This is a genomic window from Streptomyces ossamyceticus, assembly GCF_001418475.1.
GTDB lineage: Bacteria > Actinomycetota > Actinomycetes > Streptomycetales > Streptomycetaceae > Streptomyces > Streptomyces ossamyceticus.
Window position 1 is genome coordinate 1 of sequence record NZ_LIQX01000194.1, and the last position, 54,113, is coordinate 54,113.

General features: G+C 70.8%; 48 protein-coding genes and 1 pseudogene. 37 read left to right on the plus strand and 12 right to left on the minus strand.

Annotation, left to right across the window (positions count from 1 at the left end; genetic code table 11):
- Nucleotides 1-52: 52 nt before the first annotated feature.
- On the minus strand, nt 53-703 hold the full coding sequence (locus tag AOK15_RS15635; protein ID WP_055517121.1) for a bifunctional DNA primase/polymerase: 651 nt from the start codon (nt 701-703) through the stop codon (nt 53-55).
- Nucleotides 704-1,129: 426 nt separating this feature from the next.
- Here AOK15_RS15635 and nsdA point away from each other — a divergent pair, with 426 nt between their 5' ends.
- The 5 genes from nsdA to ffh all read left to right on the plus strand — a co-directional run bounded on the left by nsdA (nt 1,130) and on the right by ffh (nt 8,883).
- Nucleotides 1,130-2,605: a transcriptional repressor NsdA gene (gene nsdA / locus AOK15_RS15640; protein ID WP_055517124.1), complete on the plus strand. Its 1,476-nt coding sequence runs from the start codon at nt 1,130-1,132 to the stop codon at nt 2,603-2,605.
- A 450-nt stretch (nt 2,606-3,055) separates the two neighbouring features.
- Nucleotides 3,056-4,348 carry an ammonium transporter gene (locus tag AOK15_RS15645; protein ID WP_055517126.1) on the plus strand — a complete coding sequence of 431 codons (1,293 nt, stop codon included), beginning with the start codon at nt 3,056-3,058 and terminating at the stop codon, nt 4,346-4,348.
- Nucleotides 4,345-4,683, plus strand: coding sequence for a P-II family nitrogen regulator (locus tag AOK15_RS15650; RefSeq protein WP_003997576.1), 339 nt, complete (start codon nt 4,345-4,347; stop codon nt 4,681-4,683). The genes AOK15_RS15645 and AOK15_RS15650 overlap by 4 nt, the downstream gene beginning before the upstream one ends.
- 26 nt (nt 4,684-4,709) lie before the next feature.
- Nucleotides 4,710-7,178, plus strand: a complete 2,469-nt coding sequence (locus AOK15_RS15655) for a [protein-PII] uridylyltransferase (protein ID WP_055517128.1) — start codon at nt 4,710-4,712, stop codon at nt 7,176-7,178.
- A gap of 142 nt (nt 7,179-7,320) precedes the next feature.
- Nucleotides 7,321-8,883, plus strand: a complete 1,563-nt coding sequence (ffh, locus tag AOK15_RS15660) for a signal recognition particle protein (protein WP_055517131.1) — start codon at nt 7,321-7,323, stop codon at nt 8,881-8,883.
- Nucleotides 8,884-9,258: 375 nt separating this feature from the next.
- Here ffh and AOK15_RS15665 read toward each other — a convergent pair whose 3' ends face one another.
- Nucleotides 9,259-10,119, minus strand: coding sequence for a class I SAM-dependent methyltransferase (locus tag AOK15_RS15665; RefSeq protein ID WP_205632141.1), 861 nt, complete (start codon nt 10,117-10,119; stop codon nt 9,259-9,261).
- A 202-nt stretch (nt 10,120-10,321) separates the two neighbouring features.
- Between AOK15_RS15665 and proS the strand changes: the two genes are divergently transcribed.
- The 18 genes from proS (at nt 10,322) to AOK15_RS15755 (ending at nt 25,427) form a co-directional block, all read left to right on the plus strand.
- On the plus strand, nt 10,322-11,737 hold the full coding sequence (gene proS / locus AOK15_RS15670; protein ID WP_055517133.1) for a proline--tRNA ligase: 1,416 nt from the start codon (nt 10,322-10,324) through the stop codon (nt 11,735-11,737).
- A 259-nt stretch (nt 11,738-11,996) separates the two neighbouring features.
- Nucleotides 11,997-12,593 carry a hypothetical protein gene (locus AOK15_RS15675; protein ID WP_055517136.1) on the plus strand — a complete coding sequence of 199 codons (597 nt, stop codon included), beginning with the start codon at nt 11,997-11,999 and terminating at the stop codon, nt 12,591-12,593.
- Nucleotides 12,594-12,949: 356 nt separating this feature from the next.
- Nucleotides 12,950-13,378, plus strand: a complete 429-nt coding sequence (gene rpsP / locus AOK15_RS15680; RefSeq protein WP_055517138.1) for a 30S ribosomal protein S16 — start codon at nt 12,950-12,952, stop codon at nt 13,376-13,378.
- Between the two features lie 2 nt (nt 13,379-13,380).
- Nucleotides 13,381-13,620, plus strand: a complete 240-nt coding sequence (locus AOK15_RS15685) for an RNA-binding protein (protein WP_033526925.1) — start codon at nt 13,381-13,383, stop codon at nt 13,618-13,620.
- Between the two features lie 103 nt (nt 13,621-13,723).
- Nucleotides 13,724-14,266, plus strand: a complete 543-nt coding sequence (rimM, locus tag AOK15_RS15690) for a ribosome maturation factor RimM (protein ID WP_055517141.1) — start codon at nt 13,724-13,726, stop codon at nt 14,264-14,266.
- Nucleotides 14,266-15,099, plus strand: a complete 834-nt coding sequence (gene trmD, locus AOK15_RS15695) for a tRNA (guanosine(37)-N1)-methyltransferase TrmD (protein WP_055517143.1) — start codon at nt 14,266-14,268, stop codon at nt 15,097-15,099. The genes rimM and trmD overlap by 1 nt, the downstream gene beginning before the upstream one ends.
- Before the next feature lie 134 nt (nt 15,100-15,233).
- Nucleotides 15,234-15,584, plus strand: a complete 351-nt coding sequence (gene rplS, locus AOK15_RS15700; protein ID WP_013000407.1) for a 50S ribosomal protein L19 — start codon at nt 15,234-15,236, stop codon at nt 15,582-15,584.
- A 46-nt stretch (nt 15,585-15,630) separates the two neighbouring features.
- The gene (gene lepB, locus AOK15_RS15705) at nt 15,631-16,377 is read left to right on the plus strand and encodes a signal peptidase I (protein WP_055517146.1); all 747 of its coding nucleotides are present in this window, start codon (nt 15,631-15,633) and stop codon (nt 16,375-16,377) included.
- Nucleotides 16,370-17,479, plus strand: a complete 1,110-nt coding sequence (gene lepB / locus AOK15_RS15710; RefSeq protein WP_055517148.1) for a signal peptidase I — start codon at nt 16,370-16,372, stop codon at nt 17,477-17,479. Before lepB (AOK15_RS15705) ends, lepB (AOK15_RS15710) begins: the two co-directional genes overlap by 8 nt.
- Entirely contained in the window at nt 17,364-18,335 is a 972-nt protein-coding gene (gene lepB / locus AOK15_RS15715) for a signal peptidase I (protein WP_157870260.1), read from the plus strand. The genes lepB (AOK15_RS15710) and lepB (AOK15_RS15715) overlap by 116 nt, the downstream gene beginning before the upstream one ends.
- An 81-nt stretch (nt 18,336-18,416) precedes the next feature.
- Entirely contained in the window at nt 18,417-19,160 is a 744-nt protein-coding gene (lepB, locus tag AOK15_RS15720) for a signal peptidase I (RefSeq protein WP_055517151.1), read from the plus strand.
- Between the two features lie 145 nt (nt 19,161-19,305).
- Nucleotides 19,306-19,791 carry an NUDIX hydrolase gene (locus AOK15_RS15725; RefSeq protein ID WP_055517207.1) on the plus strand — a complete coding sequence of 162 codons (486 nt, stop codon included), beginning with the start codon at nt 19,306-19,308 and terminating at the stop codon, nt 19,789-19,791.
- Nucleotides 19,792-19,847: 56 nt separating this feature from the next.
- The gene (locus AOK15_RS15730; protein ID WP_005311352.1) at nt 19,848-20,156 is read left to right on the plus strand and encodes a DUF2469 domain-containing protein; all 309 of its coding nucleotides are present in this window, start codon (nt 19,848-19,850) and stop codon (nt 20,154-20,156) included.
- Nucleotides 20,157-20,356: 200 nt separating this feature from the next.
- Complete coding sequence (locus AOK15_RS15735) at nt 20,357-20,722, plus strand: YraN family protein (protein ID WP_055517153.1); 366 nt, start codon at nt 20,357-20,359, stop codon at nt 20,720-20,722.
- Entirely contained in the window at nt 20,722-22,344 is a 1,623-nt protein-coding gene (locus AOK15_RS15740) for a YifB family Mg chelatase-like AAA ATPase (protein WP_055517155.1), read from the plus strand. The genes AOK15_RS15735 and AOK15_RS15740 overlap by 1 nt, the downstream gene beginning before the upstream one ends.
- Nucleotides 22,345-22,378: 34 nt before the next feature.
- Nucleotides 22,379-23,539 carry a DNA-processing protein DprA gene (gene dprA, locus AOK15_RS15745; protein ID WP_055517158.1) on the plus strand — a complete coding sequence of 387 codons (1,161 nt, stop codon included), beginning with the start codon at nt 22,379-22,381 and terminating at the stop codon, nt 23,537-23,539.
- Between the two features lie 272 nt (nt 23,540-23,811).
- Complete coding sequence (gene whiG / locus AOK15_RS15750) at nt 23,812-24,648, plus strand: RNA polymerase sigma factor WhiG (RefSeq protein WP_055517160.1); 837 nt, start codon at nt 23,812-23,814, stop codon at nt 24,646-24,648.
- Nucleotides 24,649-24,869: 221 nt separating this feature from the next.
- The gene (locus AOK15_RS15755; RefSeq protein ID WP_055517162.1) at nt 24,870-25,427 is read left to right on the plus strand and encodes a TetR/AcrR family transcriptional regulator; all 558 of its coding nucleotides are present in this window, start codon (nt 24,870-24,872) and stop codon (nt 25,425-25,427) included.
- 466 nt (nt 25,428-25,893) lie between these two features.
- On the opposite strand, the gene AOK15_RS15760 is transcribed toward AOK15_RS15755, so the two are convergent.
- On the minus strand, nt 25,894-26,433 hold the full coding sequence (locus AOK15_RS15760; protein ID WP_079058515.1) for a M23 family metallopeptidase: 540 nt from the start codon (nt 26,431-26,433) through the stop codon (nt 25,894-25,896).
- An 855-nt stretch (nt 26,434-27,288) separates the two neighbouring features.
- On the opposite strand from AOK15_RS15760, the gene rpsB reads away from it, so the two are divergent.
- The 6 genes from rpsB to AOK15_RS15790 all read left to right on the plus strand — a co-directional run bounded on the left by rpsB (nt 27,289) and on the right by AOK15_RS15790 (nt 32,625).
- Nucleotides 27,289-28,200 (plus strand): 30S ribosomal protein S2, encoded by a 912-nt coding sequence (rpsB, locus tag AOK15_RS15765; RefSeq protein WP_055517166.1) that lies wholly within the window; start codon nt 27,289-27,291, stop codon nt 28,198-28,200.
- A 180-nt stretch (nt 28,201-28,380) separates the two neighbouring features.
- Nucleotides 28,381-29,217, plus strand: a complete 837-nt coding sequence (gene tsf / locus AOK15_RS15770) for a translation elongation factor Ts (protein WP_055517169.1) — start codon at nt 28,381-28,383, stop codon at nt 29,215-29,217.
- 190 nt (nt 29,218-29,407) lie between these two features.
- Nucleotides 29,408-30,166 (plus strand): UMP kinase, encoded by a 759-nt coding sequence (pyrH, locus tag AOK15_RS15775; RefSeq protein WP_055517171.1) that lies wholly within the window; start codon nt 29,408-29,410, stop codon nt 30,164-30,166.
- A 155-nt stretch (nt 30,167-30,321) separates the two neighbouring features.
- A complete protein-coding gene (gene frr, locus AOK15_RS15780; protein ID WP_055517210.1) occupies nt 30,322-30,879 on the plus strand; it encodes a ribosome recycling factor in 558 nt (185 codons plus the stop codon).
- On the plus strand, nt 30,879-32,006 hold the full coding sequence (locus AOK15_RS15785; protein ID WP_107099420.1) for a phosphatidate cytidylyltransferase: 1,128 nt from the start codon (nt 30,879-30,881) through the stop codon (nt 32,004-32,006). Before frr ends, AOK15_RS15785 begins: the two co-directional genes overlap by 1 nt.
- Before the next feature lie 169 nt (nt 32,007-32,175).
- Nucleotides 32,176-32,625 (plus strand): SRPBCC family protein, encoded by a 450-nt coding sequence (locus tag AOK15_RS15790; protein ID WP_055517176.1) that lies wholly within the window; start codon nt 32,176-32,178, stop codon nt 32,623-32,625.
- A 139-nt stretch (nt 32,626-32,764) separates the two neighbouring features.
- Here the strand turns inward: AOK15_RS15790 and AOK15_RS15795 are convergent, their stop codons facing one another.
- Nucleotides 32,765-35,959, minus strand: coding sequence for a S8 family serine peptidase (locus AOK15_RS15795; protein ID WP_157870258.1), 3,195 nt, complete (start codon nt 35,957-35,959; stop codon nt 32,765-32,767).
- Nucleotides 35,960-36,406: 447 nt separating this feature from the next.
- Complete coding sequence (locus AOK15_RS15800; protein WP_157870259.1) at nt 36,407-36,853, minus strand: hypothetical protein; 447 nt, start codon at nt 36,851-36,853, stop codon at nt 36,407-36,409.
- 138 nt (nt 36,854-36,991) lie between these two features.
- Between AOK15_RS15800 and rlmN the strand changes: the two genes are divergently transcribed.
- From rlmN to AOK15_RS15825, 5 genes are all read left to right on the plus strand, one after another.
- Nucleotides 36,992-38,098 (plus strand): dual-specificity RNA methyltransferase RlmN, encoded by a 1,107-nt coding sequence (gene rlmN, locus AOK15_RS15805; protein ID WP_055517183.1) that lies wholly within the window; start codon nt 36,992-36,994, stop codon nt 38,096-38,098.
- 278 nt (nt 38,099-38,376) lie between these two features.
- A complete protein-coding gene (locus AOK15_RS15810; protein WP_055517185.1) occupies nt 38,377-39,456 on the plus strand; it encodes a thiamine ABC transporter substrate-binding protein in 1,080 nt (359 codons plus the stop codon).
- Nucleotides 39,432-41,174 (plus strand): ABC transporter permease, encoded by a 1,743-nt coding sequence (locus AOK15_RS15815; protein ID WP_079058511.1) that lies wholly within the window; start codon nt 39,432-39,434, stop codon nt 41,172-41,174. The genes AOK15_RS15810 and AOK15_RS15815 overlap by 25 nt, the downstream gene beginning before the upstream one ends.
- Nucleotides 41,174-42,208 (plus strand): ABC transporter ATP-binding protein, encoded by a 1,035-nt coding sequence (locus AOK15_RS15820; RefSeq protein ID WP_055517189.1) that lies wholly within the window; start codon nt 41,174-41,176, stop codon nt 42,206-42,208. Before AOK15_RS15815 ends, AOK15_RS15820 begins: the two co-directional genes overlap by 1 nt.
- 11 nt (nt 42,209-42,219) lie before the next feature.
- Complete coding sequence (locus AOK15_RS15825; RefSeq protein ID WP_055517191.1) at nt 42,220-43,035, plus strand: maleylpyruvate isomerase family mycothiol-dependent enzyme; 816 nt, start codon at nt 42,220-42,222, stop codon at nt 43,033-43,035.
- Nucleotides 43,036-43,129: 94 nt separating this feature from the next.
- Here AOK15_RS15825 and AOK15_RS15830 read toward each other — a convergent pair whose 3' ends face one another.
- From AOK15_RS15830 to AOK15_RS15860, 7 genes and pseudogenes are all read right to left on the minus strand, one after another.
- Entirely contained in the window at nt 43,130-43,876 is a 747-nt protein-coding gene (locus tag AOK15_RS15830) for an LAETG motif-containing sortase-dependent surface protein (RefSeq protein WP_079058512.1), read from the minus strand.
- Between the two features lie 193 nt (nt 43,877-44,069).
- The gene (locus AOK15_RS15835; protein ID WP_055517193.1) at nt 44,070-45,194 is read right to left on the minus strand and encodes an LOG family protein; all 1,125 of its coding nucleotides are present in this window, start codon (nt 45,192-45,194) and stop codon (nt 44,070-44,072) included.
- Between the two features lie 34 nt (nt 45,195-45,228).
- On the minus strand, nt 45,229-45,636 hold the full coding sequence (locus tag AOK15_RS15840; protein ID WP_055517195.1) for a VOC family protein: 408 nt from the start codon (nt 45,634-45,636) through the stop codon (nt 45,229-45,231).
- A 148-nt stretch (nt 45,637-45,784) separates the two neighbouring features.
- Nucleotides 45,785-47,068, minus strand: coding sequence for a hypothetical protein (locus AOK15_RS15845; protein ID WP_055517197.1), 1,284 nt, complete (start codon nt 47,066-47,068; stop codon nt 45,785-45,787).
- Between the two features lie 392 nt (nt 47,069-47,460).
- Nucleotides 47,461-48,180, minus strand: a pseudogene (locus AOK15_RS15850) (ABC transporter ATP-binding protein); the annotation flags it as partial.
- A gap of 192 nt (nt 48,181-48,372) precedes the next feature.
- Entirely contained in the window at nt 48,373-49,737 is a 1,365-nt protein-coding gene (locus tag AOK15_RS15855) for an aspartate aminotransferase family protein (RefSeq protein ID WP_055517199.1), read from the minus strand.
- A 19-nt stretch (nt 49,738-49,756) separates the two neighbouring features.
- Nucleotides 49,757-50,293: an Lrp/AsnC family transcriptional regulator gene (locus AOK15_RS15860; protein WP_079058513.1), complete on the minus strand. Its 537-nt coding sequence runs from the start codon at nt 50,291-50,293 to the stop codon at nt 49,757-49,759.
- A gap of 178 nt (nt 50,294-50,471) precedes the next feature.
- On the opposite strand from AOK15_RS15860, the gene AOK15_RS15865 reads away from it, so the two are divergent.
- The 3 genes from AOK15_RS15865 to AOK15_RS15875 form a co-directional block, all read left to right on the plus strand.
- Nucleotides 50,472-51,908 (plus strand): gamma-aminobutyraldehyde dehydrogenase, encoded by a 1,437-nt coding sequence (locus AOK15_RS15865; protein ID WP_055517216.1) that lies wholly within the window; start codon nt 50,472-50,474, stop codon nt 51,906-51,908.
- 104 nt (nt 51,909-52,012) lie between these two features.
- Complete coding sequence (locus AOK15_RS15870; RefSeq protein ID WP_055517202.1) at nt 52,013-53,206, plus strand: ABC transporter substrate-binding protein; 1,194 nt, start codon at nt 52,013-52,015, stop codon at nt 53,204-53,206.
- Nucleotides 53,207-53,347: 141 nt separating this feature from the next.
- On the plus strand, nt 53,348-54,113 hold a 766-nt coding region (locus tag AOK15_RS15875), incomplete at its 3' end, for an SGNH/GDSL hydrolase family protein (protein WP_055517204.1).

A 54,113-nucleotide genomic window follows, 5' to 3' on the forward strand; every position in this document is an offset into this window, starting at 1 on the left:
CGATTCGCGTGCGCGGGGCCCGCCGCCGGGCGGCGGGCCGGTGCCGAAGGGGCTACGCCCGGGACCGGTGTGCCACGTACGCCAGGGTGCCCAGCAGCAGCCGCGCGGTCGGCGGCCTCGTCGCCGAGTCGAGGGCGGGGGAGCGGAGCCAGCGGACCGGACCGAGGCCACCGCGGTCGGACGGCGGGGCGGTGATGTGGGCGCCGGGGCCGAGGCCGCGCAGGTCGAGGGCGGACGGGTCGTCCCAGCCCATGCGGTAGAGCAGCTCCGGCAACTCGGCGGCGGCCCCGGGCGCGACGAGGAAGTGGGCGCGGCCCTCGGGGGTGGCGATCACCGGGCCGAGCGGCAGGCCCATGCGTTCGAGCCGGACCAGCGCGTGCCGCCCGGCGGACTCGGCGACCTCGATCACGTCGAACGAGCGGCCGACCGGCAGCATGATCGAGGCGCCGGGGTGCTCGGCCCAGGCTTCGCTCACCTCGTCGAGGGTGGCGCCGGCGGGCACCGGGGGAGCGAAGTCGAGAGGGTGCGCGCCGGGCGCGTCACAGGTCGTCCTGCCGCAGGAACAGGCGCCCGAGACCGCCCGTGCGCCGGGGGCGACGTCCCACCCCCAGAGGCCGGTGAACTCGGCCACCGCCGTGCAGTCCGAGGAACGGCCGCGCCGCCCTGATCGCAACTCGCGAATGCCGCCGATCGTGAAGCCCATGCCCCCTCCAACGGGTCCAGCGCGCCGGTGGTTACGTAACGGAGGCGGATCGTGACGCTCCGTCTCCGCCGGGGCGGCGCACCGCGGCACCCCCGGGTGGTGCGATCGGAGCGCGCGCCCTTGAATGCATCGCTCCGCCGACCCCCGGCCGTCATGTGTCAAGTGAATCGCGTACGGGGGACCGTTAGTTCATTCGAAGGGGTGGCGAATGGTGGCGTTTCTGGAATCGCCGTGGCCGGACGCGTGATCGTGGGATTACTTTGAGTGCACAGATCCTGGGGATGCACGCGCTCGTGGGTATGCCGGAGGCAAGTCGTCTTTCCGTTCGACGGGTGACAACGGACGGACGTACGGCGCGGTAACCGGCATTCTGGTAGGGCTTGGCGCACACAGCGCACAAGTGGTTTCAGGGATGGGGGCGTTCCAGTGGGCGGCAACGGCGGAAGCGGCACGAACGCTGAGAAGCGCCCGAACGAACTGCTGGGCTCGTGGTTCGTCCGCAGCGGCTGGTCCAAGGGTGAACTCGCCCGTCAGGTGAACCGCCGCGCCCGCCAGCTCGGGGCCAACCACATCTCCACCGACACCTCGCGCGTACGGCGCTGGCTCGACGGGGAGAACCCGCGCGAGCCGATCCCAAGGATCCTGTCCGAGCTGTTCTCCGAACGGTTCGGCTGCGTCGTCGCCGTCGAGGACCTGGGGCTGCGCGCCGCGCACCAGGCGCCGTCCGTGTCCGGTGTCGATCTGCCCTGGACGGGCCCGCAGACCGTGGCGCTGATCAGTGAGTTCTCGCGCAGCGACCTGATGCTGGCGCGGCGCGGCTTCCTCGGGAACTCACTGGCCCTGTCCGCGGGCCCGGCCCTCATCGAGCCGATGCAGCGCTGGCTCGTCCCCACGCTGCCCGCTCCCCGCCCGGAGCCCGAACCCTCCGCCGCCGCGCGCCGCGGCGGCCGCCTGTCCAAACCCGAGCTGGACCTCCTGGAGTCCACCACGGTGATGTTCCGGGGGTGGGACGCCCAGTGCGGGGGCGGCCTGCGCCGCAAGGCGGTCGTCGGCCAGCTGCACGAGGTGACCGACCTCCTCCAGGAGCCCCAGCCCGAGGCCACCAGCCGGCGTCTGTTCAAGGTCGCCGCCGAGCTGGCGGAGCTGGCCGGCTGGATGAGCTACGACATCGGCCTCCAGCCCACCGCCCAGAAGTACTTCGTCCTCGCCCTGCACGCGGCGAAGGAAGCGGGCGACAAGCCCCTCGGCTCGTACGTCCTCTCCAGCATGAGCCGCCAGATGATCCACCTCGGCCGGCCCGACGACGCGCTCGAACTGATCCACCTCGCCCAGTACGGCAGCCGCGACTGCGCGAGCCCACGCACCCAGGCGATGCTGTATGCGATGGAGGCCCGCGCCTACGCCAACATGGGGCAGCCCGGCAAGTGCAAGAGGGCCGTCCGGATGGCCGAGGACACCTTCGCCGACGCCGAGGAATGGGACGACCCGGACCCCGACTGGATCCGCTTCTTCAGCGAGGCCGAACTGCACGGCGAGAACTCCCACTCCTACCGCGACCTCGCCTATGTGGCCGGCCGCAGCCCCACGTACGCCTCGCTGGCCGAGCCCGTGATGCGCCGCGCGGTCGAACTCTTCGCGACGGACACCGACCACCAGCGGTCGTACGCGCTGAACCTGATCGGCATGGCCACGGTCCATCTGCTGCAGCGTGAGCCCGAACGGGGCGCCGACCTGGCGCAGCAGGCCATGACGGTCGCCCGGAAGGTCCGCTCGGAGCGCCTCAACACCCGTATCCGCAAGACCGTCGACACGGCCGTACGCGATTTCGGCGATCTCGCCGAGGTCGTCGAGCTCACCGACCAGCTCGCCGTGCACCTCCCGGAGACCGCCGAAGCGGTCTGACCCGGCCCGGCCCGCCGACCCCGAGGGCCCCCGACTCCGGCCGCGGCCGGTCATCCCTACTGCCCGACTCGGCTCCCCCATGCCAGGTCATCGGATGGCCGCCGTGGCCGGTCCCGTACACGACACACCCGAAGCCGACGCACCGTCGCGCCCCTGCCGCGGCGGGTGTGTCGTCCCCCGCGCGGCCCACGGCCGGAGTTCCATCGGATACGAAGCCGGTGCCCGCGGAGCCGCCCGCAGGGGCCGGGCCCCGCAGGGTCCCAATCCGCCGTGACCCACGTTTCACCCGCCCGTAACGCGACATGCGGGTTCGTCACGTGCGGGAAACAATTCCAATCTCCCCGTGAAACGGTGCTGCGCCAGTCTCCTCAGCACAGTCGGCCCTCCCCGAGAGCTCCCCCAGGCTTCAGCATCCGCACGGGCCGTTCCGACCACGAGGAGATACCGGCATTGAACGGCACAGATACCGGATTCGTATTGATCAGCGCGGCGCTCGTCATGGTGATGACGCCGGGCCTCGCGCTCTTCTACGGCGGCATGGTCAGGGCCAAGAGCGTGCTGAACATGCTGATGATGTCCTTCATCTCGCTGGGCATCGTCAGCATCCTGTGGGTGTTGTTCGGCTACTCGCTCGCCTTCAGCGGTGACGTCGGCCACTTCATCGGCAACTTCGACGCCATCGGCCTCAAGGGCATCGACTTCACGAGCACGGTCGACAGCTTCGTCACCAACGCCAAGGGCGAACCGCACAAGATCGCCGCGTTCTCGTTCATCCTCTTCCAGATGCTGTTCGCGGTGATCACCCCGGCCCTGATGAGCGGCGCCCTCGCCGACCGCGTCAAGTTCAGCGCCTGGATGGTCTTCGTCGCGCTCTGGGTCACCCTGGCGTACTTCCCGGTCGCGCACTGGGTCTGGGCGCCCGGCGGCTGGCTCTTCGACATGGGTGTCATCGACTTCGCCGGTGGTACCGCGGTCCACATCAACGCCGGTATCGGCGCGCTCGCCGCGGTCCTCGTCGTGGGCAAGCGGATCGGCTTCAAGAAGGACCCGATGCGGCCGCACAGCCTGCCGCTGGTCCTGATCGGCACCGCCCTGCTGTGGTTCGGCTGGTTCGGCTTCAACGCCGGTTCGTGGCTCGGTGTCGACGGCACCACTGCCCGCATGGCGCTCAACACGCAGATCGCGACCGCCGCGGCCATCATCGGCTGGCTGATCTACGAGCGCATCCGCCACGGCGCGTTCACCACGCTCGGTGCCTGCTCCGGCGCCGTCGCCGGCCTCGTCGCGATCACCCCGTCCGGCGGTCACGTCAACGCCTTCGGCGCCATCCTCATCGGTGTCGTCGCCGGTGTCGTCTGCTCCTGGGCCGTCAGCCTCAAGTACAAGCTCGGCTACGACGACTCCCTCGACGTTGTCGGTGTCCACCTGGTCGGCGGTGTCATCGGCACCCTGATGGTCGGCTTCCTCGCCACCGAGGCGGGCGGCTGGGACCAGTTCGGCAAGCAGGCCACGGGCGCCTTCTCCGTGATGGGCTACACCTTCGTGGTGACCTGGATCATCGCCTTCGCCATCCAGAAGACGATCGGCTTCCGCGCCTCCGAGGAGGACGAGGTCACCGGCGTCGACCAGACCCAGCACGCCGAGACCGCGTACGACTTCAGCTCGGCCGCCGGTTCGCACATCTCCTCCGGCGTCACGAGCCCCGTCGCCGCCGCCACCCAGAGCAAGAAGGTCGAGGCATGAAGCTGATCACCGCCGTCGTCAAGCCCCACCGGCTCGACGAGATCAAGGAAGCGCTGCAGGCCTTCGGGGTGCACGGACTTACGGTCACCGAGGCCAGTGGGTACGGTCGGCAGCGGGGACACACCGAGGTGTACCGCGGCGCCGAGTACACGGTGGACCTGGTTCCCAAGATCCGGATCGAGGTACTGGCCGAGGACGACGACGCCGAGCAGCTGATCGACGTCATCGTCAAGGCCGCCCGCACCGGCAAGATCGGTGACGGCAAGGTCTGGTCCCTCCCGGTCGAGACGGCCGTACGGGTCCGGACGGGCGAGCGCGGCCCGGACGCGCTCTGACCGCACAGAAGAACAGGAGTCACTGGGTGACGAGTACGGACGTACGTACGGATGCAGAGGACTCGGGACCCAGCGGCTACGCGGCGGCCCGGCTGCGCCTCCTCCAGGAGGAGGCGCGGTCCGGGCCGCCGCGCCGTGCCGCCCTCGCCGAGCTGACCGACGACTGGCTCGCCGGACTCTTCGGCGCGGGCGCCGGCGAGCTGCGCGGCGCCTCCCTCGTCGCCGTCGGCGGATACGGGCGCGGCGAGCTGTCCCCCCGCAGCGACCTTGATCTGCTGCTCCTGCACGACGGCTCCGACGACAAGGCCGTGGCCGCCCTCGCCGACCGCATCTGGTACCCGGTCTGGGACCTGGGGCTCGCCCTCGACCACTCGGTCCGCACCCCCGCCGAGGCCCGCAAGACCGCCGCCGAGGACCTCAAGGTGCAGCTGGGGCTGCTGGACGCCCGGCACCTCGCCGGTGACCTCGGGCTCACCGCCGGACTGCGCACCGCCGTCCTCGCCGACTGGCGCAACCAGGCGCCCAAACGCCTCCCCGAGCTCCAGGAACTGTGCGCCGAGCGCGCCGAGCGGCAGGGGGAGCTTCAGTACCTCCTCGAACCCGACCTCAAGGAGGCGCGCGGCGGGCTGCGTGACGCCACCGCCCTCCGCGCGGTCGCCGCCTCGTGGCTCGCCGACGCCCCGCGCGAAGGGCTCGCCGACGCCCGGCGCCGCCTCCTCGACGTACGGGACGCGCTGCACCTCACCACCGGGCGCGCCACCGACCGGCTCGCGCTCCAGGAGCAGGACCAGGTCGCGGCCGACCTCGGGCTGCTGGACGCCGACACCCTGCTGCGCCAGGTGTACGAGGCGGCGCGGGTCATCTCGTACGCCAGCGATGTCACCTGGCGTGAAGTGGGGCGCGTCCTGCGCTCGCGCGCCGTGCGGCCCCGGCTGCGCGCCATGCTGGGCGGCGGCAAGCCGGTCGCCGAGCGGTCACCGCTGGCCGAGGGCGTGGTCGAACAGGACGGCGAGGTCGTGCTCGCGCGCGCCGCCCGGCCCGAACGCGACCCGGTGCTGCCGCTGCGCGCCGCCGCCGCGGCGGCCCAGGCCGGACTGCCGCTGTCCCTGCACGCAGTACGGCGGCTCGCGGCCACCGCCCGCCCGCTGCCCACGCCCTGGCCCGCCGAGGCGAGGGAGCAGCTCGTCACCCTGCTGGGGTCCGGACGGCCGACCGTCGACGTCTGGGAGGCCCTGGAGGCCGAGGGGCTCATCACCCGCCTGCTGCCCGACTGGGAGCGGGTCCGCTGCCGCCCGCAGCGCAACGCCGTCCACATCTGGACCGTCGACCGGCACCTCATCGAGACCGCCGTCCGCGCCTCCGCGCTGACCCGCCGGGTCCACCGGCCCGACCTCCTCCTCGTCGCGGCGCTGCTGCACGACATCGGCAAGGGCTGGCCCGGCGACCACTCCGTGGCCGGGGAGATCATCGCCAAGGACGTGGCGGCCAGGATCGGCTTCGACCGCGAGGACGTGGCCGTGCTCGCCACCCTCGTCCGCCACCACCTGCTGCTCGTCGACACCGCCACCCGGCGTGACCTGGAGGACCCGGCCACCGTGCGGTCCGTGGCCGAGGCCGTCGGGTCGCCGGGCACCCTCGAACTGCTGCACGCCCTCACCGAGTCCGACGCCCTGGCGACCGGACCGGCCGCCTGGTCGTCGTGGCGGGCCTCGCTCGTGTCCGACCTGGTCCAGCGGGTCGCCGCACTGTTCGCCGGGGACGTCCCGGAGGAGCCGGAGCCCGCCGCGCCCACCGCGGAGCAGGAGCGGCTCGCCGTCGAGGCGTTCCGCACCGGCGGGCCCGTGCTGTCGCTGCGCGCGCAGACGGAGGCGCCGGCGGACGACAGCGACGACAGGGGCGAGAAGGACGAGAAGGCCGACCCGGAGCCGCTCGGCGTGGAGCTCCTCATCGCCGTGCCCGATCAGCCGGGCGTCCTGCCCGCCGTCGCCGGTGTCCTCGCCATGCACCGGCTCACGGTGCGCACGGCGGAGCTCCGGGCGCTCGACCTGCCGGACGGCGTCGAGGGCTCCGTCCTGCTGCTGGACTGGCGGGTCGCCGCCGAATACGGCTCGCTGCCCCAGGCGGCCCGGCTCCGCGCCGACCTCGTCCGGGCCCTGGAAGGCTCGCTGGACATCGCGGGACGGCTCGCCGAGCGCGACGCCGCCTACCCCCGGCGCCGGGGTGTGGTCGCGCCCCCGCCGCGCGTCACGGTGGCCGCGGCCGCCTCCCGGCACGCCACGGTGATCGAGGTCCGCGCCCAGGACGCCCCGGGTCTGCTGCACCGCATCGGGCGGGCGCTGGAGGACGCGCGCGTGCGGGTGCGCAGCGCCCACGTCAGCACGCTCGGCGCGAACGCGGTGGACGCCTTCTACGTCACCGCCAGCGACGGCGCCCCCCTGCCGGGCGACGACGCGGCCTCCGTGGCGCGGAAACTGGAGGAGACGCTGCGCGGCTGAACCACGGGGTCACGGGGCCGCGACCTGCTCCGTGACCCCGGGCGTGGCACCGTTGTCCACAGGGGTGGAGACCCGACCACACCCAGACAGATACCCTGGAGGGCACGTCAGACTGCCCCCGACTCCGAGGACCGACACCGCCGTGTTCGATACGCTCTCCGATCGCCTCTCAGCGACTTTCAAGAACCTGCGCGGCAAGGGGCGCCTCTCCGAGGCGGACATCGACGCCACGGCACGCGAGATCCGCATCGCGCTCCTCGAGGCGGACGTGGCGCTGCCGGTCGTCCGGGGCTTCATCAAGAACGTCAAGGAGCGGGCGCTCGGCGCCGAGGTCTCCAAGGCGCTCAACCCCGCCCAGCAGGTCCTCAAGATCGTCAACGAGGAGCTGGTCGGGATCCTCGGTGGCGAGACCCGCCGCCTCCGCTTCGCCAAGAACCCGCCGACCGTGATCATGCTCGCGGGTCTCCAGGGTGCCGGTAAGACGACCCTCGCGGGCAAGCTCGGCAGGTGGCTGAAGGAGCAGGGCCACTCCCCGCTGCTGGTCGCCTGTGACCTCCAGCGGCCGAACGCGGTGAACCAGCTGAGCGTCGTCGCCGAGCGCGCGGGTGTCGCGGTCTACGCCCCCGAGCCGGGCAACGGCGTGGGCGACCCGGTCAAGGTCGCCAAGGACTCCATCGAGTTCGCGAAGTCGAAGGTCCACGACATCGTGGTCGTCGACACCGCCGGTCGCCTGGGCATCGACCAGGAGATGATGCAGCAGGCGGCGGACATCAGGGACGCCGTCTCCCCGGACGAGATCCTCTTCGTCGTCGACGCGATGATCGGTCAGGACGCGGTCAACACCGCCGAGGCCTTCCGCGACGGCGTCGGCTTCGACGGCGTGGTGCTCTCCAAGCTCGACGGTGACGCTCGCGGTGGTGCCGCCCTGTCGATCCGCCAGGTCACCGGCAAGCCGATCATGTTCGCGTCGAACGGCGAGAAGCTCGACGAGTTCGACCAGTTCCACCCGGACCGGATGGCCTCCCGCATCCTCGACATGGGTGACCTGCTCACCCTGATCGAGCAGGCGGAGAAGACCTTCAGTCAGGAAGAGGCCGCCAAGATGGCCTCCAAGCTGGCGTCCAAGAAGGGTCAGGACTTCACCCTCGACGACTTCCTGGCCCAGATGGAGCAGGTCAGGAAGATGGGCAGCATCAGCAAGCTGCTCGGCATGCTGCCCGGCATGGGTCAGATCAAGGACCAGATCAACAGCATCGACGAGCGCGACGTCGACCGCACCGCCGCGATCATCAAGTCGATGACCCCGGGCGAGCGCCAGGACCCGACGATCATCAACGGCTCCCGCCGGGCCCGCATCGCCAAGGGTTCCGGTGTCGAGGTCAGCGCGGTGAAGAACCTGGTCGAGCGGTTCTTCGAGGCCCGCAAGATGATGTCCCGGATGGCCCAGGGCGGCGGCATGCCCGGGATGCCGGGTATCCCCGGCATGGGCGGTGGCCCCGGCCGGTCCAAGAAGCAGCCCAAGAGGGCCAAGGGCAAGCAGCGCTCCGGCAACCCGATGAAGCGCAAGCAGCAGGAGCAGGAGGAGGCCGCCCGCCGCGCGGCCGCGGCCCAGGGCGGCGCTCCGGGCAGTGCCCTCGGCCTGCCGGGCCAGCAGGCCGGACAGGACTTCGAACTGCCGGACGAGTTCAAGAAGTTCATGGGCTGACGGTCGCCCGCGTCCGACCGTTCCGCCCGCGTTCGCGGCCGTGTACGGTCCCGGGCGCGCATACGCCACTGGGGGCGCCCTCCGAGCGGAGGGCGCCCCCAGTAGGCGTGTCAGGAGTGGCGGCGGGCGCCGCGCGGTCGGCCGGGGGGTGTGGCCGGGCGTGCGGCGCCCGTGCCGTGCGTGGACGGCACATTCGTGGTTGTCGGCATCCGAGTGCGTGTTTCGGCCGGACGGTGCGTCAGGCTATGAGGATGGTGCGTCACTTCGCGAAGTGAGAGGCACCCCGTCCCGCTTTCTCCACACCATTCACACGTGCATCGGCCGAAAGTGTCGAAGTCCTCCTCAGCGCACCCATGTCGGGGCCGTCCGCGCCTCTCAGGGCGTCCGCGCGATCAGATACCGGAACACGTTCGGCATCCACACCGTGCCGTCCTGGCGGCGGTACGGGTGCAGGGCCTCGGTCAGTTCCTTGTTCACCTGGACCGGGTCCGTGGCCGCGATCGCCGCGTCGAACAGCCCCGTCGACAGCAGCCCCCGCACCGCGTTGTCCACGTTCGCGTACCCGAAGGGGCAGGCCACGCGCCCGGAGCCGTCCGGCCTCAGGCCGGCCAGCTGGGCGACCTCCTCCAGGTCGTCCCGCAGCGCCAGGCGACAGCCACCGGTGCCGCGCAGCGGATCGGCGAGCTTGGTGGCGACACGGAGCACCGTGGATGTCGCGCAGCGCTCGGGGGGACCCCATCCCGCGAGCACCACGGGGGTGCCCCGCCCGGCGAGCGGGGTCACGCGGGCGAGCAGCTCGCCCAGGCCCTCGGAGTCCCCGGCCAGACAGCCGATCGGCTCGAAGGCGGTCACCACGTCGTACGGGGGAGCGCCCAAGGCCCCGGCCGCGTCCTCGGGAGCGCCCTCCACGACGCGGGCGTCGGCACGCGCGTGTGCGCCCCATCCCTCCGGCAGCAGCCGCTCCCGCGCGAGAGCGGTTCTCTCGGGCGACGACCCGTCGACACCGGTGACCGCGGCGCCCCGCGACGCCGCCATCAGCAGTGCGAGCCCCGACCCGCAGCCGAGGCCCAACAGCCGGGTGCCGCTGCCCACGTCGAGCCGGCGGTAGACCGCCTCGTAGAGCGGGACCAGCATCCGTTCCTGGATCTCGGCCCAGTCACGCGCGCGTGCACACCGGTCCACACGGGGTGCGGTCCCCGGGCGAGGCAGTTGCTGCCGCACGAGCGTAGGTGTCATATCGAAAGCGCCCCAATCCGCCGAGAGTCGTCTCTGTGCCCGTTTTCAGGGCCCCCGTGACAGTGCGCTCGCACTCCCCCCGTATGCCAGATAACTCCGCACCTGCCGCGCCGTCCAGGGGTAGCGGACACCGGTTTGCGGACTGTCTACGGGTGGATAAAAGAATTCACATCCCCGCAACGGGGGCCCGTACGATCGCGACATGGCTAAAGCACCCGTTCTCACCCCCCGGGCGGACGACTTCCCGCGCTGGTACCAGGACCTGATCGCCAAGGCGGAACTGGCCGACAACGGACCGGTGCGCGGCACCATGGTCATCCGACCGTACGGGTACGGGATCTGGGAGCGGATGCAGCAGGAGATGGACGCCCGGATCAAGGAGACGGGCACGCAGAACGCGTACTTCCCCCTGTTGATCCCGCAGTCTTACCTGACCAGGGAGGCCGAGCACGTCGAGGGCTTCGCGCCCGAACTGGCGGTGGTGACGCACGGCGGCGGCAAGGAGCTCGAGGAGCCCGCGGTGGTCCGCCCCACCTCCGAGATGATCATCAACGACTACTTCTCGAAGTGGATCCAGAGCTACCGCGACCTGCCCCTGCTGATCAACCAGTGGGCCAACGTGGTCCGTTGGGAACTGCGGCCCCGACTGTTCCTGCGCACCAGCGAATTCCTCTGGCAGGAGGGCCACACGGCGCACGCGACATACGAGGAGGCGCGCGACTTCGCCGCGCACATCCATCGGGAGGTCTACGAGGACTTCATGCTGAACGTCCTCGCGATGGACGTCGTCCCCGGTCGCAAGACCGTCAAGGAGCGTTTCGCGGGCGCCGTCAACACCCTCACCCTCGAAGGCATGATGGGTGACGGCAAGGCCCTCCAGATGGCCACCAGTCATGAGTTGGGCCAGAACTTCGCCAAGGCCTTCACCACCCAGTACCTGTCGAAGGAGGGCAGGCAGGAGCTCGTCTGGCAGACCTCCTGGGGCTCCACCACCCGCATGATCGGCGCCCTGGTGATGATGCACGGCGACGACAACGGTCTGCGGGTCCCGCCGCGGCTCGCCCACATCCAGGCCGTCGTCCTCGCGATCAAGGGCGACGACGCGGTTCTGGCCAAGGTCCGCGAGATCGGCGACCGGCTGAAGGCCGCGGGCGTACGCGTCCACGTGGACGACCGCACGGACGTCCCGTTCGGCCGCCGCGCCGTCGACTGGGAGCTGAAGGGCGTCCCCGTCCGCATCGAGGTCGGCCCCCGCGACCTGGAGAACGGCACCGCGATGCTCGCCCGCCGCATCCCCGGCGGCAAGGAAGCGGTCGCCCTCGAGTCCCTCGTGGGGCTGCTGCCCACGATCCTCGAGGAGGACCAGGCGCTGCTCCTGAGGCAGTCGCGCGAGCGCCGGGAGTCCCGGACGACGGAGGTGTCGACGATCGGCGAGGCGATCGAGGCCGCCGGCGCGGGCGGCTGGGCACGCATCCCCTGGGCCGTACTCGGCGAGAGGGGCGAGGCCGAGCTGGCGGAGCACGCCGCGAGCGTACGGTGTCTGGTCGCCGAGGACGGGTCGGTGCCCGACGCCTACGACGCACCCGGTAACGTCGCGGTCGTGGCGCGCGCTTACTAGAGCGATCCGTTCCGTCGCGAGAGCGACCGAAACGCCCCTTGCGCATCTGACGACCACAGGTGCCCCGGCGCGCGGACCTTGTCTACGCGCCGGGGCTACGTGTTACTACGTACCGCCTTGCGTGGAGCTGCGAGGCTTCTCCGCAGATCAGCGCACCCGCCCTCGTCGGGACGCACTAGCGGCAACTGACGGGTACGTGCAAATTATTTGGGATGCCCCGGAATCGGAACACACGGGCACTCAGGCTCGTTGTCATTACGTGAGCACGACACAGACACCACCCGTTCTCGCCGCAGAACTGGCGCAGGCGTGGGCCGACATTCAGCGGTACCACCCCGAGCTGCCGGATCTTGCCGCTCCCGAGTCCCTGATCGGAGAGTCGTCGTCCGCATGCGGGCACGAGCTCTCCTTCGAGCGACTGCTCCATGAGGCAGTCCACGGCATCGCCGCCGCCCGAGGGGTCCGCGACACCTCCCGCGCCGGCCGCTACCACAACCGGAGATTCCTCGCGATCGCCGAGGAGCTGGGTCTCGACCACCCCGAGGAACCGCATCCCAGCAGCGGCTTCTCGCTGGTCACCCTCAACCCCGAGGCGAAGCGTCGCTACCGCCCGACCATCGAGAGACTGCAACGCGCCCTGAAGGCCCACACGGCGGCCACCTCCGCCGACACGGCCCGCAGCTTCCGGGGCCCGGCCGCCCGGCACGGCTCCTCCGGCGGAGGCGTCCGGGTCAAGGCGGTCTGCGACTGCGGACGCAACGTCCGGGTCGTCCCCTCCGTACTCGCCCAGGCCCCCATCGTCTGCGGCGGCTGCGGAAAGCCCTTCCGGATCCCGGAGGTCGTGGGCGCGGCGTGACGCGACGACGAACTGAACAGACGGCTGCTCGTGGCGGCCGTACCAGTGAGTCGTACGTCGAGTCGTACACCGAGCCTCACGTCGAGTCGGGAGTGGAGGGTGCCGTCCCGGCGGCATCCTCCACGCGCCGGTGAGCGCGACGCACCCCTGGCGCGGGGTGCCGATCCGGCATGGCCGCACGCCCCCTCGCGGCAAGCGCGACCCGCGGGGTGTGGCACAATGGCTAGCTGTACTCGACAGTCGCATAGGACCCCTCTCTCCTCCGGCTGACGCGTCCATCGGGCACTCGGGTACCGCAACCCCACGCGGCTCTCTCGCCGTGCCCAACCACGTCAAAACCAGGAGAACCCACTCCCGTGGCAGTCAAGATCAAGCTGAAGCGTCTGGGCAAGATCCGTTCGCCTCACTACCGCATCGTCGTCGCTGACTCCCGTACCCGTCGTGACGGTCGTGCGATCGAGGAGATCGGCAAGTACCACCCGACGTACAACCCCTCGGTCATCGAGGTCGACGCGGACCGCGTCGCCTACTGGCTGGGTGTCGGCGCGCAGCCGACCGAGCCCGTGCTCGCCATCCTGAAGAAGACCGGCGACTGGCAGAAGTTCAAGGGCGAGCCCGCCCCGGCGCCGCTCCTCGTCGCCGAGCCGAAGTCCACGCGCCCGTCGTTCGAGGCGCTCGGCGGCGACGACGAGGGCAAGGGTGAGGCGATCACCCAGAAGAAGAAGGCTGAGAAGAAGGACGAGGCCGCGGCCGAGTCCTCTTCGTCTGAGTCGACCGAGGCCTGAGCATGCTCGAGGAGGCTCTCGAGCACCTCGTCAAGGGCATCGTCGACTACCCCGACGACGTACAGGTCGCCTCGCGCAACCTGCGTCGCGGGCGCGTCCTCGAGGTCCGGGTCCACCCCGATGACCTCGGCAAGGTGATCGGCCGCAACGGCCGTACCGCCCGCGCCCTGCGCACCGTCGTGGGTGCCATCGGCGGCCGCGGAGTCCGTGTCGACCTCGTCGACGTGGATCACGTCCGCTGACGCAATTCGCAGCACCGGCTCGGGCCGGGGAAGGCCATCGAGCCGTCCCCGGCCCGACGTCGTACGGTCGTCCGGACCGTCCGATGACAGGAGATCAAGCACAGTGCAGCTGGTAGTCGCACGGATCGGCCGCGCCCACGGCATCAAGGGCGAGGTCACCGTCGAGGTACGAACCGACGAGCCGGAGCTGAGGCTCGCGCCCGGCGCCGTACTGGCCACCGACCCCGCCTCGACGGGGCCCCTCACCATCGAGACCGGCCGGGTGCACAGCGGCCGCCTCCTGCTGCGCTTCGAGGGTGTGAAGGACCGCACCGCCGCGGAGGCGCTGCGCAACACCCTGTTGATCGCCGAGGTGGACCCGGAGGAACTCCCCGACGAAGAGGACGAGTACTACGACCACCAGCTGATCGACCTCGACGTGGTCACGAAGGACGGGGTGGAGGTCGGCCGGATCACCGAGATCTCGCACCTGCCGTCCCAGGACCTCTTCATCGTCGAGCGGCCCGACGGCAGCGAGGTGATGATCCCCTTCGTCGAGGAGATCGTCACCGAGATCGACCTCGAGGAGCAGCGCGCGGTCATCGACCCGCCGGCCGGACTGATCGACGACCGCGCGGAGATCGCGTCGTCGCGGGACGAGGCCTGATGCGGCTCGACGTCGTCACGATCTTCCCCGAGTACCTCGACCCCCTGAACGTCTCCCTCGTCGGGAAGGCACGCGCGCGTGGACAGCTGAATGTGCATGTGCATGATCTGCGTTCCTGGACGTACGACCGGCACAACACCGTCGACGACACGCCGTACGGCGGCGGCCCCGGCATGGTCATGAAGACCGAACCCTGGGGTGACGCGCTGGACTCCGTCCTGGCCGACGGCTACGAGACCGGCGCCCGTCGGCCCGCCCTCATCGTCCCCACCCCGAGCGGCCGCCCCTTCACCCAGACCCTCGCCGTCGAACTCTCCGAGCGGCCCTGGCTGGTCTTCACCCCGGCCCGGTACGAGGGCATCGACCGCCGCGTCATCGACGAGTACGCCACCCGGATGCCCGTGTACGAGGTGTCCATCGGCGACTACGTGCTCGCCGGAGGTGAGGCGGCCGTCCTCGTCGTCACGGAGGCCGTGGCTCGTCTGCTGCCCGGGGTCCTCGGCAACGCCGAGTCCCACCAGGACGACTCCTTCGCGCCCGGCGCCATGGCCAACCTCCTGGAGGGGCCGGTCTACACGAAGCCGCCCGAGTGGCGCGGCCGGGACATCCCCGACGTGCTGCTCAGCGGCCACCACGGCAAGATCGCGCGCTGGCGCCGGGACGCGGCACTGAGACGCACGACGGCCAACCGGCCCGACCTCATCGAGCGTTGCGACCCCAAGGCCTTCGACAAGAAGGACCGGGAGATGCTCTCCATCCTGGGCTGGGCCCCCGACCCCGAGGGCGAGCCCCACGGCCGATTTTGGCGTCGGCTGGAGGGCGTGGAAGAATAGGCCGCTGTTGTGCGTCGTCCGGCGCGCGCCCCTGCCGCAGGGGGACACGACGCCCGCCCCGACACGGACAGCATCCTCTTGGAAAACCTAGCTCCCGCCTATGACCTGTGGCATGGGCGAAGAAAGCAGACGCAATGTCTCACCTGCTCGACTCCGTCGACTCCGCGTCGCTGCGCAGCGACATCCCGGCCTTCCGCCCGGGTGACACCGTCAACGTCCACGTCCGCGTCATCGAGGGCAACCGCTCCCGTGTGCAGCAGTTCAAGGGCGTGGTGATCCGCCGCCAGGGCGCCGGTGTCCGCGAGACCTTCACGGTCCGCAAGGTCTCGTTCTCCGTCGGCGTCGAGCGCACCTTCCCGGTGCACACCCCGATCGTCGAGAAGATCGAGCTCGTCACCCGCGGTGACGTCCGTCGCGCCAAGCTGTACTACCTGCGCGAGCTGCGCGGCAAGGCGGCGAAGATCAAGGAGAAGCGCGACAACTGATCGCGCGCCCGCGTGTCATAGAGGGGCCGGATACCATCTGGCCCCGATGGACAACGAGGCACAGCAGTACAAGGAGCGCGACCGCTCCCCCCGCCCTTCCGAAGCCGGGACGTCATCCGTCCCGGCCGGTTCCGAGGAGATCTCGGACACGGAACGGCCGGAGGGGCGGTCGCGTTTCGCATGGGTGGGCCGGGCCGCCGAGTCCGTTCCGGGTGGGCGATACACCCTAGCCGTACTGATCTGCCTGCTTTTTCTGACGCTCTTCAGCAACTTCGTGATGCAGCCGTTCCAGATTCCCAGCAGCTCCATGGAGCGTTCATTGAGGATCGGGGACCGCGTTCTCGTAAATAAGTTGGCGTACCGTTTCGGTTCTGAGCCGCGGCGAGGTGACGTCGTCGTTTTCGACGGCACCGGCTACTTCGGGAACGCCGACTACATCAAGCGCGTTGTCGGCGTGGGGGGAGATCGGGTGGTCTGCTGCGACCAGGAGGGGAGGCTTGAGGTGAACGGCCGGTCGGTCGACGAGTCGTCGTTTCTGTACCCGGGGGACAGCCCGTCGAGCGTGCCCTTCGACGTGGTCGTACCCGAGGGGCGCATGTTCCTCCTGGGCGACCACCGCGGTGACTCCAGCGACTCCCGCAACCACCTGGGCTCCCCGGGTGGCGGCATGATCCCCTTCGACGCCGTGATCGGCCGGGCCGACTGGATCGCCTGGCCCGCGGACCACTGGACGCGTCTGCATCGCCCCGACGCCTACGCGCGCGTGCCAGCCGCCGGCGGTGCGCATGGGTAACCGTGGCAGGCCCCGCGGTGCCGCCAGTGCCCCGTCCGACAATCTGCTGCCCACCGGCACCCGGCGAGCCGGCGGTGCCGCCCGCCCGAGCCGGGTCGAGCGGCGCAAGCTCGCCCGTAAGATCAAACGGCGCAGGCGCCGCTCGGCGGTCAAGGAGATCCCGCTCCTCGTCGGCGTCGCCGTCCTGATAGCGCTGGTCCTGAAGACCTTCCTCGTCCAGGCGTTCGTGATCCCGTCGGGCTCCATGGAGCAGACGATCCAGATCGGCGACCGCGTCCTGGTCGACAAGCTCACCCCGTGGTTCGGCTCGAAACCGGTCCGGGGGGACGTCGTCGTCTTCAAGGACCCCGGCGGCTGGCTGGAGGACGAGCAGACCACCGCCACGAGCGAGGACCCCATCGTCATCAAGCAGATCAAGGAAGGTCTGCAGTTCATCGGACTGCTCCCGTCCGACGACGAGAAGGACCTGATCAAGCGGGTCGTCGCGGTCGGCGGCGACACCGTCAAGTGCTGTGACCTCCAAGGTCGCGTCACGGTCAACGGCATGCCGCTGGACGAGACGGCCTACATCCACCCGGGCAACAAGCCCTCCATACAGGAGTTCCAGGTCACCGTGCCCCAGGGGCGGATCTGGGTCATGGGCGACCACCGCGAGAATTCGGCCGATTCACGCGCCCACCAGGCGGACGACTCCAAGACGGCCCAGTTCAGCGGTACGGTCCCCATGGACTCCGTGGTCGGCAGAGCCGTGGTCATCGCCTGGCCGGTCGGCCACTGGGGGCAGTTGGAGGAGCCTGACACGTTCTCCGCCGTGCCGAGCGGGTCGCCCACCGCCCTCGGCGCTTCGCATAGGGTGGCCCCCGCGGATCGAAACGGATTGATCCCCCTCCCGACCCCTGCGGAACTCCCGCTCGTTATGGGAGTGGTGGGCCTGCACCGGATGTGGCGCGGGCGGCGGTACGGCGTGAGGAGTGGATGTGGGGGATTTGGCGGTCGGCGCACGGTCCGGACACGGTGGTTCCGAGGAGCGGCCCGAGCAGTCCGACGAGGCGGCTTCCCCGGCCGCGGAGAACGCCGAGGGTTCCGGGTCCGACGGGAGTGACCACCCGGACGGGACGGACGGCGGGGAAGACACCCAGACCTCGACGGGCGACGGCGAGCAGAACCGTACGCCCAAGAAGAAGCAGCGCTCCTTCTGGAAGGAACTGCCGATCCTCATCGGGATCGCGCTGGTCCTGGCGTTGCTGATCAAGACCTTCCTGGTCCAGGCGTTCTCCATCCCGTCGGACTCGATGCAGAACACCCTCCAGGAGGGCGACCGGGTCCTGGTCGACAAGCTCACCCCCTGGTTCGGTTCCGAACCGGAGCGCGGCGAGGTCGTCGTCTTCCACGACCCCGCCGGCTGGCTCAGGGGCGAGCCCACCCTGGAGCCCAACCCCGTGCAGCGGGTCCTCGGCTGGATCGGCCTGATGCCGTCCGCGGAGGAGAAGGACCTCATCAAGCGGGTCGTCGGCGTGGCCGGTGACACCGTGGAGTGCAAGGGCACGGGCCCCCTGAAGGTCAACGGCAAGGCGCTGAACGAGCCGTACGTGTACCCGGGCAACACCCCCTGCACCGTCGACGACACCGGCGGCCAGTTCAAGGTGAAGGTACCCAAGGGCAAAATCTGGGTCATGGGTGACCACCGGCAGAACTCGCTGGACTCCCGTTACCACCAGAACGACAAGAACAAGGGCATGGTCCCGGTGGACAATGTCGTCGGCCGCGCCATCGTGGTCGCCTGGCCGCCCACCCGCTGGTCCACGCTGCCGATTCCCGACACCTTCGACCAGAACCTGGGCGCCGCCGCGCCCGGCGCGCTCGGTCTCGCGGGCGCCGTTCCGCTGGTGCTGTGGCGCCGGCGCCGTCTCCTCGCGGCCGAGAGCCCGAGGGTTTCTGGCACGGGTACCGCCGGGTAGGGTGCCGTCCCAGATCGCCGATCATCCGTGGCTCCGCTCGGCGCCCGGGCGATCGAATCTCCGAACTGGGGGAGCACTGGGATGAGCGGGACGACAGGCCGTACGGACGAGGGCCGCGGACGGCTCGGCAGCAAGCTGTCGGGGCTGGCCGTGGCCCTCGGCTGTGTGCTCTTCCTCGGCGGCTTCCTGTGGGGTGCCGTCGTCTACCAGCCGTACACGGTGCCGACCGACTCCATGTCGCCCACCATCACCTCGGGCGACCGCATCCTGGCCCAGCGGGTCGACGGCGCCGACGTCCAGCGCGGTGATGTGGTGGTCTTCCGGGAGGAGGCCTGGGGCAACTCGCCCATGGTCAAGCGGGTCGTCGCCGTCGGCGGGGACACGGTCGCCTGCTGCACCGACGGCAAGCTGACCGTCAACGGCAAGAAGATCGACGAGGCGTATCTGCCGAAGGGCCAGGACGCCGAGCTGACCGGTATCCCCGAGATCACCGTCCCCAAGGGCCGCCTCTTCCTCCTCGGTGACGAACGCAGCGGCTCCCTGGACTCCACCGCTCATCTCGCAGAGGCCGGCCAGGGCACGGTGCCGCGGGGCAACGTCGACGCCCGCGTGGACGCCGTCGTCTGGCCGATGGACGGCATGCTGGCCCGCCCCACGGGCTTCGAGAAGCTGGGCGCGCTGTCCTCTCCCGGCCCGCTGCGGCTCATCACCGCGGCGCTGGTCGTGGGCATGCTGCTCGTCCTGGTCGGCGCGGCGTACGGACCCGTCGCCAAGCGACTCGGCGGCCGCGACCGCACGCCGACGGAGCCCGCCCGTGTCGGCTGAGCCGTCGCGTGAGCCGTCGTACGGTGCGTCACCGAAGCCGTCGTACACGCAGCCGCCGGTGTCGTCGTACGGGGCCTCGTACAGCCCGTACGGCGGCGACGACCAGGATGCCGGGGACGCGGCCGAGGACACGTACGAGGGCGGGCTGCGCAAGGTGGCCCGGCTGATCCTGCTGGATCCGCTGGACCGGATCCTCCTGCTGCACGGGCATGAACCGGACGATCCGTCGGACGACTGGTGGTTCACTCCCGGCGGTGGCGTCGAGGGCGCGGAGACCCTGGAGGAGGCCGCGCTGCGGGAGCTCGCCGAGGAGACCGGGATCACGGACGCCGAGCTGGGCCAGGTCCTCTGGCTGCGGAGGTGCTCCTTCCCCTTCGCCGGGCGCCGCTGGGACCAGGACGAGTGGTACTTCCTGGCCCGCACGGCCGTCGCACACCAGCCGCTGCCCGGTGCGGCGGGCCTGACCGAGCTGGAACGGCGCACCGTCGCGGGAGCACGCTGGTGGACGTGCGGGGAACTCACCCGCACGCATGAGACTGTGTACCCGACCAGACTCGCCGAACTGCTGCGCACGCTGCTCGACGAGGGTCCCCCGGCCCAGCCCGTGGTCCTCGAGACCGAAATTGTCTAGAGGCGTGCGGGGCTGGCGCACAATGGTGGGATCGCACGGCTGAAGGGGAACATGCCATGAGCGCCGAGGACCTCGAAAAGTACGAGACCGAGATGGAGCTGAAGCTCTACCGGGAGTACCGCGATGTCGTCGGTCTGTTCAAATACGTGATCGAGACCGAGCGGCGCTTCTACCTCACCAACGACTACGAGATGCAGGTGCACTCAGTGCAGGGCGAGGTGTTCTTCGAGGTGTCCATGGCGGACGCCTGGGTGTGGGACATGTACCGCCCGGCCCGGTTCGTGAAGCAGGTGCGGGTGCTCACGTTCAAGGACGTGAACATCGAGGAGCTCAACAAGAGCGATCTGGAGCTGCCGGGCAGCTGAGTCCGGGGTCGGCGTCGGGGCCTGGGTGTCGGGGTTGGGTGTCGGGGCCTTGGCCGGGCGTTGGGGTCGGGTGTCGCTGGGCGGCGGGCGCGGTTGTCATCCGTGTGGGTGACGAGGTTGTCCACAATCGTCGGCTTGTCCACCAAGATCCAATAGCGGGCGGGGATGCCCTCAGTGTTGGCGCCGGAGGTGGTGCCGACATGGGCAACGCACGAGGAGCACTCGGCAGGTACGGCGAGGAGCTGGCAGCGCGGCGGCTGGCCGAGGCCGGGATGACGGTCCTGGAGCGCAACTGGCGCTGCGGCAGGACCGGCGAGATCGACATCGTGGCCAGGGACGGCGACGCGCTGGTCGTCTGCGAGGTCAAGACCCGCAGGGCCGGCCCCTTCGAACATCCGATGGCGGCCGTCACGACCACCAAGGCGGAACGTCTGCGCGGCCTCGCCGAACGCTGGCTCCAGGAACACGGAGGGGCCCCACCGGGCGGCGTCCGCATCGACGTCGTGGGAGTCGTCCTGCCGCACCGCGGGGCACCCGTCGTGGAACACGTGCGGGGGGTGGCCTGATGGGATTCGCCCGCACCTGCTCCGTGGCCCTCGTGGGCGTGGAGGGCGTCGTCGTCGAGGTCCAGGCGGACCTCGAACCGGGCGTGGCCGCGTTCACGCTGGTGGGACTGCCGGACAAGAGCCTGACAGAGAGCAAGGACCGGGTCAGGGCGGCGGTGGTGAATTCCGGCGCCGAGTGGCCCCAGAAGAAGCTGACGGTGGGACTCAGTCCCGCGTCGGTGCCCAAGGCCGGCAGCGGCTTCGACCTGGCGGTCGCCTGTGCGGTTCTGGGCGCCTCCGAGCGGATCGATCCCCGGGTGCTCTCCGACATCGTGATGATCGGTGAGCTGGGGCTCGACGGGAGGGTCCGCCCGGTGCGGGGCATCCTGCCCGCTGTCCTGGCCGCCGCGGAGGCCGGGTACGAACAAGTGGTCGTGCCGGAGTGCTCCGCCGCGGAGGCGTCCTTGGTGCCCGGGGTGTCAGTGCTCGGCGTTCGCACCTTGCGGCAACTGATCGCCGTCCTCGCCGACGAGCCCGTACCCGACGAGGAGCCCGACGAGGGACGTCCGGATCCCCTGCTGGCGGGGCTGCGCATGCCGGGTACGGGCGCCGCCACCGGAATGCACACCACGGGCGCCGCCCAGCAGGACCAAGGCCACGACCTGGCCGATGTCGTCGGGCAACTCGCGGCGCGGACCGCGGTCGAGGTGGCGGCAGCGGGTGGGCACCACCTCTTCCTGGAAGGCCCACCGGGCGCAGGGAAGACGATGCTCGCGGAGCGGCTGCCGGCCATCCTGCCGGAACTGGGCCGGGAGGAGTCCTTGGAGGTCACGGCCGTCCACTCGATCGCCGGGCTGCTGCCGGTGGGGAAACCACTGGTCGATACGGCGCCCTACTGCGCGCCGCACCACTCGGCGACGATGCAGGCCCTCGTCGGGGGAGGTCAGGGCATCGCGAGGCCCGGCGCGGTGTCGTTGGCCCACCGTGGGGTGCTCTTCCTCGATGAGACTCCCGAGTTCAGCAGTCAGGCGCTTGACGCCCTGCGCCAGCCCTTGGAGGCGGGCCACGTCGTGATCGCGCGCAGTGCCGGGGTCGTCAGGTTCCCGGCGAAGTTCCTCATGGTGCTTGCCGCCAATCCATGCCCGTGCGGGCGTTTCTCCCGGACCGACGACCTGTGCGAGTGCCCGCCGGCCTCGATTCGGCGGTATCAGGCCCGGTTGTCCGGGCCGCTGCTGGACAGGGTCGATCTGCGTGTCGAGATCGACCGGGTCACCCGGTCCGAGCTCACCCAGCGAGGCGCCCGAGGCGAATCCACGGCGACAGTCGCGGCGCGGGTGCGCGCGGCCAGGGAACGCTCCGCACTGCGACTGACCGGCACGCCGTGGCGCACGAACAGCGAGATCCCCGGGCGGGAGCTGCGCAGCAGGTGGCACGCGGCGCCCGGCGCCATGGACGAGGCCGAGCGGAGCCTGGAGAGGGGCATGCTGACGGCGCGGGGACTGGACCGGGTTCTGCGGGTCGCCTGGACGATCTCGGACCTCGTCGGCCACGAGCGTCCCGATGCGGCCGACGTCAACCTGGCTCTGCAACTGCGCACCGGCGTTCCGCGTGGAGTGCCCATGGCGATCGGAGCCCTGGTATGAAGCGGGAGCACCGCGACGCGCGGGTGGGTGGGCCGTGACCGGTGGCGGTGCCCCGGACGCCGAGCGGGTCGATCGGGCCTTCCTGGCCCGTGTCATCGAACCCGGGGACGAGCTCGCCGGACGATGGCTGCGGGAACTGGGAGCCGAGGAGACCGCGCGGCGGCTTTCCGAGGGTGGTGGGCCGCTGCCGGGGGCGTCGGAGAAGCGGTGGGCGGGCCTGCGGTCCCGCGCCGCACGGGCCGACCCGGAAGAAGACCTCGCACAGGCCCGAGCGGCCGGCGTCAGGTTTCTGGTGCCCGGGGACGCGGAGTGGCCCGGGCAGCTGGATGATCTGGGGGACGGGAGGCCGGTCGGGCTCTGGGTGCGGGGGACGGCCCATGCCCGGATGTGGGCCTTGCGGTCCGTGGCCGTCGTCGGGGCCAGGGCCTGCACGGAGTACGGGGCGCACATGGCGGCCGTACTGGGCGCAGGGCTGGCCGAGCGCGGCTGGGTGGTGGTGTCCGGCGGCGCCTACGGTGTCGACGGTGCCGCCCACCGGGGCGTGCTCGGGGCCGGCGGGGCCACCGTCGCCGTGCTGGCCTGCGGAGTGGACCGGCCGTATCCACGGGGCCATACCCAGTTGATCAACAGGATCGCCGAACAAGGGCTCGTGGTGGGGGAACTGCCGCCGGGGGAGCATCCCACCCAGAGTCGCTTCATCCTGCGGAACAGGGTGATCGCCGCCCTCACCAGAGGCACCGTGGTCGTCGAGGCGGCCCACCGCAGCGGCGCCCTCGTCACCGCGCGGGCCGCGCAGCGCCTGGGGCGGTTCACGATGGGCGTGCCCGGACCGGCGACCTCGGCGCTGTCGGCGGGGGTGCACGAGCTGCTGCGCGGCGACGCGGTGCTCGTGTCGGACGCCGCGGAGATCGTCGAGCTGGTCGGCGACATGGGCGAGCTGGCGCCCGCCAAGCGGGGCCCGGTCCTTCCGCGTGACCTGCTCGAACCCGGCGCGCGACAGGTGCTCGCCGCGCTGCCGGGGCGGGGCGCGGCGGCCGTCGACGCGGTCGCCAGGGGTGCCGGGACGACCGTGGACGACGCGGTCGGGAGACTGTACGAACTCCGCGCACTTGGTTACGTCGAACGACACGGCGACAGCTGGAAGTTGACACGCCAGGCGATGATCTCCGTTTCTTCGGATCGGAGGCCAAGTTGACCGTGCGTGTTCGGCCGTCCGGGGGAACGCCGACAGCCTTGCGGTTTCCGGTAGTTGGGCCAGGCGCCTCCGTCACGCAGTGCGACCGGCGCGGCCTCCGGGTGCTCCCAGCGGAACGTATCTGCTTGCGGGTGATCCCTCGGCCTTCGCGCACTGCGACTCCCCAGTCACGCTACGCTCACGAGGATTCCGACTCAGACAGGCATCTCGACATCAGACCGACAGCTCACCCAGGCACCCCCAGTTCACGGCAGAACGGCACAAGGCGACGAATGCCCCAGCACACCTCCGGGTCTGACCGGGCGGCGGTACCGTCCGCCGCTCGCGGCACCGTGCGCCCGCCCGCCCCCTCGACACTCGACGAGCTGTGGCGGACGTACAAGACGACGAACGACGAACGACTGCGCGAGCAGCTGATCCTCCACTACTCACCCCTGGTGAAGTACGTCGCGGGCCGGGTGAGCGTTGGCCTGCCGGCCAACGTCGAGCAGGCGGACTTCGTCTCCTCCGGGGTCTTCGGGCTCATCGACGCGATCGAGAAGTTCGACATCGATCGGGAGATCAAGTTCGAGACGTACGCGATCACCCGGATCCGGGGCGCGATGATCGACGAACTGCGCGCGCTGGACTGGATCCCGCGCTCCGTGCGGCAGAAGGCGCGCAATGTGGAGCGGGCCTACGCCACCCTGGAGTCCCGCCTCAGACGCACCCCGTCCGAGGGGGAGGTCGCCGCCGAGATGGGTATCGCGGTCGACGAACTCCACTCCGTCTTCAGCCAGTTGTCGCTGGCCAACGTGGTGGCCCTGGAGGAGCTGCTGCACGTCGGGGGCGAGGGTGGTGACCGGCTGAGCCTGATGGACACGCTGGAGGACACCGCCGCGGACAACCCGGTCGAGGTGGCGGAGGACCGGGAGCTGCGAAGGTTTCTGGCGCGGGCCATCAACACGCTGCCCGAGCGGGAGAAGACCGTTGTCACGCTGTACTACTACGAGGGGCTCACACTCGCCGAGATCGGCAACGTGCTCGGGGTGACGGAGAGCCGGGTGAGTCAGATCCACACGAAGTCGGTGCTCCAGCTGCGGGCCAAGCTGGCGAGTTTCGGCCGTTGAACCGACGGAGCTCCGGGGTGACGGGGTGACGGAGCGCCGGGGGTGCCGGGGCAGCGGGGGACCGGAAGATCGCGGCGGCGGAGGATCGGAAGAGCGGAGCGGTCGGGGCGGCAGGTGGGCCGGTCGAGGGTTGGAGCGGGCGGCCGGTCGGGGGAAGGCACTCCCGTGGGTGGCGGTCCGTCCGTAGAGTGGTTTACGTGCCAAGGATTCGAGCGGCCTCCGTGGCCGAGCACCGGTCGATGCAGCGAGCCGCCCTGCTGGACGCGGCTCGGTCCCTGCTGTCCGAGGGTGGGACCGAGGCGTTGACGTTCCCGGCCCTCGCCGAGCGCACGGGGCTGGCGCGCTCGTCCGTCTATGAGTACTTCCGGTCCCGGGCCGCCGTGGTCGAGGAACTGTGCGAAGTCGACTTTCCTCTCTGGTCGGCGGAGGTCGAGGCGGCGATGGCGGCCGTCGACCGGCCCGAGGAGAAGGTCGAGGCCTACGTCCGCAAGCAGCTGGAGCTGGTCGGGGATCGGCGCCACCGGGCCGTGGTGGCGATCTCGGCGAGCGAGTTGGACGCGGGCGCCCGGGAGAAGATCCGCGCCGCGCACGGCGGGCTGATCGCGATGATCGTCGAGGCGCTGGCGGCGTTGGGGCAGGCGGAGCCCAGGCTGGCCGCGATGTTGCTCCAGGGTGTCGTGGACGCGGCTGTGCGGCGGATCGAGCTGGGGGCGGCGGAGGAACCGGCCGCCATCACCGACGCGGCGGTCGCGATGGCTCTGCGGGGCGTCCGGGGCTGACCGCGTCGGCGCCCCGTTCGGGGCAGGCGGTGGGGTACCGCCCGGCACTGCGGCCCGGCGGCGATGGTGGGGCGTGACAGCTGGGGGCAGGGTGGGCGTTCGCTGGCTGGTCCCGCCGGCCTTCGGGGTGCGTGCGGAGCTGCCCGCCTGGAGGTCACGACGTGCGCTTGCTGAACCTGGCCCGGCCCGGTCTGGCCCAGCCCTGTCTGATCGACCCGGCCTGGCAGACCCGCCCTGCTAAGGGCCGCCCGGCCTTTCAGCCTTGCCCGGTCGAGCGCCACCTGGCCTGGCAGCCACGCCTGGCAGTGCCGCCCGGTTGGTCTGACCCGCCCTCCACGGCACCCCGGCGTGGCTAGTGGGCGAGTCGCTCCTCGGTGTCAGCGCGGCAACGTGCCGGCAGCCGTGCGGGGCTCGGTGGCGCTGGTGGTCCTGGCCCGCACCGGGGCGCCGGAAGCGGTGGGAGTCGTTACGTCGGTACCGGGAGCAGGCGGGAAGGGCCTCTGCGGAGTAGCCAGGGTGGGAGCAGGGACAAGGGGTTCAGGTAGGTGTCGGCTCTGCGGAGGCCCCAGTGGAGGCAGGCCGTGGGGCAGTGGGAGGGGGAGGCTTCCAGGGTGCCGAGGATGTCTCCCGGGACCACCTCGTCGCCCTTTCGTACGGACGCCCTGACTGGTTGATAGGTGGTCCGGAGCGGAGGGTCGCCCGTGTTCTCCAGCTCGATCGAGATGACTCCGCGGCCTGCCACCCGGCCCGCGAAGGACACCACCCCCGGGGCGACGGCCCGGACGGGCGAGCCGGCGGGGGCCGACAGGTCGACTCCTCGGTGGCCACGGGCGTAGGTGGTCGGTGGGGGCTCCCACGCCCGCACCACCAAGGGCCGCAGGCCCACCGGCCAAGCGCGGCCGATCGCCGGGACCGGGTCGACCGTGTCCACCCGGGTCGTCCCACCGGATGGGTCTGGTGGGGCGACCGGAGCCGCGTGCGGCGCCGACGTCCACGCCATGACCATGAGCACGGCCAACAGCCCCGCAGACACGGCCGACCGGCCCGACCCCCACGATGGGGTCGACCTCGTCCTCGGCACAGACCTACCGGCCGACGCCGACCTCCTCGCCGGCACTGGCGTGCTTGCCCGTGCGCACACGTCCGGCCCTACCGCCGTGCACAGCCGCCCGTTCCGCCTCGACCCGCGTGCCCGCACCAGCGCGCTTGCGCGTGGCCGCACCAGCGCGCTTGCGCGCGCCCGCCGGCTCCGTCGACCTGGTCGGCCCGGTCCTCCTGACCGTCCTGGCCGGCTTTCGGGTTCAGACCAGCGGGTCCATCCCGGTCCCGTCCGGTCCGCCCTTCCCTGCCGAGGCGCCCGTACCGACCCGCCCGGCCGTGAGTACGTGTCCGGCGGTGCGAGCCACCCCAGCCGCCCCGGCGGCGCAAGCCACCTCGGCCACCAAGGCCACTTCAGCCGGCCCGTCCACACAAGCCGCCCAAGTCGGCCCGTCCGCACAAGCCGCCTCGTCCACTTCAGCCACCCCGACCACCCCTCCCGGCTCGGACGCTCCCGGTGGGTTTCTCGGTCGATTCGTTCCTCGGACATGCCTGAAGCGTCGCCCGAGTGGAGCGAAGGTGGCCGGGAACTGTGGAGTACTGGCCGGTTGTGGACATCGGCGTCACCCGGCGCCTCGTGGGTCCCGTACACTTCTGAAGGCGATCCGGGTCACCGGGTCGACTTCGCACGCCCCGGTACGTGGCCCTCAGCGGTCCGTATCAGCGCCCCTCGGTCCTTAGCGGCAACGGCGCATCGCGGGCGTCAGGCGCGAATGCCGTCCGGTGTTCGCGGCACAACCGAGAAAAATCAAGGAGAACGGCCATGGCCGTCGTCACGATGCGGGAGCTGCTGGAGAGCGGCGTCCACTTCGGTCACCAGACCCGTCGCTGGAACCCGAAGATGAAGCGCTTCATCTTCACCGAGCGCAACGGCATCTACATCATCGACCTGCTCCAGTCGCTGTCGTACATCGACCGCGCCTACGAGTTCGTCAAGGAGACCGTCGCCCACGGCGGCACGGTCATGTTCGTCGGCACGAAGAAGCAGGCGCAGGAGGCCATCGCCGAGCAGGCCACCCGCGTCGGCATGCCCTACGTCAACCAGCGCTGGCTGGGCGGCATGCTCACCAACTTCTCGACCGTCTACAAGCGTCTGCAGCGCCTCAAGGAGCTCGAGCAGATCGACTTCGAGGACGTCGCCGCGTCGGGTCTGACCAAGAAGGAGCTCCTGGTCCTCTCGCGTGAGAAGGCCAAGCTCGAGAAGACCCTCGGCGGTATCCGCGAGATGCAGAAGGTGCCCAGCGCCGTCTGGATCGTGGACACCAAGAAGGAGCACATCGCGGTCGGCGAGGCCCGGAAGCTCAACATCCCGGTCGTCGCGATCCTCGACACCAACTGCGACCCCGACGAGGTCGACTACAAGATCCCGGGCAACGACGACGCGATCCGCTCCGTCACCCTGCTCACCCGTGTGATCGCCGACGCCGTCGCCGAGGGCCTCATCAGCCGCTCGCGCGTCGCCACCGGCGACAAGGGCGAGAAGGCCGCGGGCGAGCCGCTCGCCGAGTGGGAGCGCGACCTGCTCGAGGGCGAGAAGAAGGCGGAGGAGGCTCCGGCCGCCGCCGAGGCTCCGGCTGCCACCGAGGCTCCGGCCGAGGCCCCCGCTGAGGCCCCCGCTGAGGCCGCTGCCGAGGCCCCGGCTGAGGCCCCGGCCGCCGAGGCCGAGCAGGCCTGACCCGGTCAGCATCCGTCGTGTTGACGGCGGGAGCGGTGACATGAACTCCGCTCCCGCCGTTCACCCGTAGGTCAGCGTCGTGTCGGAGATCTGCATCTGGATGGGTACCGACATCCCGATGCGGATCCCGGACCGCGCGGATCTCCGATCTCCCAGACTTCGAGAAAGACTCACAGACTCATGGCGAACTACACCGCCGCCGACGTCAAGAAGCTCCGCGAGCTCACCGGCGCCGGCATGATGGACTGCAAGAAGGCGCTGGACGAGGCCGAGGGCGACGTCGACAAGGCCGTCGAGGCGCTCCGCATCAAGGGCCAGAAGGGCGTCGCCAAGCGCGAGGGCCGCTCCGCCGAGAACGGCGCCGTGGTCTCCCTCATCGCCGACGACAACACCTCCGGCGTCCTGGTCGAGCTGAAGTGCGAGACGGACTTCGTCGCCAAGGGTGACAAGTTCCAGGCCGCCGCGAACGCGATCGCCGCGCACGTCGCCGCGACCTCCCCCGCAGACCTCGAGGCCCTGCTCGCCTCCGAGATCGAGGCCGGCAAGACCGTCCAGGCGTTCGTGGACGAGGCCAACGCCAACCTCGGCGAGAAGATCGTCCTGGACCGCTTCGCGCAGTTCGCCGACGGTTTCGTCTACGCCTACATGCACCGCACCATGCCCGACCTGCCTCCGCAGATCGGTGTCCTGGTCGAGCTGGACAAGGCCGACGCCGACCTGGCCAAGGGTGTCGCCCAGCACATCGCCGCCTTCGCGCCGAAGTACCTCTCCAAGGAGGACGTGCCGGCCGAGGTCGTCGAGTCCGAGCGCCGCGTCGCCGAGGAGACCACCCGCGCCGAGGGCAAGCCCGAGGCCGCCCTGCCGAAGATCGTCGAGGGTCGCCTCAACGGCTTCTTCAAGGACGCCACGCTGCTCGGTCAGCCGTACGCGCTCGACAACAAGAAGTCCGTCCAGAAGGTTCTGGACGAGGCCGGTGTCACCTTGAAGCGCTTCACGCGCATCAAGGTCGGCATCTGAGTCCGTACCGCGACGGACGTCCGGTCCCGATAGGGTCGGAAGCAGTCGTTCGCATACGCCGTCGCACGCGCGCGTGTGACGGACGACAGCAGATCTGACGAGGAGGCCATTGCCGCGCATGGGATGCGAACATCACCCCACCGGCAATGGCCTTCTTCGTATGTGCGACACGTAAAGAGGCGAGATCTCCATGACCACCAAGCCCGAGAAGAGCGACGACGGCAAAGTACACGGCCGGTTTCTGCTGAAGCTGTCCGGAGAGGCGTTCTCCGGGGGCGGTGGCCTCGGCGTCGACCCGGACGTGGTGCACGCCATCGCCCGGGAGATCGCGGCCGTCGTCCGTGACGGCGCGGAGATCGCGGTCGTCATCGGCGGCGGCAACTTCTTCCGCGGCGCCGAACTCCAGCAGCGCGGCATGGACCGTGCCCGGTCCGACTACATGGGCATGCTCGGCACGGTCATGAACTGCCTCGCCCTCCAGGACTTCCTGGAGAAGGAGGGCATCGACAGCCGGGTCCAGACCGCCATCACCATGGGCCAGGTCGCCGAGCCGTACATCCCGCTGCGTGCCGTGCGCCACCTGGAGAAGGGCCGCGTGGTCATCTTCGGCGCCGGTATGGGCATGCCGTACTTCTCCACCGACACCACCGCCGCCCAGCGCGCCCTGGAGATCGACGCCCAGGCGCTGCTGATGGGCAAGAACGGTGTGGACGGGGTCTACGACTCCGACCCCAAGACCAACCCGGACGCGGTCAAGTTCGACTCCCTCGGCTACGGCGAGGTCATCACCCGCGAACTCAAGGTCGCGGACGCCACCGCCATCACCCTCTGCCGCGACAACAAGCTCCCGATCCTCGTGTTCGAGCTTCTCAAGGAGGGCAATATCGCGCGGGCCGTCAAGGGTGAGAAGATCGGCACTCTCGTGGGTGATCAGGGAAGCCGGGCCTGACCGGGTCCTTCCCCTGCCCGGGGGACGGAGCCTGACCGGGGGATGGACAATGTCCTACCGGTCGGGAACCGTGCAGGAGCAAGACGCGACGCAGCCGGCCGCCGACGTGACCAAGTACAGCAGCCGGGCCTACTCAAGACACGCAGGAGCAAGTGGTGATCGAAGAGACCCTCCTCGAGGCCGAGGAGAAGATGGAGAAGGCCGTCGTCGTCGCCAAGGACGACTTCGCCGCGATCCGTACCGGTCGTGCGCACCCGGCGATGTTCAACAAGATCGTGGCCGACTACTACGGCGCGCTGACGCCGATCAACCAGCTGGCTTCGTTCTCCGTGCCGGAGCCGCGCATGGCGGTCGTGACCCCGTTCGACAAGACCGCGCTGCGCAACATCGAGCAGGCGATCCGCGACTCGGACCTGGGCGTCAACCCGAGCAATGACGGCAACATCATCCGTGTGGTGTTCCCCGAGCTCACCGAGGAGCGCCGCCGCGAGTTCATCAAGGTCGCCAAGACCAAGGGCGAGGACGCCAAGGTCTCGATCCGTTCCGTGCGCCGCAAGGCCAAGGACGCCATCGACAAGCTCGTCAAGGACGGCGAGGTCGGCGAGGACGAGGGCCGCCGTGCGGAGAAGGAGCTCGACGACACCACCGCGAAGTACGTCGCCCAGGTGGACGAGCTGCTCAAGCACAAGGAAGCCGAGCTCCTCGAGGTCTGATGAACGACTCTTCCTGGGGAGCGCCGCCACAAGCCGGGTACTGGGCGCCGACCGACCGGGGACCTGTCCAGGGGCATGCCCCGGCGGGTCCCCCGTACGATGCGACTGAGGCCCAGCATCCGATGCAGACTCAGCCCATGCCCATCGTGCCCGACGTACCCGCGCATGGCGGGAACCAGGACGACGACCGGGGGGCCGCTCGGCTGGCCGGTCCCCTGTTCCGCGACGAGACGCCGTCGGCGCACCCCCATGGGGAGGCGCCGGAGAAGCCGGAGCCCATGTCCGACGCCCCTCAGCCCGCCCCGCAGAAGAAGAGTGCGGGCCGTGACCTGAGCGCCGCCATAGGGGTCGGTGTCGGGCTCGGCGTGGTCATCGTCGCGTCGCTGTTCATCGTCAAGGCCGTCTTCGTCGGCGTGATAGCGGTCGCCGTCGTGGTCGGCCTGTGGGAGCTCACCTCGCGCCTGCAGGAACGCAAGGGCATCAAGGCGCCGCTCGTGCCGCTCGCGGTCGGCGGTGCCGCCATGGTCGTCGCCGGGTATGTGCGCGGGCCGGAGGGCGCGTGGGTGGCCATGGCGCTGACCGCGCTCGCCGTCCTCGTGTGGCGGATGACGGAACCGCCGGGGAACTACCTGAAGGACGTCACGGCGGGTGTCTTCGCCGCGTTCTACGTGCCGTTCCTCGCCACGTTCGTCGCGCTGATGCTCACCGCGGACGACGGACCGCAGCGGGTCCTCACCTTCTTGGTGCTGACGGTGGTCAGCGACACGGGCGCGTACGCCGTCGGCTGGCGCTTCGGCAAGCACAAGCTCGCCCCCCGCATCAGCCCCGGCAAGACCCGTGAGGGACTGCTCGGCGCGGTCGCCTTCGCCATGGTCGCGGGCGCGCTGCTCATGCAGTTCGTCATCGACGGCGGCACCTGGTGGCAGGGCCTGCTCCTGGGCCTCGCGGTCGCCGCCAGCGCCACCCTCGGTGACCTCGGCGAGTCGATGATCAAGCGGGACCTCGGCATCAAGGACATGGGCACGCTGCTGCCGGGCCACGGCGGGATCATGGACCGGCTGGACTCGCTGCTGCCGACCGCCCCGGTGGTCTGGTTGCTGCTGGTGCTGTTCGTGGGCTCCGGCTGACCGGAACGCCCCACGGGTACGCGGTGTCACGCGGGCCCCCGACCTGGACGACAGGGCGGGGGCCCGTCGCCGTTCGGCGTGGGTCAGTGGTGAACCGTGGCCCTGGCCGTGGCCGTGGTCGAGTGGGACGATTTTCTCAGGGGGATCACGCCGAAAGGGGGCGGGCTTCATGTCCGACTTCCGTGAATCGATCGACATCGACTGCCGCCCGGAGGACGTCTGGGCGTATGTCAGCGACCTCTCCCATCTGCCCGAGTGGCAGGAGAGCGCGGTCGCGAGCGAGCCGCTGGACGCCGATCCCGTCGGTGTCGGCTCCCGGGTGCGCGTCACCCGGCACTTCGGCCGCCGGAACATTCCGATGACCATGCAGTTCACCGAGTACGAGCCGCCGCGCGCCTGGAGCCTGGAGGGCATCGACGGCCCCGTCCGCACCCATGTGCACGGGGAGATCACCCCGCTCGATCAGGGCCGCCGCTCCCGGGTCACCGTCGAGGTCGGCTTCGACGGCCGCGGCATCGGCAAGGTCCTCGTCCCCCTCGTCGTACGGCCCCAGATCCGCAAGGAGCTGCCGCGCAACGAGATGCACCTGAAGGACCGTCTGGAGCACGCGTCGGCGTAGCCGCCGACGGATCGGCTCCGGCCCGGTCCCCGTGGTGCGGGGGCCGGGCCGGAGCGTGTGGCGGTGTCGGGCGCTGGTCGCCGCCCCCTGAGTCACCGCCACTTGACTCACCTCACTCGCCTCAGCTGACTCACTCGCCTCACTTGGCGAGCCGGTAGGCGTTGGTGATCGTCTGGCGCACGGTGTTGCCGCTCTTGTCCTTCAGGTCCACCACGAAGGACACGGCCTTGGCGCTCGCCGGGTGCTTCACGCTGACCGAGCGTGCCCCCTTCGCGTCGGTCTTCACGGCCAGCGTCCTCCAAGTCCTGCCCCCGTCGAACGAGACCTTCACGGTGAGCGCGGCGACCTGCCCGGCCGCGGCGGCCGCGCCTCTCACCTTCAACGGCACCGTGAGGGTGCCGCCCGCAGGGGCGGTCCCGCTCAGGCTCAGCTTCGGTGTGAAACGCACCGCCGACAGCGGCAGCGCCACCGTCCGGTTCGGAGCCGGCCGCGCCGAGGTGAACGTCCACACCCCGGCGACCTTGGTGCTGGTGGAGGTGTCCGCGGTGGAGCGCTTCGCCTCGACCGTCAGACGGTACGCGGCGGACGCGGCGGGAACCTCGGCGGTCAGCATGTCCGTCGCCGGGCCCTCGCCGAGGATCCGGCCGCCGGACTCCAGCCGGGCGACACCGCCGGTGACGGCCGAGAACCCCGGGTGGCCGCTGCTGTCGGTGAACAGCGGGATCATCGCGCTGATGGTGTCGCCGGTCCGCTCGGCGCCCTGTCCGTCGAGTCCACCGGGCGGGAGATCGGGGCCGACCACCGCGGTGTTGAACTTCAGCGTCTGGCTGGAGCCCGGCTTGTAGGTGACCCGTTCCTTCCGGTAGATCATGCGCGCCTCGCTGCGGGCGTCGAGTTGCGTGGCCGTCCAGGACCAGCGCACTCCGGCGGTGCTGAGGTAGTGCGTGGTGGACAGCGGCAGTTTCTGCTGCGACGGTTCCTGGAGGGGCATGCCGTTCCCGAGCTCGTCCAGCGGCCGGATGTGGACGCGGCCCTTGGCCCCGGTCACGGAGGCGCCGAAGCCGAGCTTCACCTCGGCGACCTCGGCCCGGGTGACGGTGTGATCGAGGCCGGTGAAGAAGCTGCCCTTACGGTTGAAGGCGAGCCGGTAGTCGACGTTCTTGCCGGCCGCGCCCGGCCTCTTCCACACGCCGTTGTACTGGGCCCGCAGCGTCGGGGAGGCCGGGCCGAGCGCGGCGGTGCGGATCGGCGGCACTCCGTCGGTGAACCAGGAGTTGCCCGATCCCAGGGCCTCGTCGTAGTAGCTGACGACGGAGGTGACGAGCTTCGCGGCCTTGTCCGGGGCCTTCACGGCGAGCGGCTTCGCCTTGCGGGAGTCGAGGGTGACCTTGACGTCCTTCGTCACCTCCAGCACCGGCTGCACGAAGAAGCCCAGCTCGTTGTCCTCGGCGAAGACCTGGCTCTCCAGGTGATAGGTGCCCTTGCGCAGCCGCTGGACCACTGTGCCGTTCGGGCGGCTCGGCAGTTCCACGTAGCCGCCGTCCCCGTCACGGCGGGTGATCACTGTGGCGTACGTCTGCGCGTTCGCCCCGTCGGCGTCGATGTGCCGCACGGTGACGTCGTACGACTCCACTTCGCGCTCCACCACCAGACCGGTGCGCACCTCCTGGCCGTCCCCCGACGCCAGCACGGTGCCGCCGAAGACACCGTCGGCGGTGCCCTTGCGGGTGTCGGCGGTGACGGTGGTCTTCGCGGTGCCGCCGGCCGGAACGGTGAGCTGGGTGTCCCGGATGGTGAACATGCCGGCGGGGGCGGGGCCGCCCGACGGATTCGTCGCGGCGACGGTCAGTTGCAGGGTGACGGCACGGGTGCCGAGGTTGCGGTACGCGAGGGTCTTGGCGACCGGCTTGTCGTCGGTGTGCGGCCAGGACTGCAGGCCGAAGCCGAGGGAGCCCGGCTCGGCGGCGACCACGGCGGTGGAGGCGCGCTTCAGGTCCACCCGGCCCGCGCCCTGCTGATAGGCGTGCAGCCGCGGGTTCGGCTTGGCCGAGCCGGTCAGGACCGTCTTCAGCCGGGCCCCGCTCCAGTCCGGGTGCTGCTGGAGCAGCAGGGCGGCGGCGCCCGCGACATGTGGGGCGGCCATGGACGTACCGGTCTGGGCGACGTATCCCTCACCGGAGGGCTGCTCGCTCTGCGTGGTCAGGGCGGCGGTGATCTCGACACCGGGGCCGCTGATGTCCGGCTTGGGTGTGCCGTCGCGGTTCGGGCCGAGGCTGGAGAAGTCGCCGAGCTGGTCCTGCTTGTCCACGGCACCGACGGTGAGCGCGGCGGGGGCGCTGCCGGGCGACTGGATGGTGCCGGGTCCGTCGCCGCCCTTGTTGCCGGCGGACACCAGGAACAGGGCCTTGCCGGAGAGCCGGGCGACGGCGGCCTCCATCGGGTCGAGGCCCGGTTCGTCGCCGCCGCCGAGGCTCATGTTGACGATCTGTGCGCCCTGGTCGACGGCCCACTGCATGCCGGCGACGATGCCTGAGATGTCACCGAAGCCGTCGTCGGCCAGGACCTTGCCGTCGAGCAGTTTCACGTCGGGCGCCACGCCCTTGTAGCGGCCGCCGGACTGTGCGCCGCTGCCGGCGACGATGGAGGCCACATGGGTGCCGTGTCCGAAGCGGTCCTTGACGTCGGGGGCCCCGCTGAAGTTCTTCTGGGCGATCTCCAGGCCCTTGAGGTCCGGGTGGGTCTGGTCGACACCCGAGTCGAGGATCGCCACCTTGACGCCCTTGCCGGTGTAGCCGGACTTCCACATGACGGGCGCGCCGATCTGCGGCACGCTCTCGGCGAGGGTGGCCCGGACCTTGGCGTCCAGCCACACGTGGGCGAGGGGCCGTTCGGGGGCCGCCGCACCGCCGGTCGCGGGGGCCGGGGAGCGGCCGGTGACGGCCGCCCACAGCGCCGGGGCGTCGGTCTTGGCCGCGTCGAAGGCCTCGCCGTCGACGGCGGGCAGCGCGCGGCGCTCCCGCACGGCCACGCCCGCGAACCGGTCGCGGGCGGGGGCGGACGGGTTCGCCTTGGCGCCGTCGCGCCGGTAGCCGACGATCAGCGGCAGCGTGCCGCGGTGCGCGTCGTCGTACCCGTTCTCGACCAACTGCGCCACATCGAACAGCTGCCGGTCGAGCAGGCCGTCGGCGATCGGGCGCAGGGCGTCCTGCGGGACTACATAGGTGTGCCCGGCTTCGCGCCGGACCGAGAAGCCGATCTTCTCGCGGCCCTTGCCGCGGATGAGCTCGATGACCTGACGGTCGGAGCCGACGGCCACACGGTCGCCGGTGATCAAGGTGACGGTCGCGACAGGCTGCGCCCCGGCCGAGGTCCCGGCCCTGTCCTGTGCGACGCCGCCGACAGCCGACGCCGTTCCCGACGCCACTCCCGGCGCCGATTGTGCTTCCGATGCCGGTGCCGACTGCGCTTTTGACGCCGTCACCACCCCTGTGACCATGGCCCCGGCCATCACGCCGGCCAGCGCCACCGTCCTCACGCGTCCTACGGACCCCACTCGCGTCCCCCCCGTTTCCGTGTGCGTTCTCCGGTATCACGCGCACAACAGGTGTTCGGTTCTCGGTGAACGCACAACAGTGCGAGGGGGCTGGCGCAGGGGATGGGGTGAGCCGGAGACGTGCAGGGCCCGAGGGCCGGACCTTCGGCCGCCGGGCACCGGGCACCGGAGATGATCTGCGACACCGGGAGGGGCGTGTCGAGGACCGGCGAGGTCGGACTCGTCCTCTCAGGCCTGTGTGAGGCGCCGGTGGACTACCTCGGCGCTCGCGGCGAGGAATTGATCAGCGGCGGTACGGTGCCGGTTCCAACGGCTGGTGAACTCGGCTTCGTCCACAGCGCCCCGCCTCCAGTAGCTGCCGAGTTGCTGACCGGCGCTGTTCAGTTCCTGCAGCGCTGAGAGCAGGGCCCGGTCCTTCGAAAGGATGCGCAGCCGAGCCGACGCCAGCTGGTGAGCTGATACGTCCGAACTACTGACGCGGTCAGCCATGTCGAGGACCCGCTCCTCCCAGACACGGTTGTGGAAGTCCGAGGACGAGGCTGCTATCAGAGCGCATTGCTCCAGGAGCAGCTCCGAGATGCGAGCCCTGTGTTCAGCGCGCTTCACGAGATGCTGCCCGAGCAGAGCGATCGCAGCACCGACAACGGTCGCGAACAACGTCCCCCATGCGCCCATGGTGGGCATTGTTCCCCGGCGACTGCTTGGTGCATGCCCCTGAAAGGGGGCGGCAAGGAGCAGAGACGACCGGCAACGACCACCATGAACGACTCGCCCCCTGGGCCACACCATTTGATCTGCGACACTGGGTGGGTTATGCCGAAGCCCGGAGAACTCACTTTCGTCGCCCCCCGCGGAGCCAAGAAGCCGCCGCGGCATCTTGCCGATCTCACGCCCGCCGAGCGCAAGGACGCGGTGGCGGCGATCGGGGAGAAGCCGTTTCGTGCCAAGCAGCTCTCGCAGCACTACTTCGCGCGGTACGCGCACGCCCCGGAGCAGTGGACCGACATCCCCGCCGGTGCGCGCACCAAGCTCCAGGAGGCGCTGCTTCCGGAGCTGATGACGGTCGTCCGGCATCTGTCGACCGACCAGGACACCACCCGCAAGACGCTGTGGCGGCTGTTCGACGGGACGCTCGTCGAGTCCGTGCTGATGCGGTACCCGGACCGGGTCACCATGTGCATCAGCTCGCAGGCCGGGTGCGGGATGAACTGCCCCTTCTGCGCCACCGGGCAGGCCGGGCTCGACCGGAACCTGTCCACCGCCGAGATCGTCCACCAGATCGTGGACGGGATGCGGGCGCTGCGCGACGGGGAGATCCCCGGAGGGCCCGCCCGGCTCTCCAACATCGTCTTCATGGGGATGGGCGAGCCGCTCGCCAACTACAACCGCGTCGTCGGCGCCATCCGCCGGCTCACTGACCCCGAGCCGGACGGGCTCGGGCTCTCGCAGCGCGGGATCACCGTGTCGACGGTCGGGCTGGTGCCGGCCATCCACCGGTTCGCCGACGAGGGCTTCAAGTGCCGGCTCGCCATCTCGCTGCACGCCCCCGACGACGAGCTGCGCGACACCCTCGTACCGGTCAACACCCGGTGGAAGGTGCGCGAGGTCCTCGACGCCGGATGGGAGTACACCGCGAGGTCCGGGCGGCGGCTGTCCATCGAGTACGCGCTGATCAGGGACATCAACGACCAGGCCTGGCGTGGTGACCGGCTGGGCCGGCTGCTCAAGGGCCGACCGGTGCACGTCAACCTCATCCCGCTGAACCCGACGCCCGGCTCGAAGTGGACCGCGTCGCGGCCCGAGGACGAGAAGGCGTTCGTGGAGGCCATCGCCGCCCACGGGGTGCCGGTGACCGTCCGGGACACCAGGGGTCAGGAGATCGACGGGGCCTGCGGCCAGCTCGCGGCCACCGAGCGGTAGCCGAGAGGTAGCCGAGCGGTAGCCGACGGCCGGGGACGGGCAGGAGTCGGAATCCGGCCACGGGGTAGTGTGACCTTCGTACACATCTTCATATTCCGACAGGGGAGCGCCACAGCGCTGAGAGTGCGGCATCCAGGCCGCAGACCCTCTGAACCTCGCCCAGGTCATTCTGGGTAGGAAGTTCGGTCTTCACTCAAGCTGTTGCGCCCTGCCCGGGGACCCGCCGAGGTCCCCGGGCAGGGCCGCGTCTCTTCCTGGCCACCCCCAGGAGGACATCAGTGCACATCAGAACGTTTGTCGCCGCGGCCGTGGGCCTCGGCCTCGTCACGCTGTCCGCGTGCGGTTCGTCGTCGTCCGACGACGCCGGGTCGGGCGGCTCCAAGACCGTCACCCTCGTCAGCCACGGCTCCTTCGGCTACTCCAAGGACGTGCTGAAGGCCTTCGAGAAGGAGTCCGGCTACAAGGTCAAGGTCCTCAAGAGCGGCGATGCCGGCCAGGCCGTCAATCAGGCGATCCTGACCAAGGACAACCCGCAGGGCGACGTCTTCTTCGGCGTCGACAACACCCTGCTGTCCCGCGCGCTCGGCAACGGCCTCTTCCAGCCGTACGAGGCGAAGGGCCTCGACAAGGTCGGCGCCGCGTACCAGCTCGACAAGGACGAGCACCGGGTCACGCCCATCGACTCCGGTGACATCTGCGTCAACTACGACAAGGCGTACTTCAGCGAGAAGAAGATCGAGCCGCCGCAGACGTTCGACGATCTGATCAAGCCCGAGTACAAGGACCTCCTCGTCACCGAGAACGCCTCCACCTCCTCGCCCGGCCTCGGCTTCGTCCTCGGCACGGCCGCGAAGTACGGCGACGGGGGGTGGGAGGGCTACTGGAAGAAGCTCAAGGCCAACGGCGTCAAGGTCGTCGACGGCTGGGAGCAGGCGTACTACCAGGAGTTCTCCGGGTCGACGGACGGCAAGAAGGCGGGCGGCGACCGGCCCCTCGTCGTGTCGTACGCCTCCTCGCCGCCCGCCGAGGTCATCTACGCCAAGCCGCGTCCGAAGACCGCGCCCACCGGCGTCGCCGCCGGCACCTGCTTCCGGCAGATCGAGTTCGCCGGGCTGCTGAGCAACGCGCGCAACGCCGAGGGCGGCAAGGCGCTCATCGACTTCCTGATCTCGAAGAGGTTCCAGGAGGACATGCCGCTCAACATGTTCGTGTACCCGGTGGTCGACGGCGCGTCCGTGCCCGCCGACTTCGCCGAGTACGGACCGCCCGCGAAGGACCCGGAGACCATGGCGCCGGCGAAGATCGCCGAGAACCGTGACGAGTGGGTCAAGTCATGGACCTCGCTCGTACTGAAGTAGCCAAGGAGCCCCCCGGGCCGGCCGAGGCCGCGCCCCGGCGGAGGCCCCGCAGCGGCGGCGCGGCGCGGCTCGGGCTGATGGCCCTGCCCGTCGCGTTCTTCGGGGTGTTCTTCGCCTACCCGGTCGCCGCGATCGTCGTCCGGGGGCTGAAGACCGGGGGGCGCGGCGGGGGCTGGCAGTTCGGGCGGATCGCCGAGGTGCTGGGGGACTCCGGGATCCGGCACGTGCTGTGGTTCACCACCTGGCAGGCGCTCGTCTCGACCGTGCTCACCCTGCTGATCGCGCTCCCCGGCGCGTATGTGTTCGCGCGCTTCGATTTCAGGGGCAAGGACGTCCTGCGAGCGGTGGTGACCGTGCCGTTCGTGCTGCCGACCGTGGTCGTCGGTACGGCGTTCCTGGCGCTGCTCGGGCGCGGGGGGCTGCTCGACGAGCTGGGGGGCGTACGGCTGGACACCACGGTGTGGGCGATCCTGCTCGCACACGTGTTCTTCAACTACGCGGTCGTCGTCCGGACCGTCGGCGGGCTGTGGGCGCAGCTCGACCCGCGGCAGGAGGAGGCCGCGCGGATGCTCGGGGCCTCCCCGCTCGGGGCCTGGCGGAAGGTGACCCTGCCGGCGCTCGGGCCCGCCGTGGCCGCCGCCGCCCTGATGGTCTTCCTCTTCACCTTCACCTCGTTCGGCGTGGTGCAGATCCTCGGCGGGCCGACCTTCTCCACGCTCGAAGTGGAGATCTACCGGCAGACCTCGGAGATCTTCGACCTGACGACGGCCGCCGTGCTGACCCTCGTGCAGTTCGTCGCGGTCGGGTTGATCCTCGCCGTGCACGCCTGGACCGTGCGGCGGCGGGAGACCGCGCTGCGACTGGTCGACGCCTCGCTCACGGCACGGCGGCCGCGAGGAGCCGGGCAGTGGGCGCTGCTGGCCGGGGTCCTCGCCACGGTGGTCGTGCTGATCCTGCTGCCGCTGGGCGTCCTGGTCGAGCGATCGCTCGACGCACCGGGATTCGGCTACTACAAGGCGCTGACCAGCGACGACAGCGGGATCTTCCTGGTGGCGCCGATCGAGGCGATCGGCAACTCTCTCAGCTACGCGTGCGCCGCGACCGCCATCGCCGTCCTCGTGGGCGGCCTCGCGGCGGCCGCCCTCACTCTGCGCACCCGCCCCCGCGGCGACGGGAGGACCCCTGCGGCCGACCGTCTCGTCCGGGGCTTCGACGCGCTGCTCATGCTGCCGCTCGGGGTGTCCGCCGTGACCGTCGGCTTCGGCTTCCTGATCGCGCTGGACGAACCACCGCTCGATCTGCGCAGCTCCTGGATCCTGGTGCCCCTCGCCCAGGCCCTCGTCGGCGTCCCCTTCGTCGTACGGACCATGCTGCCCGTGCTGCGGGCGGTGGACCAACGGCTGCGCGAGGCGGCGAGCGTCCTCGGAGCGTCGCCGTGGCGGGTGTGGCGCGAGGTCGACCTGCCGCTCGTACGGCGGGCCCTGCTGATCGCGGCCGGGTTCGCCTTCGCCGTCTCGCTCGGTGAGTTCGGGGCGACCGTGTTCATCGCGCGCGCCGACAACCCGACCCTGCCGGTGGCCGTGGCCCGGCTGCTCGGCAGGCCGGGTGACCTCAACTACGGCCAGGCCATGGCCCTTTCGACGATTCTGATGGTGGTGTGCGCGGTGGCCCTGCTGGCCCTGGAGCGCCTCCGCACCGATCGCACGGGGGAGTTCTGATGTTGCTGAGGATCGAGGGCGCGACCGTACGGTTCGACGGGCGGCCCGTGCTCGACGGTGTCGATCTGGGCGTCGCCGAGCACGAGATCGTCTGCGTGCTGGGGCCGAGCGGCAGCGGGAAGTCGACCCTGCTGCGGGCGGTCGCCGGGCTCCAGCCCCTCGACGCCGGACGGGTGTCGCTGGACGGGCACGACCAGTCGGGCGTCCCGGCGCACAAGCGCGGCGTCGGCCTGATGTTCCAGGACCACCAGCTGTTCCCCCAGCGGGACGTCGCGGGCAACGTCGCCTTCGGGCCCCGGATGCACGGCGCCGCGAAGGACGAACGCGCCGCCCGCGTAAGGGAGTTGCTGGAACTGGTCGGACTGCCCGGGGCGGCGCGCCGCCGGGTCGGGGAGCTGTCCGGCGGTGAGCAGCAGCGGGTCGCGCTGGCCCGCGCCCTCGCGCCACGCCCCCGGCTGCTCATGCTCGACGAACCCCTCGGCCAGCTGGACCGCTCACTGCGGGAACGACTCGTCGTCGAACTCCGGCAACTCTTCGCCGAGTTGGGCACGACCGTGCTGGCGGTCACACATGACCAGGGGGAGGCGTTCGCGCTGGCCGACCGGGTCGTGGTGATGCAGGACGGACGGATCGCCCAGTCCGGCACGCCGCTGGAGGTGTGGCAGCGCCCGGCGGACGAGTTCGTGGCCCGGTTCCTCGGCTTCGACAACGTGGTCGACGCGACGGTGACGGGCCAGGCCGCCGACACCCCCTGGGGCAAGGTGCCGGTGCCCGAGGGCTCGCCGCAGGGACCGGGCGCGCTGCTGGTGCGGCCCGCCGGGGTACGGCTGGTCGACGCCGCCGACGGACTGCCCTGCACCGTGGCCGCACGCACCTTCCGGGGCACCCATGTCGCCGTGCACCTCCAGCCCGAGGGCGCGCCACGACTGGAGGCGGCGTGCGCGCTGCGGGACGCGCCGGACCCCGGAGACCAGGTGGGCGTGGCCTTCGACGCCGCCGAAATCCTCGTGCTCGGCGGTGACCCGGCCGCATAGGGTCCACCACCATGACCCTGCGTACCCGTGAACCACAGGCCCGTCACGACCGTTACTGCGCCGAGATCGAGCACCAGCTACGGCTGTTGAGGGACGTCGTGACCTCCGGAGCGGACCTCTCGGCGACCGTGCCGACCTGCCCCGACTGGACGTTGGAACAGCTCGTCCGGCACACCGGCGGCTCCCTGCGCTGGGTCGAACTCAACATACGGACGCGGGCGGAGGAAGAGGTGCCCGAGGAGCGGGTGCCGCTGTACGACGGCCCCGAGAAGCAGGGGGACCCGGCCGAGCTGGACGCCTGGCTCGCGCGGACGGGGGAGGAACTCCTCGCCACGCTGCGGGAGGCCGGGCCGCAGGCACCGGTGTGGTCCTGGGGCTGGGAGCGGACCGCCGGTTTCTGGGCCCGTCGGATGACCCATGAACTGGTCGTCCACCGGGCCGACGCGACCCTCGCCGCCGGGCTGCCGTACGAGGTGGCACCCGAGATCGCCGCCGACGCGATCGACGAGTGGCTGGAGATCGTCGAGTTCGCCCAGCGGACCGAGCCGGACGACGCGGCCGCCGAACTGCGCGGACCCGGCCGCAGCATCCACCTCCACGCCACCGACGCACCCGCCGACGTGACGGCCGAATGGCTGGTCGCCCTGACCGAGGAGGGCGTGCGCTGGCGGCACGGCCATGAGAAGGCGACCGTCGCGCTGCGCGGCCCGCTCACCGACGTACTGCTCGCCTTCTACCGCCGACTGCCCCCGGACGGCGGTCGTCTGGAGGTCCTGGGCGACCGGGAACTGCTGCACTTCTGGCTGGAGCGGGCGACCTTCGGGTGAGCCGCGCGGGCGGACCGCTCGGCGCGGCCCCCGACACGCGTGCGGCCCGCGCCCCTCACCGAGGAGCAGGGGCCGCACGGCCGTACGCGGACGGTCAGCGCATGGAGGACCCGCGGCGCCGCATGCTGTAGAACACGGCACCGACGCCGAGGGCGACCAGGACCGCCGCGACACCCGCTATCGGACCGGTGTCGGAGTCGGCGCCGGTCTCCGCGAGGTTGGAGTCACCCTCGGGGGAGGGGAGGTTGTTGGTGCCGCCCGAACCCGCGGGCGTGCCGCTCTCCGAGGTGGACGGCGTGGGGGCCTTCCCCTCCTCGGCCGGCTCCTTCTCGGCGGCCTGTCCCGGCTTCTCGGGCTGTCCCGGCTTCTCGGGCTTCCCCGGCTTGTCGGGCTTTCCGGGCTTCTCCTGCTTCTCGGAGGAGGCCGGCGGGGTGTCGTCCGCCTTCTTGCAGGACTCGTCGGGCGCGACCAGGATCGGCAGGTCGTCGTCGACGTACTTGTCCGCCGCGATGTGGATGCGGTACTCGGCCTTCGGCTTCCATTTCTCGTCGAAGGTGACGGTCACACCCTCGGCAGTGGAGCCCTCGATGACCTGGGTGCCGACCTTGCGCAGGTCGGCACCGTTGTTCTCCAGGTAGACGGTGACCTCGGCCGGGACGCCCAGCGGGTCCACGTCGGTCACGCGGATGACGCCCTGGCCGCCGTCGCACTCCGCCACGGCGGAGAAGTCCTTGATGGTGCAGGCCATGGCATTGCCCGCGAAGCCGAACACGAGTGCGGCGGAAGCGGAGGCGACACCGAGACAACGCGCTGTTCGCGCGATTCGGGGAGATGTGGACACGTTTGCCCTTCACGGGGAGCACAGGGGAGTGGGGGTGACGGAGGCGCCGCCGGTGAAGCGGCTTCCCCATGTGCCTCACAGGTTTATAAGCGCGGCATAAGTACTGTCAATCCGAAGAAGTGTCCGAGCCGTTGGCTTTGCCCATTGATGAACAGCCCACGCGTTTACTCCCGGTTCGCCGCACTGCCCGCCCTCATCCGCGGAGTCGCTCCAGCGCCTCGGGGGCGTCCTCGATCCGGTCGACCAGAGCGATCCGGGACTCCATGGAGCGGTCACGGGCCAGGGAGCTGAGCAGGGGCCAGGTGGGGAGCTTCTCCGTCCAGTGGACCCGGTCGACGAGGACCATGGGCGTCGGTTCGCCGCGGGACTCGTAGTAGTTGGGGGTGGCGTTGTCGAAGATCTCCTGGACGGTGCCGGCGGCGCCGGGCAGGAAGACGACGCCGTGGTCGCAGCGGGCGAGGAGGCCGTCCTCGCGGGTGGCGTTGGCGAAGTACTTGGCGATGTGGGAGGCGAACGGGTTCGGCGGCTCGTGGCCGTAGAACCAGGTGGGGATGCCCACGGAGGTGCCGCCCATGGGCCAGCGGGTGCGCACCTCGAAGGCGGCGCTCGCCCAGTCGGTGATCGACGGCGTGAACTTCGGTGCCTTCGCCAGCAGTCGCAGGGCGTCGGTGAGCATCTCGTCGTCGTGCGGGGCGGCGTAGGCGCCGAGGTTGGCGGCCTCCATCGCGCCCGGGCCGCCGCCGGTGGCGACCGTGAGACCGGAGCGGGCGAGGCTCCGGCCGAGACGGGCGGCATCCTCGTACGCCGTGGTGCCGCGGGACATCGCGTGGCCGCCCATCACCCCCACCACCCGTGCGCCCACGAGGAGTTCGTCGAGCGCGTCGGAGACGGAGTCGTCGTGGACGGCGCGCAGTGTGGAGGCGAAGATGTCCCGGTCGGCCTTGGTCCGCTGGAACCAGGCGTAGGAGCGGGCGTCCGGCGTCGCCTCGTATCCGCCGTCCGCCAGGGACGCGAACAGCTCGTCGGGGGAGTAGAGCAGGCCCCGGTACGGGTCGAAGGGCAGATCCGGTAGGGGCGGGAAGACCAGGGCGCCGTCCCCGCGTATCTTCGCCGCCGCGTCGTCGCGCATCGGGCAGCCGAGGAAGACGGCGCCCGCCGTGTCGGTGGTGAGCAGTTCGCGCGTACGGTCCGTCAGGTCGACGGCCTGGACGCGGTATCCGGAGAGGCTGCCGCGGGCCGAGACCGTCGCGTCGAACTCCTCGATCGTCTCGATCTCGCGGTCGTCATGGTGGGCCGCATGGGCGGGCATCGTCTGCACCCGCCCATGCTAGGCGCGGCCTTGCTCTGGGCGGTCAGCCCTCGATGACATCGGGGTTCATCCACACGACCTCCCAGGTGTGGCCGTCGAGGTCGTCGAAGGCGCGGCCGTACATGAAGTCCATCTCCTGGACCTTCTCGGAGGCCGTACCGCCGGCGGCGACCGCCTTCTCCACCAGTTCGTCCACCTTCTCGCGGCTCTCGGCGCTCAGACACAGCAGCACCTCGCTGGTCCGGGTGGCGTCCGCGATCTCCTTCTTGGTGAAGGTCGCGTAGAACGGCTTGGTGAGCAGCATTGCCACGATGGTGTCGCTGATCACGACGGAGGCGGCGTTCTCGTCGCTGAACTGCGGGTTGATCGAGTACCCCAGCTCCGTGAAGAACTTCTTGGAGGCGTCGAGGTCGTTCACGGGCAGGTTCACGAAGATCATCTGCTGGTACATGCGGGTCTCTCCCGTGGCGTCGGTCGGTCCGTCGTGGGTCTCGGTCCGTTCGAGTGGGTAGACCGGGGCCCTCGGTGAAACTCATCGCCGGTCGCGGATTTTTTCGTACGAGTTCTCCGGCGCCCTCGACGCCCCGCCCGGCCGGTGGTCAGAAGGTCAGCGGGAGTGCCGCCAGCTCCGCGACCGTCCAGGTCAGCGGGCCGAAGACGGCGATCAGGGCGCCCGCGCGGAGCAGGGCCGCCCGGCGGGGCAGGGCGGCGGGCGCCCCCATCCGCAGCAGCGCGGCCGTGGTGTCGGCGTGCGCCCGGCGGGCCTCGACGGCGGCCGTGGCGAGGGTGAGGACGGTGCAGCCGGCCACGACGAGCGCCCCCAGTAGGGTCAGCGGACCGACCGTGGGGCGCGCTCCGGAGGACAGCGTCACCATGGCGTACGCCCCGGAGGCCACCGCGCACACCACCCCGAGCGGCCCCCCGATCCGCCGGGCCTCCGCCTGCAGCACCCGCCCCGACAGCAGCCTGAGCGCTCCCGGCCGCACGGCCTGGAGCAGTCGGCCGGTGAGGTGGGTGAGCCCGGGGCCGACGAGGGCCAGGCCCAGCGCGGTCAGCAGCCAGCCGCCGAGCACCCCGGCGGGGCTGTCGGCGAAGCCTCCGGGGAGGGCGAGGGCGGAGCCGGCGTCGGACTGCCCGGCGTAGGTCTCGACGGCGAGGCCGACGGCGAGGACGGCGACGCCCCAGGGGAGGCCGCCGGGCGCGGGACGCGGGGCCGGCGGTTGGTCGGGCTCGGCGGTCGCGGAGGTCTCCTCGTCGGGCTCCGGCTCCTCCTCGAACCTGGTCGCGCCCGCCGGTTCCCGCACCCGGCGGCGGAGGTCGAAGGTGTCGTACGCCATGAAGCGCGTCCGGGGGTTGGCGGCCCGGGTCCGGGGGCCCCGGGGGCGCAGGACCAGTGCCGTCGTCACGGACGCCACGGCCGGGACCAGGGCGAGCAGGGTGAGGGCGGCCGGCAGCGGCAGGGGGCGTCCGGCGCCGAGCGCATCGGCGGCGGTGCCGTCGAAGGGCATGCCGGAGAGGTCGCCGCGCAGGTGGAGGAAGACGAGCAGGGCGAGCAGGGAGCCCAGGGTGGTGGACAGGGCCGTCGTCACGGCGGAGACGGCCATGAGGTGGACCGGGCCGAGGCCGATGGCGGACAGGCCGGGGCGCGGCCGGGTGCCGGGGTCGGTCCGGGCGACCGTCACCGCGAAGTGGATCGTGGCGGCGGCGGGGGCGAGGCACCAGAGCAGCCGGAGCAGTGAACCGGACGAGGCGTGCGGGTGGGACAGGGCGTATCCGAGGGCGCACAGCAGCAGGAATCCCGTGCCGCCGGAGGCCGCGGCGACGAGCAGTCGGCGGAGCTGGACGACGGGGTGGGCGCGGCGGGCTAGACGGAGAGCGAGCACGCGGCCCGGCCTCCTCCCTCGGCGGCGGACGGGCGGTCCCCTTTGCTGCCGCCGCCGTCCCGGGCGGCGGCGGTTCGTCCGTCGCCCTCGGAGACGGCGGCGGTGGTGGCGGTCGGCCGCTCGGCCTCGGAGGCGGGCCGGCTGCTGTCCACGGTGGCGTGCCGGGCCTTGCCCACGGTGCCGGCGAGGCGCTCGCCCTCGGCGACGGGCCGGGCCTCACCGTGCGCTGCGGACCGCGCCTGACCGCGTGCGGCGGTGCGGCCGTCCTCCGGTGCGGGAGTGTGGCCGCCCTCCCGCGCGAGAGTGCCGACCTCCCGCGCGGGGATGCCGACCTCCTCCCGTGCGGCGGTGCGGCCGCTCTCTCGCGCGGCGGTGCGGCCGTACCCGCGCGGTGCCGGCCTCGCTTCGCCCTCGGTGGCGGACGGGAGGTGGACGGTCTTCACGCATCGGCCGTCCAGCAGGGTCACCGTGCGGTCGGCGAGGGCGGCGGTCTCCGCGTCGTGGGTGGCGAGGACGACCGTGATCGCGTGGGAGCGGGCGGCCGCGGTGAGCGTGCGCAGGACGTGGGAGCGCTCGGCGCGGTGCAGCGGGGCGGTCGGCTCGTCGGCGAAGAGCACGGTGGGCGCGGCGACCAGGGCACGGGCGACGACCACCCGCTGGCGCTCGGACTGCAGCAGGGCGTACGGCCGCTTGCGGGCCGTGTCTGGGATGTCGAGGCGCTCCAGCCACTCCAGGGCGGCGGCCTTGGCGGCCCGGCGGCCCGTGCCGCGCAGCATCAGCGGCAGGGCGGTGTTCTCCCAGACGTTCAGCTCGGGGACGAGCGCGGGCTCGGGGTCGATCCAGCCGAAGCGGTCCCGGCGCAGCCGCTCCCGCGAGACCGTCCCCATGGTGTGCACCGGGACGCTGTTGAACCACACCTCGCCCTGCTGGGGCCGCAGCTGGCCGGACAGACAGCGCAGGAGGGTGGTCTTGCCGCTGCCGCGCGGACCGGTCACGGCGAGGATCTCGCCCTCCCGCACGCCCATCGACACGCCTTGCAGCGCGGGCGAGCCGTCGTGCGCGTAGGTCAGACCACGTGCCCAGAGCACGTCGTTGTCCGGCGGGGCCACCATGGGCGTACACCTCGGTTCGGATCAGGGAATTGCCGTGGGGAGTCCCCCGTCCGGGGGAACGAAAGCAGGGCTGATCGGTTACCAGGCACGCTAGGCACGAGGGGTGGCGGGGCCGGACGTCACGCGGCCCGGGAGGCCCCCATCTCACTCGTACGGGGGCATCCCGGGCCGTGCGCGGCGCCGAGGGCGGGTTTAGAGCAGGGTCCACGCCTCCGTCAGCGTGGCGCGCAGGATCTGCTCGATCTCGTCGAAGGTCGACTGGTCGGAGATCAGCGGCGGGGCGAGCTGGATGACCGGGTCGCCCCGGTCGTCGGCGCGGCAGTACAGACCGTTCTCGAACAGCTTCTTCGACAGGAAGCCGTAGAGGATCCGCTCGGTCTCGGCCTCGTCGAAGCTCTCCTTCGTCGCCTTGTCCTTGACCAGCTCGATTCCGTAGAAGTAGCCGTTGCCGCGGACGTCGCCGACGATCGGCAGGTCGTGCAGCTTCTCCAGCGTCGAGCGGAACGCGCCCTCGTTGTCGAGGACGTGCTGGTTGAGGCCCTCGCGCTCGAACAGGTCGAGGTTGGCGAGGCCGACCGCCGCGGAGACCGGGTGGCCGCCGAACGTGTAGCCGTGCAGGAAGGTGTTGTCGCCCTTGTAGAAGGGCTCGGCTATGCGGTCGGAGATCACACAGGCGCCGATCGGGGAGTAGCCCGAGGTCATGCCCTTGGCGCAGGTGATCATGTCCGGGACGTAGCCGAACTTGTCGCAGGCGAACGTCGTGCCGAGGCGGCCGAAGGCGCAGATGACCTCGTCGGAGACGAGCAGCACGTCGTACTGGTCGCAGATCTCGCGGACCCGCTGGAAGTAGCCGGGCGGCGGCGGGAAGCAGCCGCCGGCGTTCTGCACGGGCTCCAGGAAGACGGCCGCGACGGTCTCCGGGCCCTCGAAGAGGATCTGCTGCTCGATCTGGTCGGCGGCCCAGCGGCCGAAGGCCTCGGGGTCGTCGCCGAAGAGCGGGGCGCGGTAGATGTTGGTGTTCGGGACCTTGTGCGCGCCGGGGACCAGCGGCTCGAAGGGGGCCTTGAGCGCGGGCAGACCGGTGATCGACAGGGCGCCCTGCGGGGTGCCGTGGTAGGCGACCGCGCGGGAGATGACCTTGTACTTGGTCGGCTTGCCGACGAGCTTGAAGTACTGCTTGGCGAGCTTCCAGGCGGTCTCGACCGCCTCGCCGCCACCGGTGGTGAAGAAGACCTTGTTCAGGTCGCCGGGCGCGTGGTGGGCGAGGCGTTCGGCCAGCTCGACGGCCTTCGGGTGGGCGTAGGACCACACCGGGAAGAAGGCCAGCTCCTGCGCCTGCTTCAGCGCGGTCTCCGCGAGTTCGGTGCGGCCGTGGCCCGCCTGGACCACGAAGAGACCTGCGAGACCGTCGAGGTACCGCTTGCCCTTGTCGTCGTAGATGTACGTGCCCTCGCCCCGGACGATGGTGGGGACCGGGGAGTTCTCGTACGACGACATGCGGGTGAAGTGCATCCACAGGTGGTCGTACGCGGTCTTGCTGAGGTCCTTGGGGCTCACGGTTATCGCGTCCTCACGGTTATCGGGTTCCCCACATATAGGTCTGCTTCTTGAGCTTGAGGTAGACGAAGCTCTCGGTGGAGCGCACGCCGGGCAGGGTCCGGATGCGTTTGTTGATCACTTCGAGGAGGTGGTCGTCGTCCTCGCAGACGACCTCCACCATCAGGTCGAACGAGCCCGCGGTGATCACGATGTACTCGACCTCCGACATGGCCGTCAGAGCGTCCGCGACCGGGTCGAGATCGCCGTCGACGTTGATGCCGAGCATCGCCTGGCGCCGGAAACCCACGGTGAGCGGGTCGGTGACGGCGACGATCTGCATCACACCCTGGTCCAGCAGCTTCTGTACGCGCTGCCGCACGGCCGCCTCGGAGAGGCCGACGGCCTTGCCGATCGCGGCGTACGGCCGGCGGCCGTCCTCCTGAAGCTGCTGGACGATGGCGAGGGAGACGGCGTCCAACTGGGGAGTGCCGTTCCTGGGCTCCTTGGAGTCCCTCCGGGGCTCGCGGGAGTCCCTCTGCTCTGCGCTTCGACTGGCCACGAGCACACTGTGCACGAGACATCGACAGTTCCGCAAGGTCGGATCGATGAAATTCGTTGTTTACAGCGTCGTAGCTTGCGGATTTCGCAGCAAGTTTGGTGTCGGGGGTATTGAAAACGTCGGTCGGCGGATTAGGGTGGTGTCTCAAAGGATGGACACCCCCATCTGGAACCCACATCTGGAGGGCACGGCAGTGAGCACCGAGCTGCGTCGTCTGCGTAACTACATCGACGGGGAGTTCCGCGACTCGGTCGACGGACGGACCACCCAGGTGGTCAACCCCGCGACCGGCGAGGCCTACGCGACCGCGCCCCTGTCCGGCGAGGCCGACGTCGACGCGGCCATGGCGGCCGCCGCGGCCGCGTTCCCCGGCTGGCGGGACACCACCCCGGCCGAGCGCCAGAAGGCCCTGCTGAAGATCGCGGACGCGTTCGAGGAGCGGGCCGAGGAGCTCATCGCGGCCGAGGTGGAGAACACCGGCAAGCCGATCGGACTGACCAGGTCCGAGGAGATCCCGCCGATGGTCGACCAGATCCGCTTCTTCGCGGGTGCGGCCCGGATGCTGGAGGGGCGCTCGGCCGGCGAGTACATGGAGGGCATGACCTCGATCGTCCGCCGTGAGCCGGTCGGCGTCTGCGCGCAGGTCGCGCCCTGGAACTACCCGATGATGATGGCCGTGTGGAAGTTCGCCCCGGCGATCGCCGCGGGCAACACGGTCGTCCTGAAGCCGTCGGACACCACGCCGGCGTCGACGGTCCTGATGGCCGAGATCATCGGGGCGATCCTCCCGAAGGGCGTCTTCAACGTCATCACCGGTGACCGTGACACGGGCCGCCTGATGGTCGAGCACTCCGTGCCCGCGATGGCGTCCATCACCGGTTCGGTACGGGCGGGAATGCAGGTCGCCGAGTCCGCGTCCAAGGACCTCAAGCGGGTCCACCTGGAGCTGGGCGGCAAGGCGCCGGTCGTCGTCTTCGAGGACACCGACATCGCCAAGGCCGTCGAGGACATCTCCGTGGCGGGCTTCTTCAACGCCGGGCAGGACTGTACGGCGGCCACCCGGGTGCTGGTGCAGGAGTCGATCCACGACGAGTTCGTGACCGCGCTGGCCAAGGCCGCCGCCGACACGAAGACCGGGCAGCCGGACGACGAGGACGTGCTGTTCGGTCCGCTGAACAACCCGAACCAGCTCAAGCAGGTCTCCGGGTTCATCGAGCGGCTGCCGGCGCACGCGCGCGTGGAGGCCGGTGGCAAGCAGGTCGGCGACAAGGGCTACTTCTTCGCGCCGACCGTCGTCTCCGGGCTGAAGCAGGACGACGAGATCATCCAGAAGGAGGTCTTCGGTCCGGTCATCACGGTGCAGTCGTTCAGCGACGAGGCCCAGGCCGTCGAGTGGGCGAACGGCGTGGAGTACGCCCTCGCCTCGTCGGTGTGGACCAAGGACCACGGCCGGGCGATGCGGATGTCGAAGGCGCTGGACTTCGGATGCGTGTGGATCAACACGCACATCCCGCTGGTCGCGGAGATGCCGCACGGCGGATTCAAGAAGTCGGGGTACGGCAAGGACCTCTCGGGCTACGGGTTCGACGACTACACGCGGATCAAGCACGTGATGACGTCCCTGGACTGACGAGCGCGTGACGCCGCCCCCGCGTCCCTGACGGGTCGGTGACCCGCCGGGGTGCGGGGGCGGTGTCGTTGCCCGGCGCGGACAGGGCGCGGCATGCTGCGGTGATGTTCGTACCGCGGGTCAACGGCCGCCCTCCCTCCCGTCGTTCTGTTCTGCGCGCCCTCGGTTCCGGGGCGCTGGCCGGCGCTCTCGCCGGATGCGGGGTGCCCGCCGCGTATGTCGCGCCCGGGGAGCGGGCCGCGGTGGATCGGTCCGGTCGGGAGAAGCGGGTCAGCTGGGCGAACTGGCCGTTGTACATCGACACCGATGACGCGGACGAGTCGCGCAGGCCGACCCTGGAGGAGTTCGAACGGCGCACCGGTATCCGGGTCGACTACGTCGAGGAGATCAACGACAACGACGAGTTCTTCGGCAAGGTCGGCCCGGCGCTGATGAACCACCAGGACACCGGACGCGACCTGATCGTGCTCAGCGACTGGATGTGCGCCCGGTTCGTACGGCTGGGCTGGGTGCAGGAGATGGACCGGGCGGCGCAGCCGAACGTCACCGCGCACCTCGATCCGCAACTGCGCTCGCCCGCCTTCGATCCGGGGCGCGCGTTCACCGTGCCCTGGCAGTCCGGGATCACCGGGATCGCCTACAACCGGCGGAAGGTGGGACGCGAGCTGCGCCGCCTGTCCGACCTGTGGGCGGACGACCTCAAGGGGCGCGTCACCCTGCTCTCCGGGCTGGACGAGGCGTTCGCGCTGCTGATGCAGGGCAACGGCGTCGATGTCGCGCACTGGACCGCCGACGACTTCCATCGGATCTGCGACCAGGTGGAGTACCGCGTCCGCGCGGGCCACATCCGCCGGTTCACCGGCAACGACTACATCAAGGACCTGGCGTCCGGGGACGTCCTCGCCTGCCAGGCCTACTCCGGCGATGTGATCCAGCTCCAGGCCGACGACCCGGACATCGTGTTCGTCGTCCCCGAGGAGGGCGCCGAGCTGTGGTCCGAGTCCCTGATGATCCCCGACCTGGCCCGGCACAAGGCCAACGCGGAACGCCTCGTCGACCACTACTACGACCCCGAGGTAGCCGCCGAACTGGCCGCCTGGGTCAACTACGTCTGCCCCGTCCCCGCCGCCCGCGACGTCCTCGCCTCCGCCCCGGACAGGGAGACCGCCGCGCTCGCCGAGGACCCCCTGATCTTCCCCGACGACACCATGCGGTCCCGCCTCGCGATCGCCCGCGACATCACCCCGAAGGAGCGGCCCGTGTTCGCCGGGCGGTGGAACGGGATCGTGGGGTTGTGACGGCCGGTGTTCGGGGGCCGGTGTTGTGAGGGCCTCGGACGCGACGCTATCTTCATATTCAACAATGCACCTAGCCGCGTAGTTGTCTAGGAGTGGTCGGTTCGCCCTTGGGGGCGGTGTTGACGAGGAGGCGATCGGCCCGTGTCGAGCGGTGCGTATCTGCGGTACGTCGCCCTGGGTGACAGCCAGACCGAGGGGCTCGGGGACGGCGACGACGTGCACGGGCTGCGGGGGTGGGCGGACCGGCTGGCCGAGCGGGTCGCCCGGCACAGCCCCGGCCTGCTGTACGCGAACCTCGCCGTGCGCGGCCGCAAGGCGGGCGAGGTGCGCGCCGAGCAACTCGCCCCGGCGCTCGCGATGCGGCCCGACCTCGCCACCGTCGTGGCCGGCGTCAACGACGTGCTCCGCCCGAGCTGCGACCTGGACGAGGTGGCCGGTCACCTGGAGGCGATGTTCGCCGCGCTCACCGCGCAGGGCGCCACGGTCGCGACGCTCATGTTCCCCGACGTCGGCCGGATCTCGCCGATGGCCCGTCCGCTCGCCCCTCGCGTCCTCGCGCTCAACGAGCGCATCCGCGAGGCCGCCGCCCGGCACGGCGTGGTGGTGGCGGAGACGGCCGCGCACCCGGTGGCGACCGACCCGAGGCTGTGGAGCGCCGACCGGCTGCACGCGGGGCCCCTCGGCCACGAACGCATCGCGGACGCCGCCGCGTACGCGCTCGGCCTGCCCGACAGCGACGACCGCTGGACGCTGCCGCTGCCGGCCGAGGGGGCGGGTGCCGCGGGGCTGCGGGCCGTGGGCGCCGAGCTGCGCTGGGCCGGAGCCTTCCTCGGCCCTTGGCTGCTCCGCCGGCTGCGCGGACAGTCCTCCGGCGACGGCCGCCGACCCAAGCGCCCCGAACTGCTCC

What these genes read in the sequence shown, in the direction of transcription:
- AOK15_RS15635 (WP_055517121.1), bottom strand. Translation starts at nt 703, where the DNA reads ATGGGCTTCACGATCGGCGGCATTCGCGAGTTGCGATCAGGGCGGCGC.
- AOK15_RS15650 (WP_003997576.1), top strand. Translation starts at nt 4,345, where the DNA reads ATGAAGCTGATCACCGCCGTCGTCAAGCCCCACCGGCTCGACGAGATC.
- AOK15_RS15665 (WP_205632141.1), bottom strand. Translation starts at nt 10,119, where the DNA reads ATGACACCTACGCTCGTGCGGCAGCAACTGCCTCGCCCGGGGACCGCA.
- proS (WP_055517133.1), top strand. Translation starts at nt 10,322, where the DNA reads ATGGCTAAAGCACCCGTTCTCACCCCCCGGGCGGACGACTTCCCGCGC.
- AOK15_RS15685 (WP_033526925.1), top strand. Translation starts at nt 13,381, where the DNA reads ATGCTCGAGGAGGCTCTCGAGCACCTCGTCAAGGGCATCGTCGACTAC.
- trmD (WP_055517143.1), top strand. Translation starts at nt 14,266, where the DNA reads ATGCGGCTCGACGTCGTCACGATCTTCCCCGAGTACCTCGACCCCCTG.
- rplS (WP_013000407.1), top strand. Translation starts at nt 15,234, where the DNA reads ATGTCTCACCTGCTCGACTCCGTCGACTCCGCGTCGCTGCGCAGCGAC.
- lepB (WP_055517146.1), top strand. Translation starts at nt 15,631, where the DNA reads ATGGACAACGAGGCACAGCAGTACAAGGAGCGCGACCGCTCCCCCCGC.
- lepB (WP_055517148.1), top strand. Translation starts at nt 16,370, where the DNA reads ATGGGTAACCGTGGCAGGCCCCGCGGTGCCGCCAGTGCCCCGTCCGAC.
- lepB (WP_055517151.1), top strand. Translation starts at nt 18,417, where the DNA reads ATGAGCGGGACGACAGGCCGTACGGACGAGGGCCGCGGACGGCTCGGC.
- AOK15_RS15730 (WP_005311352.1), top strand. Translation starts at nt 19,848, where the DNA reads ATGAGCGCCGAGGACCTCGAAAAGTACGAGACCGAGATGGAGCTGAAG.
- AOK15_RS15735 (WP_055517153.1), top strand. Translation starts at nt 20,357, where the DNA reads ATGGGCAACGCACGAGGAGCACTCGGCAGGTACGGCGAGGAGCTGGCA.
- AOK15_RS15740 (WP_055517155.1), top strand. Translation starts at nt 20,722, where the DNA reads ATGGGATTCGCCCGCACCTGCTCCGTGGCCCTCGTGGGCGTGGAGGGC.
- whiG (WP_055517160.1), top strand. Translation starts at nt 23,812, where the DNA reads ATGCCCCAGCACACCTCCGGGTCTGACCGGGCGGCGGTACCGTCCGCC.
- AOK15_RS15760 (WP_079058515.1), bottom strand. Translation starts at nt 26,433, where the DNA reads ATGGTCATGGCGTGGACGTCGGCGCCGCACGCGGCTCCGGTCGCCCCA.
- rpsB (WP_055517166.1), top strand. Translation starts at nt 27,289, where the DNA reads ATGGCCGTCGTCACGATGCGGGAGCTGCTGGAGAGCGGCGTCCACTTC.
- tsf (WP_055517169.1), top strand. Translation starts at nt 28,381, where the DNA reads ATGGCGAACTACACCGCCGCCGACGTCAAGAAGCTCCGCGAGCTCACC.
- pyrH (WP_055517171.1), top strand. Translation starts at nt 29,408, where the DNA reads ATGACCACCAAGCCCGAGAAGAGCGACGACGGCAAAGTACACGGCCGG.
- AOK15_RS15785 (WP_107099420.1), top strand. Translation starts at nt 30,879, where the DNA reads ATGAACGACTCTTCCTGGGGAGCGCCGCCACAAGCCGGGTACTGGGCG.
- AOK15_RS15790 (WP_055517176.1), top strand. Translation starts at nt 32,176, where the DNA reads ATGTCCGACTTCCGTGAATCGATCGACATCGACTGCCGCCCGGAGGAC.
- AOK15_RS15800 (WP_157870259.1), bottom strand. Translation starts at nt 36,853, where the DNA reads ATGGGCGCATGGGGGACGTTGTTCGCGACCGTTGTCGGTGCTGCGATC.
- rlmN (WP_055517183.1), top strand. Translation starts at nt 36,992, where the DNA reads ATGCCGAAGCCCGGAGAACTCACTTTCGTCGCCCCCCGCGGAGCCAAG.
- AOK15_RS15815 (WP_079058511.1), top strand. Translation starts at nt 39,432, where the DNA reads ATGGACCTCGCTCGTACTGAAGTAGCCAAGGAGCCCCCCGGGCCGGCC.
- AOK15_RS15820 (WP_055517189.1), top strand. Translation starts at nt 41,174, where the DNA reads ATGTTGCTGAGGATCGAGGGCGCGACCGTACGGTTCGACGGGCGGCCC.
- AOK15_RS15825 (WP_055517191.1), top strand. Translation starts at nt 42,220, where the DNA reads ATGACCCTGCGTACCCGTGAACCACAGGCCCGTCACGACCGTTACTGC.
- AOK15_RS15840 (WP_055517195.1), bottom strand. Translation starts at nt 45,636, where the DNA reads ATGTACCAGCAGATGATCTTCGTGAACCTGCCCGTGAACGACCTCGAC.
- AOK15_RS15870 (WP_055517202.1), top strand. Translation starts at nt 52,013, where the DNA reads ATGTTCGTACCGCGGGTCAACGGCCGCCCTCCCTCCCGTCGTTCTGTT.